The 55,618-nt window shown below is 75.5% G+C and carries 49 protein-coding genes and 1 riboswitch (1 of these 50 only partly in view); of the genes, 27 read left to right on the forward strand and 22 right to left on the reverse strand.

The window, feature by feature from the left end:
• Positions 1 to 279 precede the first annotated feature (279 nt).
• The 5 genes from ABT238_RS12380 to ABT238_RS12400 all read left to right on the forward strand — a co-directional run bounded on the left by ABT238_RS12380 (position 280) and on the right by ABT238_RS12400 (position 7,374).
• Positions 280 to 3,402, forward strand: a complete 3,123-nt coding sequence (locus ABT238_RS12380; RefSeq protein ID WP_350756963.1) for a phosphocholine-specific phospholipase C — start codon at positions 280 to 282, stop codon at positions 3,400 to 3,402.
• Positions 3,403 to 3,642: 240 nt separating this feature from the next.
• On the forward strand, positions 3,643 to 4,008 hold the full coding sequence (locus tag ABT238_RS12385; protein WP_350562929.1) for a hypothetical protein: 366 nt from the start codon (positions 3,643 to 3,645) through the stop codon (positions 4,006 to 4,008).
• Between the two features lie 124 nt (positions 4,009 to 4,132).
• Entirely contained in the window at positions 4,133 to 4,525 is a 393-nt protein-coding gene (locus ABT238_RS12390) for a hypothetical protein (RefSeq protein ID WP_350562931.1), read from the forward strand.
• A gap of 61 nt (positions 4,526 to 4,586) precedes the next feature.
• Positions 4,587 to 6,746: an MMPL family transporter gene (locus tag ABT238_RS12395; RefSeq protein ID WP_350756968.1), complete on the forward strand. Its 2,160-nt coding sequence runs from the start codon at positions 4,587 to 4,589 to the stop codon at positions 6,744 to 6,746.
• A 127-nt stretch (positions 6,747 to 6,873) separates the two neighbouring features.
• Entirely contained in the window at positions 6,874 to 7,374 is a 501-nt protein-coding gene (locus ABT238_RS12400; RefSeq protein WP_350562935.1) for a MarR family winged helix-turn-helix transcriptional regulator, read from the forward strand.
• Here the strand turns inward: ABT238_RS12400 and ABT238_RS12405 are convergent.
• Positions 7,366 to 8,907, reverse strand: a complete 1,542-nt coding sequence (locus tag ABT238_RS12405; RefSeq protein ID WP_350756971.1) for an SDR family oxidoreductase — start codon at positions 8,905 to 8,907, stop codon at positions 7,366 to 7,368. The genes ABT238_RS12400 and ABT238_RS12405 overlap by 9 nt on opposite strands.
• 258 nt (positions 8,908 to 9,165) lie before the next feature.
• Here ABT238_RS12405 and ABT238_RS12410 point away from each other — a divergent pair, with 258 nt between their 5' ends.
• The 3 genes from ABT238_RS12410 (at position 9,166) to ABT238_RS12420 (ending at position 11,985) form a co-directional block, all read left to right on the forward strand.
• Positions 9,166 to 10,083 carry an MBL fold metallo-hydrolase gene (locus ABT238_RS12410; protein WP_350756973.1) on the forward strand — a complete coding sequence of 306 codons (918 nt, stop codon included), beginning with the start codon at positions 9,166 to 9,168 and terminating at the stop codon, positions 10,081 to 10,083.
• Between the two features lie 326 nt (positions 10,084 to 10,409).
• The gene (locus tag ABT238_RS12415) at positions 10,410 to 11,117 is read left to right on the forward strand and encodes a CBS domain-containing protein (RefSeq protein ID WP_350756976.1); all 708 of its coding nucleotides are present in this window, start codon (positions 10,410 to 10,412) and stop codon (positions 11,115 to 11,117) included.
• Positions 11,118 to 11,301: 184 nt separating this feature from the next.
• Positions 11,302 to 11,985: a beta-glucanase gene (locus ABT238_RS12420; protein WP_350562943.1), complete on the forward strand. Its 684-nt coding sequence runs from the start codon at positions 11,302 to 11,304 to the stop codon at positions 11,983 to 11,985.
• A gap of 67 nt (positions 11,986 to 12,052) precedes the next feature.
• On the opposite strand, the gene ABT238_RS12425 is transcribed toward ABT238_RS12420, so the two are convergent.
• A complete protein-coding gene (locus ABT238_RS12425; RefSeq protein WP_350562945.1) occupies positions 12,053 to 12,418 on the reverse strand; it encodes a hypothetical protein in 366 nt (121 codons plus the stop codon).
• A 245-nt stretch (positions 12,419 to 12,663) separates the two neighbouring features.
• Here ABT238_RS12425 and ABT238_RS12430 point away from each other — a divergent pair, with 245 nt between their 5' ends.
• Positions 12,664 to 13,092, forward strand: a complete 429-nt coding sequence (locus ABT238_RS12430) for an SHOCT domain-containing protein (RefSeq protein ID WP_350756979.1) — start codon at positions 12,664 to 12,666, stop codon at positions 13,090 to 13,092.
• Positions 13,093 to 13,185: 93 nt separating this feature from the next.
• On the opposite strand, the gene ABT238_RS12435 is transcribed toward ABT238_RS12430, so the two are convergent.
• The gene (locus ABT238_RS12435; protein ID WP_350756982.1) at positions 13,186 to 13,596 is read right to left on the reverse strand and encodes an organic hydroperoxide resistance protein; all 411 of its coding nucleotides are present in this window, start codon (positions 13,594 to 13,596) and stop codon (positions 13,186 to 13,188) included.
• Between the two features lie 133 nt (positions 13,597 to 13,729).
• Between ABT238_RS12435 and ABT238_RS12440 the strand changes: the two genes are divergently transcribed.
• A complete protein-coding gene (locus ABT238_RS12440) occupies positions 13,730 to 14,212 on the forward strand; it encodes a MarR family winged helix-turn-helix transcriptional regulator (protein WP_350756986.1) in 483 nt (160 codons plus the stop codon).
• A gap of 49 nt (positions 14,213 to 14,261) precedes the next feature.
• Here the strand turns inward: ABT238_RS12440 and ABT238_RS12445 are convergent, their stop codons facing one another.
• The 4 genes from ABT238_RS12445 to ABT238_RS12460 all read right to left on the reverse strand — a co-directional run bounded on the left by ABT238_RS12445 (position 14,262) and on the right by ABT238_RS12460 (position 20,591).
• Positions 14,262 to 16,301, reverse strand: a complete 2,040-nt coding sequence (locus ABT238_RS12445) for a DUF8189 domain-containing protein (RefSeq protein WP_350756989.1) — start codon at positions 16,299 to 16,301, stop codon at positions 14,262 to 14,264.
• 366 nt (positions 16,302 to 16,667) lie between these two features.
• On the reverse strand, positions 16,668 to 17,051 hold the full coding sequence (locus ABT238_RS12450; RefSeq protein ID WP_350562955.1) for a VOC family protein: 384 nt from the start codon (positions 17,049 to 17,051) through the stop codon (positions 16,668 to 16,670).
• 100 nt (positions 17,052 to 17,151) lie between these two features.
• The gene (locus ABT238_RS12455) at positions 17,152 to 18,258 is read right to left on the reverse strand and encodes a methyltransferase (RefSeq protein ID WP_350757159.1); all 1,107 of its coding nucleotides are present in this window, start codon (positions 18,256 to 18,258) and stop codon (positions 17,152 to 17,154) included.
• Positions 18,259 to 18,635: 377 nt separating this feature from the next.
• Positions 18,636 to 20,591: a fumarylacetoacetate hydrolase family protein gene (locus tag ABT238_RS12460; RefSeq protein ID WP_350756992.1), complete on the reverse strand. Its 1,956-nt coding sequence runs from the start codon at positions 20,589 to 20,591 to the stop codon at positions 18,636 to 18,638.
• 122 nt (positions 20,592 to 20,713) lie between these two features.
• Between ABT238_RS12460 and ABT238_RS12465 the strand changes: the two genes are divergently transcribed.
• On the forward strand, positions 20,714 to 21,358 hold the full coding sequence (locus tag ABT238_RS12465) for a TetR/AcrR family transcriptional regulator (protein ID WP_350756995.1): 645 nt from the start codon (positions 20,714 to 20,716) through the stop codon (positions 21,356 to 21,358).
• Between the two features lie 32 nt (positions 21,359 to 21,390).
• Here the strand turns inward: ABT238_RS12465 and ABT238_RS12470 are convergent, their stop codons facing one another.
• The 6 genes from ABT238_RS12470 to ABT238_RS12495 all read right to left on the reverse strand — a co-directional run bounded on the left by ABT238_RS12470 (position 21,391) and on the right by ABT238_RS12495 (position 27,865).
• Positions 21,391 to 22,353: an STM4011 family radical SAM protein gene (locus tag ABT238_RS12470; protein WP_350756999.1), complete on the reverse strand. Its 963-nt coding sequence runs from the start codon at positions 22,351 to 22,353 to the stop codon at positions 21,391 to 21,393.
• 11 nt (positions 22,354 to 22,364) lie between these two features.
• Positions 22,365 to 23,753 carry an STM4012 family radical SAM protein gene (locus ABT238_RS12475; RefSeq protein WP_350757001.1) on the reverse strand — a complete coding sequence of 463 codons (1,389 nt, stop codon included), beginning with the start codon at positions 23,751 to 23,753 and terminating at the stop codon, positions 22,365 to 22,367.
• Positions 23,750 to 24,592 carry an STM4013/SEN3800 family hydrolase gene (locus ABT238_RS12480; RefSeq protein WP_350757162.1) on the reverse strand — a complete coding sequence of 281 codons (843 nt, stop codon included), beginning with the start codon at positions 24,590 to 24,592 and terminating at the stop codon, positions 23,750 to 23,752. The genes ABT238_RS12475 and ABT238_RS12480 overlap by 4 nt, the downstream gene beginning before the upstream one ends.
• Positions 24,593 to 24,669: 77 nt before the next feature.
• Entirely contained in the window at positions 24,670 to 25,875 is a 1,206-nt protein-coding gene (locus tag ABT238_RS12485) for an STM4014 family protein (RefSeq protein WP_350562965.1), read from the reverse strand.
• A gap of 10 nt (positions 25,876 to 25,885) precedes the next feature.
• Positions 25,886 to 26,842 carry an STM4015 family protein gene (locus ABT238_RS12490; RefSeq protein WP_502884196.1) on the reverse strand — a complete coding sequence of 319 codons (957 nt, stop codon included), beginning with the start codon at positions 26,840 to 26,842 and terminating at the stop codon, positions 25,886 to 25,888.
• 69 nt (positions 26,843 to 26,911) lie between these two features.
• Positions 26,912 to 27,865 carry an STM4015 family protein gene (locus tag ABT238_RS12495; RefSeq protein WP_350562967.1) on the reverse strand — a complete coding sequence of 318 codons (954 nt, stop codon included), beginning with the start codon at positions 27,863 to 27,865 and terminating at the stop codon, positions 26,912 to 26,914.
• Positions 27,866 to 28,096: 231 nt separating this feature from the next.
• On the opposite strand from ABT238_RS12495, the gene ABT238_RS12500 reads away from it, so the two are divergent.
• Positions 28,097 to 28,423, forward strand: a complete 327-nt coding sequence (locus ABT238_RS12500; protein ID WP_350562969.1) for a DUF8820 family protein — start codon at positions 28,097 to 28,099, stop codon at positions 28,421 to 28,423.
• 107 nt (positions 28,424 to 28,530) lie between these two features.
• Positions 28,531 to 29,682: a DUF6745 domain-containing protein gene (locus tag ABT238_RS12505; protein ID WP_350562971.1), complete on the forward strand. Its 1,152-nt coding sequence runs from the start codon at positions 28,531 to 28,533 to the stop codon at positions 29,680 to 29,682.
• A gap of 104 nt (positions 29,683 to 29,786) precedes the next feature.
• Here the strand turns inward: ABT238_RS12505 and ABT238_RS12510 are convergent, their stop codons facing one another.
• Positions 29,787 to 30,197 (reverse strand): Rossmann-fold NAD(P)-binding domain-containing protein, encoded by a 411-nt coding sequence (locus ABT238_RS12510; protein ID WP_502891425.1) that lies wholly within the window; start codon positions 30,195 to 30,197, stop codon positions 29,787 to 29,789.
• Between the two features lies 1 nt (position 30,198).
• On the opposite strand from ABT238_RS12510, the gene ABT238_RS12515 reads away from it, so the two are divergent.
• From ABT238_RS12515 to ABT238_RS12530, 4 genes are all read left to right on the forward strand, one after another.
• On the forward strand, positions 30,199 to 30,363 hold the full coding sequence (locus tag ABT238_RS12515) for a hypothetical protein (protein ID WP_502884198.1): 165 nt from the start codon (positions 30,199 to 30,201) through the stop codon (positions 30,361 to 30,363).
• 74 nt (positions 30,364 to 30,437) lie between these two features.
• Positions 30,438 to 31,238 (forward strand): MerR family transcriptional regulator, encoded by an 801-nt coding sequence (locus tag ABT238_RS12520; RefSeq protein WP_350562973.1) that lies wholly within the window; start codon positions 30,438 to 30,440, stop codon positions 31,236 to 31,238.
• 50 nt (positions 31,239 to 31,288) lie between these two features.
• Entirely contained in the window at positions 31,289 to 32,500 is a 1,212-nt protein-coding gene (locus tag ABT238_RS12525; protein WP_350757004.1) for a glycosyltransferase, read from the forward strand.
• Positions 32,494 to 33,087 carry a YciI family protein gene (locus tag ABT238_RS12530; RefSeq protein WP_350757007.1) on the forward strand — a complete coding sequence of 198 codons (594 nt, stop codon included), beginning with the start codon at positions 32,494 to 32,496 and terminating at the stop codon, positions 33,085 to 33,087. Before ABT238_RS12525 ends, ABT238_RS12530 begins: the two co-directional genes overlap by 7 nt.
• A gap of 79 nt (positions 33,088 to 33,166) precedes the next feature.
• Here ABT238_RS12530 and ABT238_RS12535 read toward each other — a convergent pair whose 3' ends face one another.
• Together ABT238_RS12535 and ABT238_RS12540 are read right to left on the reverse strand one after the other, a co-directional pair.
• Complete coding sequence (locus tag ABT238_RS12535) at positions 33,167 to 33,373, reverse strand: hypothetical protein (protein WP_350562979.1); 207 nt, start codon at positions 33,371 to 33,373, stop codon at positions 33,167 to 33,169.
• A 590-nt stretch (positions 33,374 to 33,963) separates the two neighbouring features.
• On the reverse strand, positions 33,964 to 35,460 hold the full coding sequence (locus tag ABT238_RS12540; protein ID WP_350757011.1) for a bifunctional phosphatase PAP2/diacylglycerol kinase family protein: 1,497 nt from the start codon (positions 35,458 to 35,460) through the stop codon (positions 33,964 to 33,966).
• 170 nt (positions 35,461 to 35,630) lie between these two features.
• On the opposite strand from ABT238_RS12540, the gene ABT238_RS12545 reads away from it, so the two are divergent.
• The gene (locus tag ABT238_RS12545) at positions 35,631 to 36,323 is read left to right on the forward strand and encodes a lysophospholipid acyltransferase family protein (protein ID WP_350562983.1); all 693 of its coding nucleotides are present in this window, start codon (positions 35,631 to 35,633) and stop codon (positions 36,321 to 36,323) included.
• A 135-nt stretch (positions 36,324 to 36,458) separates the two neighbouring features.
• Positions 36,459 to 36,836, forward strand: a complete 378-nt coding sequence (locus ABT238_RS12550) for a hypothetical protein (RefSeq protein WP_350562985.1) — start codon at positions 36,459 to 36,461, stop codon at positions 36,834 to 36,836.
• Positions 36,837 to 37,191: 355 nt separating this feature from the next.
• Here ABT238_RS12550 and ABT238_RS12555 read toward each other — a convergent pair whose 3' ends face one another.
• Positions 37,192 to 38,094, reverse strand: coding sequence for an Imm49 family immunity protein (locus tag ABT238_RS12555; RefSeq protein WP_350562987.1), 903 nt, complete (start codon positions 38,092 to 38,094; stop codon positions 37,192 to 37,194).
• A 371-nt stretch (positions 38,095 to 38,465) separates the two neighbouring features.
• Here ABT238_RS12555 and ABT238_RS12560 point away from each other — a divergent pair, with 371 nt between their 5' ends.
• Positions 38,466 to 38,891, forward strand: a complete 426-nt coding sequence (locus ABT238_RS12560) for a VOC family protein (RefSeq protein WP_350757014.1) — start codon at positions 38,466 to 38,468, stop codon at positions 38,889 to 38,891.
• Positions 38,892 to 38,935: 44 nt separating this feature from the next.
• Positions 38,936 to 39,694, forward strand: coding sequence for a class I SAM-dependent methyltransferase (locus tag ABT238_RS12565; RefSeq protein ID WP_350562991.1), 759 nt, complete (start codon positions 38,936 to 38,938; stop codon positions 39,692 to 39,694).
• 21 nt (positions 39,695 to 39,715) lie between these two features.
• Here the strand turns inward: ABT238_RS12565 and ABT238_RS12570 are convergent, their stop codons facing one another.
• The gene (locus ABT238_RS12570; protein WP_350757017.1) at positions 39,716 to 41,317 is read right to left on the reverse strand and encodes an ABC-F family ATP-binding cassette domain-containing protein; all 1,602 of its coding nucleotides are present in this window, start codon (positions 41,315 to 41,317) and stop codon (positions 39,716 to 39,718) included.
• Positions 41,318 to 41,817: 500 nt separating this feature from the next.
• Between ABT238_RS12570 and ABT238_RS12575 the strand changes: the two genes are divergently transcribed.
• Together ABT238_RS12575 and ABT238_RS12580 are read left to right on the forward strand one after the other, a co-directional pair.
• Positions 41,818 to 42,768: an ATP-grasp domain-containing protein gene (locus ABT238_RS12575; RefSeq protein ID WP_350562995.1), complete on the forward strand. Its 951-nt coding sequence runs from the start codon at positions 41,818 to 41,820 to the stop codon at positions 42,766 to 42,768.
• Between the two features lie 134 nt (positions 42,769 to 42,902).
• Positions 42,903 to 43,085: riboswitch (M-box (ykoK) riboswitch) on the forward strand.
• Positions 43,086 to 43,447: 362 nt separating this feature from the next.
• Positions 43,448 to 44,617, forward strand: a complete 1,170-nt coding sequence (locus tag ABT238_RS12580) for a magnesium and cobalt transport protein CorA (protein WP_350562997.1) — start codon at positions 43,448 to 43,450, stop codon at positions 44,615 to 44,617.
• 116 nt (positions 44,618 to 44,733) lie between these two features.
• Here ABT238_RS12580 and ABT238_RS12585 read toward each other — a convergent pair whose 3' ends face one another.
• Positions 44,734 to 46,125, reverse strand: a complete 1,392-nt coding sequence (locus tag ABT238_RS12585; protein ID WP_350757020.1) for an MFS transporter — start codon at positions 46,123 to 46,125, stop codon at positions 44,734 to 44,736.
• Positions 46,122 to 46,715: a winged helix-turn-helix domain-containing protein gene (locus ABT238_RS12590; protein ID WP_350563001.1), complete on the reverse strand. Its 594-nt coding sequence runs from the start codon at positions 46,713 to 46,715 to the stop codon at positions 46,122 to 46,124. The genes ABT238_RS12585 and ABT238_RS12590 overlap by 4 nt, the downstream gene beginning before the upstream one ends.
• A 319-nt stretch (positions 46,716 to 47,034) precedes the next feature.
• On the opposite strand from ABT238_RS12590, the gene ABT238_RS12595 reads away from it, so the two are divergent.
• The 3 genes from ABT238_RS12595 (at position 47,035) to ABT238_RS12605 (ending at position 50,583) form a co-directional block, all read left to right on the forward strand.
• A complete protein-coding gene (locus tag ABT238_RS12595) occupies positions 47,035 to 48,039 on the forward strand; it encodes a helix-turn-helix transcriptional regulator (RefSeq protein ID WP_350757023.1) in 1,005 nt (334 codons plus the stop codon).
• Between the two features lie 114 nt (positions 48,040 to 48,153).
• Positions 48,154 to 49,257 (forward strand): signal peptidase I, encoded by a 1,104-nt coding sequence (gene lepB, locus ABT238_RS12600; RefSeq protein WP_350757026.1) that lies wholly within the window; start codon positions 48,154 to 48,156, stop codon positions 49,255 to 49,257.
• 132 nt (positions 49,258 to 49,389) lie between these two features.
• The gene (locus ABT238_RS12605; RefSeq protein ID WP_350757029.1) at positions 49,390 to 50,583 is read left to right on the forward strand and encodes a trans-sulfuration enzyme family protein; all 1,194 of its coding nucleotides are present in this window, start codon (positions 49,390 to 49,392) and stop codon (positions 50,581 to 50,583) included.
• A 26-nt stretch (positions 50,584 to 50,609) separates the two neighbouring features.
• Here the strand turns inward: ABT238_RS12605 and ABT238_RS12610 are convergent, their stop codons facing one another.
• Complete coding sequence (locus ABT238_RS12610; RefSeq protein ID WP_350757032.1) at positions 50,610 to 52,385, reverse strand: SpoIIE family protein phosphatase; 1,776 nt, start codon at positions 52,383 to 52,385, stop codon at positions 50,610 to 50,612.
• A gap of 272 nt (positions 52,386 to 52,657) precedes the next feature.
• Here ABT238_RS12610 and ABT238_RS12615 point away from each other — a divergent pair, with 272 nt between their 5' ends.
• Positions 52,658 to 53,572 (forward strand): C40 family peptidase, encoded by a 915-nt coding sequence (locus ABT238_RS12615; protein WP_350757035.1) that lies wholly within the window; start codon positions 52,658 to 52,660, stop codon positions 53,570 to 53,572.
• Positions 53,573 to 53,645: 73 nt separating this feature from the next.
• Here ABT238_RS12615 and helR read toward each other — a convergent pair whose 3' ends face one another.
• Positions 53,646 to 55,618 carry the 3' portion of an RNA polymerase recycling motor ATPase HelR gene (helR, locus tag ABT238_RS12620; protein ID WP_350757038.1) on the reverse strand. The gene runs 226 nt beyond the window's last position, so only the last 1,973 of its 2,199 coding nucleotides appear in the window; its start codon lies beyond the right edge, outside the window — the gene reads right to left on this strand; the stop codon is at positions 53,646 to 53,648.

Consider the following 55,618-nt stretch of genomic DNA (forward strand, 5'->3'; position numbering starts at 1 on the left):
CGACCTGGCCGGTGCTTGCCGACGGTTCGTCAACTACCTTCCTTTTCGGGGATTCCCGGACATTTGAAGGGGTGCCGTCAAGAATGCCGTGACGGCTGGGGCGGCCGGTGCCGACAAGAACGGCCGATCCGGCGCAAGTTGTCTGTACAGCTCCGGGTTCACTGTCGGTCATCGAAGCGCCATCGAACCCGCCGGTCCCGTCCATCTGGGGCCCGTACACATAACGGGTCTGGACCAAAGCGTCCGACCACCCCCGCTCTGTACGAGGAGTCACCCCCGATGAGTCCGAAGCCCGAACTGTCGCGCCGCACCCTGCTCGGCGGCGCGGCGGCGGCCGCCGTGCTGTCCGCCCTCCCGCTCAGCGTGCGCGAGGCGCTCGCCGCGCCGGCCCGCCCCGGCCGCCTGGCGGACATCCAGCACGTCGTGGTGTTCATGCAGGAGAACCGCGCCTTCGACCACTACTTCGGCACCCTGGCCGGCGTCCGCGGCTTCGGCGACCGCACGGCGGTGCGCGGAGTCAACGGCCGCTCGGTCTTCCACCAGCCGGACCCCGGCCGCAAGGAGGGCTACCTGCTGCCCTTCGCGATGAACGCCGCCCACACCAACGCCTACCAGCAGGGCGCCCCCGCGTTCGGCTTCGTCGACTCGATGAAGGCCTGGAACGACGGCCTCGCCGACGGCTCGGTCACCCGCCGCTCCGGCGGCTGGCTCGGCCAGGGCTACTACGAGAGCGCCGACATGCCCTTCTACCACGCGCTCGCCTCGGTGTTCACCACCTGTGACGCCTACTACGCGTCGGTGCAGTGCAACACCAACACCAACCGCGACCACTTCATGACGGGCACCAGCGGCGGCACCGTCCGGGACACCCCGGTCACCGACAACACCGAGATCCCCGGCGGCTACGAGTGGACCACTTACGCCGAGCGCCTGGAGAAGGCCGGCGTCAGCTGGAGGACCTACCAGGCGCTGGACAACTTCGACGACAACGCGCTCGCCTGGTTCGCCCCCTTCGTCAAGGCCAAGCCCGGTGAGCCCCTCTACGAGCGCGGCATGCGCGCCGTCGGCGACCCGGCCAAGAAGAACGACCCCTTCGCGATGGGCGACGCCCTGGTCGAGGCCTTCGCCGCCGACGTCCGGGCCGACACCCTCCCGCAGGTCTCCTGGATCGTCGCCCCCGCCGCGCTCTCCGAGCACGCCAACTACGCGCCGCCGAACGGCGAGCACCTCACCGCCCGGCTGCTGGCGGCCCTCGCGGCCAGGCCCGAGGTGTGGCAGAAGACCGTCTTCATCCTCAACTACGACGAGCACGGCGGGTTCACGGACCACCACCTGCCGCCCGTCCCGCCGCTGGCCGCCGGGCGCGGCAAGTCCACCGTGCCGGTCGACGGCGAGGTGGTCGTCCGGGTGAGCAAGGGCGGCTCCACCTACCACCGGGTGGTGAGCCAGGACGGCACGTACCGGGTCAGGGCCGCCGACGGCTCGCTCACCTGGTCCGCCACCCTGCCCGCCGGCGAGACCCTGGTCTCCGGCCCCTACCCGATGGGCCTGGGCGTGCGGGTGCCGATGATCGTCGTCTCGCCGTGGACCCGCGGCGGCGTCGTCGACTCCACCGTCTACGACCACACCTCGGTGCTGCGCTTCCTGGAGCAGCGGTTCGGCATCCAGGAGCCCAACATCAGCCCCTGGCGGCGCTCGGTCTGCGGTGACCTCACCAACGTCTTCGACTTCTCCGGCCGCGACCCGCGCTGGCCCGAGCTGCCGGACACCAGCGGCAACCGCCAGAAGGTCACCGACACCGGCAAGCTGCCCGCGCCCACCGTGCCCGACCCGCAGGTCTTCCCGAAGCAGCAGCGCGGCACCCGGGCCGCCCGCCCCGCCCCGTACGACCTGATCGTCAAGCCGCGCCTCAAGGGCGACCAGCTGACCGTCGACTTCTTCAACCAGGGCAAGCAGGGCGCCGTCTTCGCGGTCCACCCGGAGCCCGGCACCCCGCCGCGCCACTACACCGTCGGCGCCAAGTCCCGGCTCTCCGACGTCTGGACGGTCGGCCAGGACGGCTACGACCTGCGCGTGCACGGCCCCAACGGCGCGCTGTGGCACCTGCGCGGCACCGTCGACGCGCCCTACGAGATCTCGCTCTCCGAGGAGAAGAACGGCAAGGTGCTGGAGGTGGACGTGATCAACCGCTCGCGCACCGCCCAGACCTTCCTGGTCGGCGACCTCGCCTACGGCGACGGCCTGCGCGAGGTGCGGGTCGCGGCCGGCGACGACAGGACGGTCAACGTCAAGGTCGGCCCCGAGGGCTGGTACGACGTCGCCGTCGGCGTCCGCGGCGAGCTGGGCTTCCGCCGCCGGATCGCCGGCCGCTTCCCCTGGGACGGCGAGCACCTGCTGACCGACCCGGCGATGGGCCTGCCCGACCCGCTGGCCGTGGACGTCGCGCTCAAGGCCGCCTCGACCACCATCGACGAGGCGATCCTGCTGCCCGGCCGCCCGGCCCGGGTCACCGCCCGCTTCACCGCCACCACCGCGCTGAGCGCGCTGGAGGCGCAGCCGGTCGTCCCGGCCGGCTGGACGGTCGCCGCCGTCACCGCGCCGCCCGCCGCGCTCGCCGCCGGGGCCACCGCCACCGCCGAGTGGGACGTCACCCCGCCCGGCCGGCTGCCCGACGGCGCCACCCACCGCGTCCTGGTCACCGCCCGGGCGCTGGCCGACGGCCGCTTCGCCGTCGCCGACGGCGAGATCGCCGCCCGCACCGCGCCGGTGATGGCCGGCCACCTGCTCGGCGAGGACTTCGAGTCGCTGGCCGGCGCGCTCCAGCCGGTCGGCGGGGTGCTCGGCTGGACGGCGCAGGCGCCGCAGGGCTGGTCGGTGGTCAACGCCCCGGGCATGCCGCAGGGCACCACCCGCCTGCAGGGCTGGACCTTCCACACCAAGCGCGAGTGGTCGAGCCCGGCCGGCCAGGACCGCGGCAACTTCACCCGGGGCCTGGGCGTCCTGGCCGTCGCCGACCCGGACGACTGGGACGACACCGGCTCGCCGTCCAAGAAGGGCGTCTTCGACTCGACCCTGGTCTCGCCCGCCGTGCCCGTCCCGGCCGGCGCCACCACCCTGTACCTGGGCTTCGACTCGCACTACCGGCAGGAGGCCCCGCAGAAGGCCGCGGTCACCGCCGTCTTCGACAACGGCACCGAGACCCGCCTGGTGTTCTACAGCTCCGACACCACCGGCAACGACAACGCCGGCAAGGACGTCCAGAACGCCTTTGTGAGCAAGCAGTTCGCCGTTCCGGCGGGCGCCCGCAGCGTGACGCTGAGGTTCCGGATGTACGACGCCGGCAACAACTGGTTCTGGGCCGTCGACCACGTCCGCCTGGACGTCAAGCCGATCACCGGCTGACGCCCCGCCGCCCCGCCGCCCCGTCCGGCCCGTCCGGCCCGTCCGCGCCCCCCGGCTCCGGGGGCGCGGACGGGCCGGACGCATATGCCGGAAACAAGTGCGCCGGCGCACTGTCAACAAGCGCGAACGCGACGCCCGATCCGGCGCTCCGGACCGGAAAGCCACTGTCCCTGTCATGTTCCCGCCGGTAGGAATGGGTGGCCGGCGCGGAACGCCCGCGCCGTGGAGAGGAGCCGCTCCGTGTCCCGTCTTCGTGCCGCCGCCCTGGCCGTCGGCTGCGCCGCCGCCGCGCTGACCCTGACCGCGACCACCGCGCACGCCGCCCCCGGCGACACCCAGAACGTGTGCAGCAGCCAGCTCACCCCCACCGGCTGGGTGGACGTCCAGTGGTGGAACGACATCAGCTGCTCGTCGACCTTCAGCCCCAACAAGAAGCAGATCAAGCAGGCCGCCGGCCTGCCGATCGGCACCACGCTGAACGTCTGTTCCTCGACGCTCCCGCCGGCCGGCTGGGTGCAGCTCTCCGCGTTCTACAACAGCAGCTGCCAGTACTCCGCCGTCCCCAGCTTCAACAACAACTCCTGGCAGATCAAGCGCGTCTCCTGACGCCCCCGCGGACAGCGCGCCGACGGCCCACCGGTCCCGCACCGGCGGGCCGTCGGCGCGTCGCGGCCCCGGCGGGCGGCAGACTGGGCCCACCTGTCCGCCGCCCGCCCGGGAGACCACCGCCATGCACCAGCGCCTGCTGCGCCTCACCGGCGCCGCCACCGCCGTCTACGGAATCGCCGTCGCCCGCCGGCCCGCCCTGCTCGCCCGCCCCTCCGGCCTCACCGCCCCGGACGGCACGGTGCCCGCGCCGGTCGCCGCCTGCCTGCGCCCGCTCGCCCTGCGCGACGCCGCCTGCGGCCTCGCCATGGTCCTCGCCCCGAACGACGCCGCGCTGCGCACCGCGACCGCCGTGCGGATCGCCTCCGACCTCGGCGACGCCGCCCTGCTCGCCACCGCCCTCCCGGCCCGGCGGCACCGGGTGATGGCGGTCGCCGTCTCCGTCGGCTGGGGCGCGCTCTCGGTGGCCGGACTCCTGGCGCGGCCCCGGGGTCTCTCCGCGGGTCAAGTCTCTTGACCGTCGAGAGATATGATCCGGGCTGTCCGCCACCCAGCCCACGTCCGGAGGGCGCCCCGCCATGCCCGCTGACCGTCCCGCCCCCGCCGCCCCGGCCGCCCGGCCGCGCCGCGCCCGGCTGCTCGTCCCGCTCGCCCTGCTGATCGTCTGGCTCGGTCTCGGCGGCGCCTTCGGCTCCTACGCGGGCCGGCTCGGCGAGGTCGCCACTAACGACCGGGCCGCCTTCCTGCCCCGCAGCGCCGAGTCCACCGAGGTCGCCCGGCTCGGCGCGGACTTCCGGGCCGGGGACGCCCTGCCGGTCGTCGTCGTCTGGGAGAGCCGCACCGGCCCCCTCGACGACGCCCGGCGCGCCGTCGCCGAACAGGCCCTGCACGACGCCGCCGCGCTGCCCGGCGCCACCGGACGCGTCTCGCCCGCCCTCCCCGCCGCCGACGGGCGCGCGGTGCAGGGCGTCGTCCAACTGCGCGCCGACCTCGGCCGCGAGACCGGCGACACCGTGCGCGCCGTCCGCGCGCTCGCCGAACGCGTCCCCGACACCACCGTCGGCCTGGCCGGACCCGCCGCCATCCTCGCCGACCTGGGCGGCGCCTTCGCCGGCATCGACGGACTGCTGCTCGGCGTCGCGCTCGGCGTCGTCCTGCTGATCCTGCTCGCCGTCTACCGCGCCGTGCTGCTGCCGCTGCTGGTCATCCTCGGCGCCGTCTTCGCCCTCGGCATCGCCTGCGCCCTGGTCTACCTGCTCGCCGACCTCGGCCTGGTCACCGTCGACGGCCAGGTCCAGGGGCTGCTGTCGATCCTCGTCATCGGCGCCGCCACCGACTACGGCCTGCTGCTCTCCGCCCGCTTCCGCGAGGAACTCCACCTGCACGGCGACCGGTTCGCCGCGATGCGCACCGCCTGGCGGCAGTCCGTCGAGCCGATCACCGCCTCCGGCGCCACCGTCGCCCTCGGCCTGCTGGTGCTGCTGCTCTCCGGCCTGACCAACAACCGGGCGCTCGGCCCGGTCGGCGCCATCGGCATCGGCTGCGCCGTGCTCTCCGCGCTCACCTTCCTGCCCGCCGCCCTGGTGCTGGCCGGGCGCGCCGCCTACTGGCCGGCCCGGCCCGCCGCCGACGGCCGGGCCCCGGTGCACGCCGTCTGGGCCCGGGTCGCGGCGCTGGTCGCCCGCCGACCGCGCGCCCTGTGGGCGGCGAGCCTGGCCGTGCTGGCGGCGCTGGCCGCCCTCGCCCCCACCCTGGACGCCGGCGGGGTGCCGCAGAGCGAGCTCTTCGTCAAGGCCCAGCCCTCGGTGGCCGGCCAGCGGATGCTCTCCGCGCACTTCCCCGGCGGCAGCGGCAACCCCGCCGTGGTGATCGCCGCCGCCGACCGGGTGGAGGCCGTCACCGCGGCGACCGCCGCCGTCCCGGGCGTGGCCGGCGTACGTGCCACCGCCGCCGGGGCACCGGGCGGCGCGCCGCTGGTCGTCGACGGCCGGGTCCGGCTGGAGGCGACGCTCACCGACCCGGCCGACAGCGACGCGGCGATCGCCACCGTCCACCGGCTGCGGCAGGCCGTGCACGCCGTCCCGGACGCGCGGGCGCTGGTCGGCGGCTACACCGCCCAGCAGGACGACACCCGGACCACCGCCGCGCACGACCGCCGCCTCATCACCCCGGTGGTGCTGCTCTGCGTGCTCGCCGTCCTCGTCCTGCTGCTGCGCTCGCTGGTCGCACCGGTGCTGCTGGCCGCCACCGTCGCGCTCTCCTACCTGGCGACGCTCGGCGTGAGCGCGGTGGTCTTCCCGCACGTGTTCGGGTTCTCCGCGGTGGACCCCTCGGTGCCGCTGTACGGGTACGTGTTCCTGGTCGCGCTCGGGGTCGACTACAACATCTTCCTGATGACCCGGGTGCGTGAGGAGGCGCTGCGCTCCGGCACCCGGGAGGGGGTGCTGCGCGGGCTCACCGCCACCGGCGGGGTGATCACCTCGGCGGGCGTGGTGCTGGCCGCGACCTTCGCCGCGCTCGGCGTGATCCCGCTGGCCTTCCTGGCCCAGATCGCCTTCATCGTGGCCTTCGGCGTGCTGCTGGACACCCTGCTGGTGCGCTCGCTGCTGGTGCCCGCCCTGGTGCGCGACCTCGGCGACCGGGTCTGGTGGCCGGCCCGCACCGGCCGCGCGGCGGCCGTGCGCCCGGTGCCGGCGGTCGCGGAGCCCGCCGGTGAGCGCGTGGGCCCGGGGATCTGAGCGCGGGCGGCGGGCTGAAGGCGGCCGGCGGACGGTAGGCGGTGGGCAGTGGCCGACGGAGGGCGGCCGGCGGCACCGTTAGGCTGAACGGGTCAGCCCGACGTCGTACGCAACCGGAGAACACGCCTTGGCGGAGCAGGAGGACCAGCAGGGGTCGCACGGCACGCCGGAGCTCGGCCGCCTGCTCCAGGACCTCGCCTCCGAGATGAACCTGCTCGGCCACGGCTTCGCCGCCGCCAGCGGCCTGCACACCACCGACGTCCAGGCCCTGCTCGCGATCATGCGCGCCGGAAGCGGCGCCTCCGCCGGGGACCCGGCCGCGTCCCCGGGGATCACCCCCGGGCGGCTCGGCGAGGAACTCGGTCTCTCCTCGGGCGCCGTCACCGCCATGCTGGACCGCCTGGAGCGGGCCGGGCACATCCGCCGCACCCGGGACGCGGCGGACCGGCGGCTGGTCCTGGTGCACTACCTCCCCGGCGCCGGCCGGATGGCGGCCGAGTGGTTCGCGCCGGTCGCCCGCCGCACCGAGACGGTGCGCGCCGAGTTCACACCCGCCGAGCTCGCCGCCGTCGCCCGCTTCCTCGGCCGGATGACCGGCGAACTGGAAGGCCTGCGCCACTCACGCTGAGCCGCCCGGCGGACCGTCCCGGCGGTCCCGGGGTTCACGCGCGGCCCGCTCGGTGATCCGCCGCGCCATCCCGCCGAAGACCACGGCGTGGAACGGCGCCACCGCCCACCAGTACGCGTGCCCGGCCAGCCCGCGCGGGTGGAAGAGCGCCCGCTGCCGGTAACGGCTGCCGCCCCCGCCGTCCGGGGCGACCGTGAGCTCCAGCCAGGCCGGGCCGGGCAGCCGCATCTCCGCGCGGAGCCGCAGCAGCCGCCCCGGTTCGATCTCCTCCACCCGCCAGAAGTCGAGCGACTCGCCGACCCGCAGCCGCGCCGGGTCCCGCCGCCCGCGGCGCAGCCCCACGCCGCCGACCAGCCGGTCGACCCAGCCGCGCACGGCCCAGCCGAGCGGGAAGGAGTACCAGCCGTTCTCGCCGCCGATCCCCTCCACCACCCGCCACAGTGCCGCCGGATCGGCGTCCACCCGCAGCTCCCGGACGTCCTGGTAGAGGCTGCCGCCGGCCCAGTCCGGGTCGGTCGGCAGCGGGTCGCTCGGGGCGCCGGGGAGCGAGGCCGAGGACCACCGGGTGGCGACGTCCGCGTCCTGGATCCGCCGCAGCGCGAGCGCGACCGCCGCGTCGAAGCCGACGCCGCCGTCCGGCGGCGGGGGCAGGTACCGGTCGAGGTCGTGCTCGCCGCGGACCACCTCGTACCGCAGCGACTCCACCAGCGGGCGCGCGATCGATCCCGGGACCGGCGTCACCAGGCCGACCCAGAGGCTGGAGAGCCGCGGGGTGAGAACGGGGACGGCGAGGATCAGCCGGCGCGGCAGTCCGGCCACCGCCGCGTAGCGCTCCATCATCCGCCGGTAGGTCAGCACCTCCGGCCCGCCGATGTCGAAGGCGCGGTTCACCCCGGGCGGCAGCGTGGCGGCCCCGACCAGCAGCCGCAGCACGTCCCGCACGGCGATCGGCTGGATCCGGGTGTCCACCCAGCGTGGGGTCACCATCACCGGCAGGCGCTCGGTGAGGTGGCGGAGCATCTCGAAGGAGGCCGAGCCCGAGCCGATGATCACCGCCGCCCGCAGCTCGGCGGTCGGCACGCCGCTGGCGCGCAGCACCCGGCCGACCTCGACCCGCGAGCGCAGGTGCGGGGAGAGCCGCCCGGCCGGCACCCCGGCGGGGGCCAGCCCGCCCAGGTAGACGATCCGGCGCACCCCGGCCGCCGCCGCGGCCCGGCCGAAGGCCGCGGCGGCGGCCCGGTCGGTGGTCTCGAAGCCGGGGCCGGTGCCGAGCGCGTGCACCAGGTAGTAGGCCACGTCGACGCCGTCGAAGGCGCCGGTCAGGCTCTCCGGGCGGGTGACGTCCCCGGCGGCGGCCTCGACCCGGTCGCGCCACGGGTGGTCCCGCAGCCGGTCCGGGTCGCGGACCAGGCACCGCACGGCGTGGCCGGCGTCCAGCAGCTCCGGCACCAGCCGGCCGCCGATGTAGCCGGTGGCCCCGGTGACCAGGCAGCGCGGCGGGCCGGGCGGAACGGGGTCGGTGGCATCGGTCACGGCGGCTCCCGGGAGACGGTCGGCGGTCGCCACGATGATCTCCGCCGCGGACCGCACCCGCACCGGGGCGGCCGCGCTGCCGCCCGTCCGGCGCAACGGTGCGGTCCGGCCGGCCGCCACCGGGGGCGACGGAGGAGGCGACGGAGGAGGGCGGCTGTCACACATCCGGCCGCTGTCCGGTCCTTAGGGATGACCGAGCGGCGTGGTCCGTGACGCCGCCGAGGTCTCTTGATCGGCTCTCTACAGGAGGAGAACACCATGAGTCGGGTCCACAGCACCACACACCCCCGCGCGACGGGGCACGACGAACTGGTCCCGTCGCGCTACGCGCTGAAGGTCGGCGACATCGACGTCCTGGTGATCAGCGACGGCGTGCTGCCGATCTCCCCCGCGACACTGGCCACCAACGCCGCCGAGGCCGAGCTGTCGGCCTGGCTCAGCGACATGTTCCTGCCGCAGGACCTGATCGACTGGCCGCTGAACGTGGCCGTGGTGCGCAGCGGCGGCCGGACCGTCCTCGTCGACTCCGGGCTGGGGACGGAGTTTCCGGGCTTCCCGCGGGCCGGGCAGCTGGCCATGCGGCTGGAGGCCGCCGGGGTCGATCCCGCGTCCGTGACCGACGTGGTGCTCACCCACCTGCACATGGACCACATCGGGGGGCTGCTCGTCGACGGGCTGCGGGGCCGGCTGCGGGCGGACCTGCGGGTCCACCTGGCGGCGGCCGAGGCGGAGTTCTGGGCGGCGCCCGACTTCTCCCGCACCGCCATGCCGGCGCCGGTTCCGGAGGTGCTCCGGACGACCGCCGCGCGCTTCCTGGACGTGTACCGCGGCCAGTTGCGGCCGTTCGAGAAGGAGTACGAGGTGGCGCCGGGCGTGCTGATCCGCCGCACCGGCGGTCACACGCCCGGCCACAGCATCGTCCGCCTGGAGTCCGGCGGCGAGCGGCTGACGTTCGCCGGTGACGCCGTCTTCCAGTGCGGGTTCGACAAGCCCGAGTGGCACAACGGCTTCGACCACGACCCGGAGGAGTCGGCCCGCGTCCGGACCCGTCTCCTGGAGGAGCTGGCGGCGAGCGGCGACCAGCTGGTGGCCACCCACCTGCCCTTCCCGTCCCTCTGCAGGGTGGCGGCCGCGGGCAACGCCTTCCGTTTCGTGCCGATCGTCTGGGACCACTGACCGCCGCCCCCGGCGATCAGTCGCGGGGCCGGACACCACCGGCGGTGTCCGGCCCCGCCTCCTGCGGCCGGTGTTCCCTCGCCCGAACGGCGCAACGGGAGCGGCCCGGGCCGGCGGTCCGGGCCGCAGGGCCCGGGGCCGTCCGCGTCGGAACGGCGTAGGGCGGAAGGGGCCCTTGGTCCCGTCGGTTCAGCCCCTTGGCCCCTGGCGGATCGCCCGGCCGGGGGAGATGCTCCTGGTACAGCCGATCGGACGACAGGGGTCCGGTCGGACCGCGCCTTCGGACGAGGTGAACCGGCGTGCGGCATGCCACCGTCGAATCAGTGATGACCAGTCCTGTGGTCCGGGTCGCTCCCGAGACCGGCTTCCGGGAGATCGTCGCGCTGCTGACCGAGTACGACATCACCGGTGTGCCGGTGGTGGACGGCGAGGGCCGGCCGCTCGGCATCGTCTCGGAGGCGGACCTGCTGCTCACCCTGGCCGCCCAGGAGGACCAGGGGAGCCTGCTGCCACCGCCGGACCTCTCCCGGACCGGTCCGGGCGGCGCGGTCACCGCCGCCGACCTGATGACCGGACCGGCGGTCTGCGTCACCCCGGAGACCAGCGTGGTCGCGGCGGCCCGGCTGATGAGCCGGCACGGCGTGAAGCGGCTCCCGGTGCTGGACGAGGAGGGCCGGGTGTTCGCCATGGTCAGCCGGGGCGACCTGCTGCGGGTCTTCCTGCGCGAGGACCGGGTGATCCGCCGGGAGATCGTCGAGGAGGTGCTCGGCCGGATCGAGGGCGTGAGCCCCGCCCAGGTGGGCGTCGAGGTCGACCAGGGGCGGGTGGTGCTCAGCGGCACCGTGCCCGAGCCGCACCTCGTCCCGATCGTGCTGAACCTCTGCCGCTCGGTCGACGGCGTCGTGTCGGTGACCGACCGGCTGAGCGCCGACACCTTCGGCGGCGAGGGCCCGGGAGAGGGGCCCCCGGCCGGACCGGAGGACGCGCGCGACGGTGACGCACGTGGGAGCGACGCGCCGGCGCCCATCGGCTGACCCCGCACGCCGGCACGCCCGCGCACCCGCACGCCCGCGCACCGGTCCGCTTCCGCGCCGTCCGACCGGGGCCGGCGCTGGACCCGGAGCGTCCGGTTCGAATATCGCGGTACGTACCGGGTATCTCACCCAGGGTGTGCGGTGGTAGCGGGCCGCCGCGCCGCCGGGGACCGGGGAGGCAGCCGTGGCCGTCGTGTTCGACGCGGACTTCACATCGACCAGCCAGTGGGTCGCGGGGCGCAGCAGCGCCTATCCCCGGATGGGGCCGACCAACCGGGGTGACCACAAGCTCGACTTCCTCAGCCGCGCCTACTGCCCGGACGGCCTGTTCACCGCGACCCGGCGGCTCGGCGGCGACCTGTGGACGTGCAACCTCTTGACCACCGAGGGCAGCCCGGAGGGCTTCCAGGCCCGCACCGGTGACACCCTGAGCGCACGGGTCACCCTGCCCCTGGAGCTGGGCGCCTGGCCGGCGATCTGGACGTGGCGCGACGGCGGCAACGAGATCGACGTGTTCGAGTACCACCCCGACAACCCGGACCTGCTGGAGATCTCCAACCACGTCCGGGGCGGCTACCGGTACTGGCACGGGGCCGAGGCCGGCATAGCCCCCGGCGCCACCTTCGACCTGCGGACCGTCTTCGGCGCCCACTCGGTGGACTGGTTCGTCGGCGACACCCTCGTCCACGCCGACCACCGCGGTGTCGGGCCCGACTGGCACGCCTACCTGATCGTCAACCTCTCGGTCGCGGACGGCACGTACCACACCCGTCCGCCGGTCTACGGGCCCGACCGGCTCGGCTGGACCTGCCACAGCCTCCGGGTCGAGCGCGGCGCGCCGGACCCGGAATCTCCGCGGCACCCGTGAACGGGGGCGCGTGGGCGGTGGCGCGCCTTGGCCGCGGTGCCCGTGCGCGGTGCCGACGGGCGGCGCCCTACGGCGGGAACGTCGCGGTGATCATCCGGCGCGGTCCCGAGCGCTGGAACCAGACCACCCGGCGGTACGGGCCGATGTACGCGGGGTGCGTCACATAGAGGTCGTCGCGCGGCGCGGCCTCGTTGCCGGGCGCGAGCGCGGCGTCGACCGCGTCGGCGGCGATGGAGCGCAGCAGTGCGTGCGCGGTCGCCGCAGCGGCTTCCGGGGCGATGGCCAGCGCGGTGAGTTCGAACCAGAGCGCCGTCGAGACGTAGCCGATGGGGGAGTAGCCGAGGGCGGGATGGGGGCGGCGGTCCTGGTAGCGGAGCAGCACCCCGGCCGCGACGAGGCGCTCACGGTCGTCGGCCGGCGGGTGGTGGTTCATGGGGCGAACGCTACCGGGCCCGGCGCGGGCGGGGCCGGGCCCCGGGGGTTTCCCGGTCCGCCGGGGGCCGTCGGCGTATGCTCGCCGGCGCCTCGCGCGTGGGCCCGGCGCCGCCCTGGCGCGGCCCGCTTCCTCACGCCGCTCCGACGGGCGCCGGCGCACGATGGTGGTGAGGCGCCGATCGCCCAGGTGCGGGCCGGCCGTCACGGCCGCCGCCCGTCGGCCGGGGCGGTGAGGAGGTCGTGATGACGCACTGGAACGGCCACGGCTACGGGCACGGGCTCGGGGGCTGGGGCCTGGGTCTGATGGCGTTGGGGCTGCTGCTGGTCGTGCTGGCGCTGGTGGCCGTCGCGGTGGTCCTGGCCCGGCAGTCGCGCTCGGCCGGGCCGCCGTCCAAGGGGCCGTGGGCCGCCGGTCCGGCGGGGCCGGCGGGCGGGGCGCCGCCGCTGCCGTTGCCCGAGCAGGTGCTCGCGGAGCGGTTCGCGCGCGGCGAGATCGACGCCGAGGAGTACCGGCACCGCCTGGCCGTCCTGCGCTCGGCGGGTGGTGGAGCGGGCGGTGGACCGGGGGGCGGGGCCGGTGCGGGGCCCGGTGCCGGACCTGGTGCCGGGCCGCCCGGGTCTCCGCCCGTCCCGCCGTCGCCCCCGCGTCCGCCCGAGGGGCCGGCCGGCTGACGCCGGGCCCCTCGGGCCGTGGACCGTTGACCGCCGATGTGCCGACCGGTCGACCACTGGACTGCTGGACTGCTGGACTGCTCGACTACTCGACTACTCGACGACGAGCTCGACCGGGATGTTGCCCCGGGTGGCGCGGGAGTAGGGGCACACCTCGTGCGCCTTCTTGACCAGCAGCTCGCCGGTCTCGCCCGCGAGCGCCTCGGGCAGCTCGACCCGCAGCACCACCGAGAGGCCGAAGCCCTCACCGTCCCGGCCGATGGACACCTCGGCGGTCACCGAGACGTCGCCGGTGTCCACCTTCGACTGCCGGCCGACCAGGCCCAGCGCGCTGGCGAAACAGGCGGCGTAGCCGGCCGCGAACAGCTGCTCCGGGTTGGTGCCCTGCCCGCTGCCGCCGAGGCCGGGCGGCATCGCCAGGGCGAGGTCGAGCTGACCGTCGGAGCTGACCGCGCGGCCCTCCCGGCCGTTGGCGGTGGCGGCTGCGGTGTAGAGCGCGTCCATGTCCGTTCCTTCCGTCCTGCGGTACGAGGTCTCGGTCCGGCGGTCCGGGCGGGCCGCCTGCCGGAAACAAGTAGAGCACGCAATTCAATTGCGCACAACTCAATAGCGTGTGCGGCATCGCTACCATGGACCCATGACCGCGCTGCCCGACGTGCCCGACGACACCGATCTGCTGCGCCTGGACCGGCAGATCTGCTTCTCGCTGAACGCCGCCTCCCGCGCCTTCGGGGGCGTCTACCGGGTGCTGCTCAAGGACCTCGGCCTGACCTATCCGCAGTACCTGGTCATGCTCGTCCTGTGGGAGCACGGGGACCTGCCGGTCAAGCGGATCGGTGAGTACCTGCGGCTCGACTCGGGCACCCTCTCCCCGCTCCTCAAGCGGCTGGAGGCGGCCGGTCTGGTGCGCCGCGAGCGCAGCCCCGAGGACGAGCGCTCGGTCACCGTCAGCCTCACCGGTGAGGGTGCCGCGCTGCGCGAGCGCGCCGACCGGGTGCCGCGCCGCCTGCTCGCCGCCACCGGGCTGCCCGTCGAGGAGCTCTCCGCCCTGCGCGCGCTGCTGGACCAGGTCACCCTCGCCCTCGACACCGCCGTCCCGGGGCTTGCCGCGGACGAGTGAGCCGACCGGTCGGCGGTGGGGCGGAGGGTGGCCGGCCTCGGGGCCGGCCTCAGCGCCCGGCCGCCCTCCAGGCGCCGAACGGGCTGTCGGCCCCCGGTTCGCTCTGCCGCGCGGTGCGCAGGACGGCGTCCGGTCCGAGCACCAGGACGACCCGGCGGCCGGTGGCGTCGAGGGCCACGGCCGGCGCGCCGACGATCAGTCGGCCGAGGTCGGACCACCGCGCGGCGAAGCCCCGGTCGGGCGCCGACCGCGAGGCCAGGCTGATCCCGCCCGCGCCGTTGCGGATGGCCACCGTCGTGCGGCCGTCGGTTCCGGTCACCGCGGCGACGCCCTCCAGCCCGGCCGGGCCGCCCAGCGACTCGGGGGTGGTGGTCCAGGAGCCGCTCGCCCGCTCGTGCCGGGTGACGACCTGTCCGGTGCCGGCCTGGTGGAAGAACAGCTCCAGCCGGCCGTCGGCGGTGCGGCCCACGGTGACCGGTCCGGCCGGGGGCGGGCCGAGGAAGGCGGCGTCCCGGACGAAGGAACCGCCGGGCTCCGACTGCCGCCAGTGCCCGATGCCGTCCCCGGTCGGCGCGAACAGCTCGATCCGTCCGTCGGCGGCGAGCGTGGCGGCCAGACCGTCCCGCACCCGGGTGCCGCCGAGGTCGGCCCACTGCGCCGGCCAGCCGCCGTCCGGCAGTTCGCCGAGCGCGCTGACGCCGCCGCCGGCGTTGCGGACGAAGACGGTCAGCCGGCCGTCGCCGCCGAGGACCGGGACGGGGCTACCGATGAGCTCCGGGGTGGCGGGGTCGGGATTGCCGAGTACCGTCCACTCGCCCCAGGTGCCCGGAGCGGTCTGGGCGACGGTGACGATCGCGTCGTCGCTCAGCCGGATGCCGAACAGGTGGAGCAGTCCGGCGGCGTCGCGCGCCACCCCGAGCGCGGCCGTGAGGCCCTCGCTGCCGGGGACCGGCACCGGCCCGCCCCACTCGCCGCCCGGCTCGGACTCGCGCCAGGCCTGCACCTGGTTGTCGAGCACGGCGAAGGCGTTCAGCGCGCCGGTGGCGTCCTGGGCCGCCCAGGCGGTGCCGTTCGACCACCGCGGATACTGCCGGGACGGGAAGTCCGCGTAGAAATTCGGCTCCTCCGGATTCGGCTTCGGGTCGTACTTCCCGGAATACCCGCCGCCGGTCGGTGGACGCTTCGGCCCGAGATAGGCGAGAAAGGTCTTCTTCTTCTCCTTCGCGGTACTCGCGGGCAGATTCGGCGGGTCCATCCGGACGTTGTAGTCGCGGTAGTTACGGAGGATCAGCCGACCGTTCCCGTCCGGCCCGTGATAACCGCGTGCGGCCTTTCCGGCGAATCGCGCGGCGGAGATGTGGTCGGCGTGGTCGGCGGGATTGAGCGGATTGCGGTCGTAGTCGTACGGCACGCGCGGGTCCTGGGCGAGCAGCACGGTCGGGCGGAACCGTTCCATCAGCTCGGTCAGTGCGGCGACGATGTCGTCGTGGGTGTAGTCCTGGTCCGCGTACGCGGGGTCGCACTGCCCGTCGGCGGGCAGGCTGCCGAGCGTGGCCTGGTGGGAGGGGCCGCCGGGGCCCTCGGTGGTCAGGCCGAAGAGGGTGGTCCGGCCCTCGCTGAGGGGGTAGGTCCCATTGCCGCCGTCGTGCAGCCTGAGGAACACCAGCTTGATCTGCGGAGCCTGGTCCAGGGTGTCGATCTGGACGGTCTTTCCGCTGGTCAGCCGGACTGCGGCGGTGTTCCAGCTGGGCTCCGCCACGCCGGCCAGGCGGGCGTGCGCGGCCCGTGCGCCGGCGTCCCGGCTGGCCGAATAGGCGCACGGGTCGGCGAACCGGGGGTCCGTCCCCTCGCCGCCGGTCAGGTAGACGGTGACGGAGGGCGCGGCGTACTGCCGGTTCAGGTCCGGGTTCATGAAGAGGATGTCGTCGTCCTGGTGCGCGACGATCTGCATGAACGATTCTTCGCCCGGTGCGGCGGGGGCGACGGCCGCGGCCGGCTCGACCGGTTCCGCCGGGGCGGCGCCCGCCGGTGCCTGGGGCGTGCTCAGTGCGGCAGCCAGCAGCGTGCCCATGGCCTTCGGAAATCGCATCGCACCCCCGGTCTCCTCGCCCCCGAGCAGGAGATCGGTGGTATCGCCCGGTCGGCCCGGAACGGACTATCCCCAAGGTGATCGGCCGGCGTCAAATTCCGGTCGGCGAACCCCGCCGATCGTCGGGGGACGGGTCGGGCGTCAGCCCATGAATCACCCTTCGTCGACGAATCAAGGCGTACTGGTCATTGCATGAAATAGCGGGGCAAATCAGACAGTCGGCGAATGGGTCGTGAATCCCGGAGAGCCGTGTGCGGATGACACCGGCCGGGCGGCCGGGGTGGTGGCGGGCGCGCCGACGCCCGGCCGGGTCGGGCCCGGCCGGGCGCTCAGGTCTCGGAGCCGGTGATCGTCGGCCGGTGTTCGTCAGCCGGTGGTCCGCTCGTTCAGGCAGAGGATGTTGCCCTCGCTGTCCTTGAACCAGGCGGCGCGCATGCCCTCGGCCTCCACGACGCCGTCGACGGTCTTCAGGCCGGGCAGGTCGTACTCCTCGAACACGACGCCCTTGCCGCGCAGGGCGGCCATCTCCGAGTCCAGGTCGGGGACCTTGAAACTGGCCAGGGTGTGAGCGGCCTGGCCGCCGCTGGGTGTCTCGTAGATGCCGAACTCGGTGCCGCCGCACTCGAAGGTCAGGTCGCCCTCCGGGCCGGCGTCGGTGAGCTTGAGGCCGAGGGTGTCGGTGTAGAAGGACTTCGCCCGGGCCAGGTCGGTGGCAGGGATGATCGCCACCAGGGGTGCGTCTCCAAGCATGCTGATCGCCTCCTCGTCCTTCCAGCGTAGGTACGTCGGCCCACCGCGGGCCACGCCGGACGCCCGGAATGTCCCGGTGTGTCCGGCGGGCGACGGGGCGTCACGCCGGGGCGAGGCGCCAGAGCGACGTCACCTCGGCGGCGCGGGCGGCGGACTCGGCCGCGCGGCGGTGCCGGGGGCGGGTGTCCAGCCTCCCGGCGACGCGCAGACCGGCGGCCGCGAAGGCGGCGAGCAGATCGTCCCGGGAGCGCAGGCCCAGGTGTTCGGCGAGGTCGGAGAGGACCAGCCAGCCCTCGCCGCCGGGCGCGAGCCGCTCGGTCAGCCCGCCGAGGAAGCCCTCCAGCATCCGGCCGCCGGGGTCGTACACGCCCTGCTCCAGGGCGGAGGTGGGCTCGGCTGGCAGCCACGGCGGATTGCAGACCGCCAGGGCGGCCCGCTCCCCGCCGGGCGGATAGAGCCCGGTGCCGGCCGGCCGGATGCGGTCGGCCAGCCCCAGCCGGCGCGCGTTGTCGCTGGCGCAGGCCAGGGCGCGCGGATTGGCGTCGGTGACCAGCACCCGGCCGACCCCGCGCCGGGCCAGGACGGCGGCCAGCACTCCGGTGCCGGTGCCGAGGTCGAACGCGGTGCCGCCGCCCGTTGCGGCGGCGGGCAGCGGCGCCCGGGCCACCAGGTCGACGTACTCGCCGCGGACCGGGGAGAACACGCCGTAGTGCGGGTGGACGCGCGCGCCGAGGGCGGGCACGTCCACGCCCCTCTCGCGCCACTGCCGCGCGCCGAGGACGCCGAGCAGCTCCCGCAGGGCGACCACCCGGGGCCCGTCGGGCGGGCCGTACGCCTCCCGGCAGGCCTGCCGGACGTCGGGTGCGCGGCGCAGCCGCAGGGCGTGGTCGGCCTCCAGCCGCACCACGAGGCGGCCGAGCAGCCGGGCGGTCCGGGCACGCTCCCGCCGCTGCTCGCGGAACTCCTCGCCAGGGGTGGCCGCGCCCGTGGCGCGCGGTCGGTGCGCGGCGCGTGCGGCCCGCCGGGTCAGGGCGGTGAGCAGGTGCCGGGCACCGTGGTAGTCGCCCTGCCAGAGGACGGCGACGCCGTCGGAGGCCAGGCGGTGGGCGGTGCCGGCCGGCATCCGGTCGTCGGCGAGGACGACGCGCCCGGGCGGCGGCGTGCCGTTCTCGCTGTGCCACCGGGTGGCCAGAGCGGTGAACGGGATGACGGTCGTGACGGCGGTGGCGGTGGTGCTGACGGTGGTGTGCGCGTCGGTGCGGGTGGTTCCGGACACCGGGACTCCTCGTGGTCGAACGTGCGGGTGGGCACGAAGAACACGCCGACGAGGAGGGGAACGACGATGGGTCAGACGAGAGGTGGCTCCCCGGTCGGCGTGCGGACCGACAAGTCGCCGAGCACCAGGCCCGGTTCGGCGCAGCCTGTCATGAGCAGCCCTTTCGCTGGGATCACCCTCTGCGGGATCACGGCCACGCTGTCACGCGGAGTGGTCGCCCCGCAACCGGTTTTCGTCCGAGGCGCCGTCATCGGGCGCGCCCCGCCGGGTGTTCACGAGGCGGGGCGGCCCGCTGCCCGGTTCGGTGTTCACCACGGTCCGTTGCGGGTGGCGTTCCATTCGGCCTGCAGGGTCTGCAGTTCCAGGATCCCGAGGGCGGGGGTGGCCGGGTCCAGCTCGCGGTAGCGCCGGTGGAGGTTGGCCACGACGCGGTCGGCGTCCAGCCAGGTGGCGTACTCGGCCAGGTCGATCGTGGCGGCCGCTTCGGCGAGGCTCAGGCCCCGGGCGTGGGCGGCATCGGCCTGCTCGATCAGGTGGGTGAAGTAGCCCCGGACCGCTCGGATCCCGTCGGGGCCGGTGACGGGGCCGTGCCCGGGCACGACCGTGGGCGCGTCCAGGGCGAGCATGGTGTCGCAGGCGGCGATCCAGTTGGCGATGGGTCCGCGCCAGACGATCGGGGTGCAGCCGACGAAGAGCAGGTCGCCGGTGAACAGCACGCCCGCGTCGGGGACGTGCACCACCGAGTCGGCGCCGGTGTGCGCCGGGCCCAGGTTCAGCACCCGGACCTGCCGGCCGCCGATGTCGAGGGTCAGCTCGTCGTCGAAGGTGTCGTCGGGCATCCGCGGCCGGATCCCGCTGAAGTCGAAGGCGGCGAACCGTTCCTTCAGATAGGGGCTCAGGACCGGTCCGAGGTCGGCGACCTGGACGGCGGTCAGCATGTCCGGGGTCATCTCCTGGCGCATTTCCGCGGCGGTCTCCCCGGCCGCGACGATCCGCACGTGGTCGCCGAGCAGCTGGTTGCCGTGGGTGTGGTCGCCGTTGGCGTGGGAGAGGACCGCGTGCGTCAGGGGGTTCCGGTCGGTGATCGGCCGCATCGCGCTCAGCATCTCGCGGGTCAGGGGCAGGTCGAAGAGGGTGTCCACCAGCAGCGAGGCCCCCGATCCGGCGACCAGGCCGGCGTTGCTCCAGCCGTAGCCGCCGTCGGGCAGCAGCCAGGCCCACACGTCCTTGCCCACCTCGTGCAGTCCCCGGGTGTACGGCAGTGCCGACGGCGCCCGGTTCACCCGGGTCCGGGCGGCCCTGCGGTCGGCGCCGGGGGCGGGGCGGGGCGCGAGCTTGTGCGGGGAGGGCGTGCCGCGGACGGTCTGGCGGGTCTCGCCCAGCCCCTCGACGCGCAGGGAGACGACGTCTCCCGGCTTCAGCCAGCCCCGGAAACCGGACAGGTCGCCCAGGTCGAGGTGCTCGATGAGGCAGCAGGTCGGCACGGTGCCCGATCCGAACACCTCACCCGGCCCGAGGGTGACCCCGCGGGAGGCGTAGGAGACGACTTCGCCGAAGCTCCAGTCCATCGCGTCGGTACGGCCGCTGCCGACCGGTTCGCCGTTGACCAGGGCGCTCGCCCGAAGGGCGATCCTCCCGTCCGGCGTCCGGTAGGGATCCAGCTCGTCGGGGGTCACCAGGTACGGGCCGAGCGTGGTGGCGCAGTCCTTCCCCTTGGCCTGCCCGATCCCCATCGGGGACTCCCGCAGCTGGAGGTCGCGGGCGGACCAGTCGGCGTAGATCGTGTAGCCGGCGATGGCCCGCTCGGCCTGCTGGGGCGTCAGGTCCCGGCCGCCCGCGCCGATTACGGCGGCGATCTCGAGTTCGAAGTCGAACCAGGCGCAGCCGGGAGCCATCGGCACGTCGTCGTAGGGGCCGATGACCGTGGTGGGGCAGGCGAAGTAGAACGCCGGGATCTCGTACCAGGAGTCCTTGAGGGCCCGGGACGCTCCCATCACCTGCTGACAGTTGCGCATGTGGTCGAGGAAGCAGAGGCAGTCGCGCAGCACGGGCGGCCTCGGGACCGGCGCGCGCAGCTTCGCCGCGGCCAGCGGGAGCATGTCGGCGGGCTTGCGAAGCGCCTCCTCGCCCGCCTCCCGCAGGCCGTCGGCTCCTCGTCCGAGCAGCTCGACGAGGTCGGTCCCCGGTGGCAGTGCGTGAATGCTGTCGTCTTCGACGACCCCGACCCTGTCCCCGTGCTCGGTCTCGAACGTGACCCACCGCATGGCTCGTCCTCCGTGGCTGTGCCGGTCTGTGCTGGCCAACATAGACTGTTCTGGCTGACTGGTAAATGGCTGGCTGGCCAATCGCCTACCCTGGGCGGGGAACAGGAACCGGACGGGGGATCATGGCGACGCGACGCACGGACACGACCCAGGAGAGCCGGCGGCTGCTCATGACGGCCGCGGCCGAGCTCTTCGCCGAACGCGGGTACCGGGGGACGACCTTCGCCGACATCGCCGAGCGGTCCGGGATCAGCCGCGGCTCCATTCCCTGGCACTTCGGCAACAAGGAGGGCCTGCTCGCCGCGGTCATCGAGCACCTGCTGGACACCGTCCGGGCCGGCTTCGGCACCCCCGAGCCCGGACCGGGCGCGCTCGACCGGGCGCTGCGGGAGGCCCTGACGTTCACCAGACAGCCCACGACCATGCTGTTCGTGACACTGCTGGCCGAGGCCGTCGACACCGCCTCACCCCTGCACCGGTGGTACGGCGACCTCCATCAGGCACTGCGCGAGCGGCTGCGGGCGTGCATCGACCCCGCCGAGCTCCCCGAGGGGGCCACCCCGGAGGACGTCGGCACGGTCATGCTCGCCATCGTCATGGGCCTGAACCAGCAGTGGCGCATCGCCCCCGAGGCCGTCGACCTCGACCACGCGTACGCCACGGTGGGGGCCCTGTTCCAGGCGGCCCTGGCGGCGCCGGCGGCCGGGGGCTTCCACGGCACACCGGGCGACGGTCCGTCAGCGCGCCCGGGCGGGCCGGCCGCGTAGGCGCGCTCGCCGCGCGCAGCGGGCGGGCCGCGTCACCAGGTGTGCGGGATCCGTTCCAGGACGCCGCCCGCGAAGACGTCGTACAGCGGCAGGGTCTCCAGGTGGACATAGCCGATGTGGCAGTCGCAGACCGGCAGCGGGCAGGGGCGCGGGGCGAGCCGGGCGCGGTAGGAGCCGTCGTAGAGGTTGCCGAGCTCCTCGCGGACGAAGTGGCAGCGGCGGACCGTGCCGTCGCCGTCGACCGACAGCACGGACTCGCCGGTGCGGCACGGGCGGCCGGCGCTGGGGTGGGCGTTCCGGCTGAAGCCGAAGTGCGGGTCGAGGGCGGTCCAGTCGGCGGCCTCGGCGTCGGTGTAGGTGTACCCCTCGGCGGCGTTCACCCAGAGGTAGACCGCCGGCGACAGCTCGGCGCGCAGCCGTCGGGCCGCCGCCAGGTGCTCCGGCTGCCCGACCACCCCGATGCTGTACCGCGCACCGAGGGCGTCGAGTTCGCGGCACTTGGCGAGGAAGCGGTCCCGGTCGACCTGGCCGGGGTGGTAGGTGACCCAGAGCGCGAGGGTGGTGAGGTCCGCCTCGGCCAGCCAGGCGGTGCGGCAGCTGAGGTTGGTCTGGACGGCGACCCGCCGGACGTGCGGCAGCCGGCTCAACTCGACCATGGCGCGCCGGTACCAGGACCGCACCAGCCCCTCGCCCCAGGGGGTGAACAGCACCGAGACGGTGTCGCCGGTGCCGGCGCGTCCGGCCACCCAGCCGGTGAACCGCTCCAGCGCGGCCCGGTCGGCACGCAGTTGCCCGGGCGTGTCGCGCCGCTTGGCGAACGGGCAGTACGGGCAGTCGTAGTCGCAGGAGGCCAGCGGGCCCCGGTAGAGGATGCCGAGGTCGAGGGGGCGCCCCGCCGGGCCGTCGGCGGGCGGGCCTTCAGCGGGACCCGGAAGGCCGGTGGCCGGGCGACCGGTGGCCGGGAGGCCGTTGACGGCCGGGCCGGGGGCGGGCATGCCGAGGAAGGTCACTTGGCCTCGTATTCGGCCATCAGCGCGCGCACCTCGGGCGAGAACAGCGTCGGCCCGACGGCGTCCGAGTGCGCGAGGCCCTCGGGGGACAGCCGAAGGGCGTCACCGGTGCCCTCCGCGAGCCAGCCGCGGGCCGCGAACTCCGCCAGTTCGGCGGGGAAGTCCTCGGCCGGGGTGCTGCCGAAGCGGGCCCGGTACTCGGCGGGCGCCAGCCCCTCCGCCTGGAGCAGCGACTGCACGAGGTGCCGGCGCCGCGCCTCGGCCGGGGTCATCGCCCGGCCGACCACGGCGCGGTCGAAGGTCTCGGTGGCCACGTAGTCGTCGATGATGCGGCGCACCTCGGTGGCGTCCACCGCGTAGTCGAAGGAGTAGTGCAGCCGCGAGGTGTAGGACCGGGCGCCGCAGCCGAGGCCGACCATGCCGTCGGTCTGGCAGGCGTACTCGCTCACCCCGGCCTGCGGCGCGGCCGCCCGGCGGAACATCCGCATCGACACCTGCTGGTAGCCGTGGGCGAGCAGGTGGTCGCGGCCGGCCCGGTAGAGCGCGAGCCGGCGGGCGTCCCACTGGGCCGGGCTCTCCGCCTCCCCGCGCCGGGCCAGTCCGGTCAGCGGGCGCACGTAGAGCGGGTAGAGGTACAGCTCCTCGGGCTGCCAGGCCAGCGCGGCGTCCAGAGAGTGGAGCCAACTGGCCTCGGTCTGGCCGTCGATGCCGTAGATGAGGTCGATGTTGAGGACCGGGATTCCGGCGTCGCGGATCCGGCCCAGCGCGGCCTCGACGTCGGCGCGCTTCTGCGGGCGGACCGCGGAGCGGGCCTCCGCGTCCACGAAGGACTGCACGCCCAGGCTCAGCCGGGTGGTGCCCCGCTCGGCGAGCACCGCGAGGCGGTCGGCCGTCGCGGTCGCGGGGGAGGCCTCCACCGACAGCGGGACCGCCCGCAGGTCGGCGCCCATCCGGTGCTCGGCGATGTCGCAGAGCCGCTCCAGCTCGGCGGCGCTCAGATAGGTGGGGGTGCCGCCGCCGAAGGCGGCGAGCGCGAACCGGGCGCCCTCGTCCAGCGCCGCGCGCACGGCGACCGCCTGCCGGTCGAGGGCGTCCAGGTAGGCGGTGGTCAGGCCGTCCGGACCGCCGATCCGGGTGAACAGGTTGCAGAAGCCGCAGCGGACCTCGCAGAACGGGATGTGCAGGTAGAGGGAGAGCGCGTGCTGCGGCTCGCCCGCCCACAGCTCGCGCAGCGGCGGTCGGTCGGGCAGCTCGCGGTAGGCCGTCTTGTGGGGGTAGGCGTAGACGTACGACTGGTACGGGGGCGCGTACGGCAGCTCGGTCACCGGGACGGGCACGGCCGCGGGGGACGTGCCGGGCGCCGGCCGGGCGGGGGCGGTGGTCATGCGGACTCCTCGGCGGGCGTGGCGGACGGCGGCGTGCTCGCGGGGAGCGTGAAGTGGGCGTACGGCACCGTCCAGACCACCTCGTGGCCGATCCGGTGGCCGGTGTAGCCGTCCTCCCCGTAGGCCGTGCCGTGGTCCGAGCAGACGATCGCGAAGCACGGACGGCGGGCGCTCATCGCCGTGAACAGCCGGCCGATGTGGGCGTCCACGTACTCCAGGGCGGCGGCGTGGCTGGCCCGGCTGTCCCCGTGCTCGCGCGTCGCGCCGGGCAGGTGGAACCAGTTCGGCTGGTGCAGCGCCGGGACGTTGACGAAGAGGAAGAGCGGCTGCCCGGCGGGCTGCTCGGCGGCGACCCGCTCCGCGCAGGCGACCTGCTCCTCGAAGGAGGTGGGCGAGGGGACGCCCATCCGCGGTGACCAGTGGCTCTCCTGGAAGAGGCCGGGCAGCACCGAGCCGAGCGGGCCCTGCTTGTTGAAGAAGCCGACGCCGCCGATGCAGACCGTGCGGTAGCCGGCGGCGGCGAGCGCGCCCGGCAGGTCCGGGGCGTCGAACACCCAGGTGCGCGGTGCGGTGCTCTCCGAACCGGCGAACCGGGCGGCGAACAGGCGCGGGTGCGGTCCGTCGGGCGAGGCCGGGGTCGGCAGGAAGCCGGCCAGGATCGCCTGGTGGGCGGCGTAGGTGAAGCTGCCGGGGGAGTGCCGGCGCTCCCAGCGTCCGCCGGGGAGGTGGGCGGCCAGGTGGGGGGTCCGGCCGGCGGCGGCCAGCTCCTCGGCGACGTCGAAGCGCAGGGTGTCGAGGGTGACGAGCAGCAGGTCGTGGCTGCCCACCACGGCGTTCATGTCGGGGGACTCGGCCGCGGGGGCCGTCCCGGCGGAGCCGGTGGGGTCCGCGGAGGTGTGGGCGTCGGGCTGGTGGTTCATCGGGGCTGTTCCGTACGTGGGTGGGTCGTCGGTTCCGGGGTGGCGGCGGCGGCGGTGGCGCCGAGCGCGGCGAGCTGGGCGGCGTAGGTGTCGAGGCCCTCGGCGGGCCCGCCGGGCAGGCCGGTGAGGCCGGGCAGCAGGTCGCCGAAGGCGTTGACCTCGCCGACCACCGCCCGCCGCCAGGCGGCGGTCGGCAGCACGTCGACGCCGACCATCGGGGAGTTCGGGAAGCAGGCGGCCGCCCGCTCCGCCGTCTCCAGCACGTCCGGCCAGGCCGCTCCGGCGGCCTCCCGGGCCAGCTCCAGGCTGCCCCGGGCGCCGCCGAGGTGGAGGTTGGTCATCGGCTGGGCGCTGGTGCGGACCACCGCGTGGGTGGCCCGTCCGGCGACCACGACGACCCGCAGGTCGGCCGAGCGGCCCGCCTGGGAGGCCTTCGGCACCCACTGCTCGACGTGCAGGCCGTCCGGGGCGAGCCGGTCGACCAGGTCCGCGACCAGCCGCTCCTCCTGGTAGCGCCGGACCCGCAGCGAGTTGTACAGCCGGCCGTCGGCGAGCTCCACCGAGGTGGTGGCGCGCATCTGGCCGCGCGGCCCGAACTCCAGTGCCACCACGCCCGACGCGGAGGAGCCGTGCGGCGGTTTGAGGAAGACCCGGCGCATCCCGGCGGCGTCCAGCCGGGCGCGGAGGTCCTCCCAGCCCGCGACCGAGGCCCCGCCGAGGGCGCGCGGCACCGGTACACCAGCGCGTGAAAGCAGCGCGTGCGCCTGCCGCTTGTCGAACATCACGGCGATCTCCTCCGGGTCCCCGAGCAGCCGCGTCCCGGGGGCCCGGGCCAGCGCGCGCAGCGCGGCCGTCACCCCGGCGTACCAGGCGGCTCCGCCCTCGACCCTGGTCGGCGCGTACCGCGCGCCGAGCGCCGGTCCGCGCAGCAGCGCGTCCACGGCCTCCTCCTCGCCGGGCGACTCGATCCGCAGCACGGTGCCCCCGGGCAGCCGGTACGTGCCGCGCAGCAGGTCGAGCCAGGGCAGGACGGCGGGCTCGGGCAGCCCGGCGGCCCGGGCGGCGGCCGCGAACAGCGTCACCCGGCGGTGGCCGGGGTTGCCGAGCACGGTCAGCCGCCCGTCCGGCGGGAGCCGGTGCTCCGGCCGGGCCGGACGGGGTGCCCGGGCCCGGTCGGAGCTCTGGGGGGTCGTCGTCAGCATCGGTGTCCGCCTACTCGGCCACCGCGACGTAGCGCCACTCGTCCTCGTCGTCCTCCTCGGCATCGGAGAGGTCGACGTCCACGCCCGGCAGCGCCTGGCGCACCCGCTCCTGCATGGCGTCGGTGAGGTAGTGGTGGTGCAGGTCGAGGGACTTGAGGTGGGTGAGCGGCTGGCCGTCCAGCAGTGCGGCCGCGCCCTCGTCACTCAGCACACCCATCGCCAGGCTCAGCGACTCCAGCCGCGGCACCACCGGGGCGTGCGCCACGGCGGCGGCGATCTCGTCCTGGAACTCGCTGTTCTCCAGCCCGAGGTGGCGCAGCGACGGCAGCCGGGTGCCGGCCAGGATCGGCGCGATGTCGTCGATGGTCGCGTCGCCGCCGTACTCGTCGACGCCGAACCACAGCTCCAGGCGCTCCAGCGCGGGCAGTTCGCTCGCCGCGACCGCCCGCACCACGTCGTCCGGAAGGCCACCGGACTCGAACCGCAGGGTGGTCAGCCGCCCGTGCTGCACCGGGTTGAGCACGAGCCCGTTGCCGCCGCGCACCACCAGGTCGGTGAGCTGCGGGAACGCCTTCAGCACCGGGGTGACGTCCGACATCTCCAGCCAGGAGATCTCGCAGTCCTCGGAGGTCACGTCGGCGATGTACAGCGCCTCCAGGGCGGGGAAGCGGTCGGCGTCGGCGACGATCCGGTCGAGCGTCTCGCGCACCGGCACGTAGTCCCGCACCCACCAGGGGCCGATCAGCAGGGCGCGGACGGCGGCGGGGTCGACCGCGGCGAGGAAGGCCGACCACAGCTCGTCGAAGCCCTGCTTCGAACCGTAGCCGACGGACAGCCGCCAGGCGGCGGTGTCCGCCGCCGGCAGTTCGTCGGTCAGCCCGCGCCGATCGTGCAGACCGGGCTCGCGGAGCGAGAGGTTGACGACCGGCAGGTGGAGGAAGTGGTCGCCGAGCTTGGTGATGAACACGGGTGCCCCTTGGCTGGCATGGCTGGCTGGTACTGGAGCGGGTGGTGGACGAGCGGGCCGACGCGTGGGCTACTCGGCCACGGCGACGTACTGCCACTGGTCGTCGGGCTTGCCGGGCTCGGAGAGGTCGATCGCCACCCCGGGCAGGGACTCGCGCAGCCGCTGCTGCACGGCATCGGTGAGGTAGTGGTGGTGCAGGTCGAGGGACTTGAGGTGGGTGAGCGGCTGTCCCTCCAGCAGCGCCGTCGCGCCCTGGTCGGTGAAGACGCCCATCGACAGGTTCAGCGACTCCAGCCGCGGCACCACCGGGGCGTGCGCGAGGGCGGCGGCGATCTCGTCCTGGAACTCGCTGTTCTGCAGACCGAGGTGGCGCAGCGCGGGGAAGCGCGCGCCGTCCAGGAAGGGCTCCAGGTCGGCCAGGACGGTGGTGCCGCCGTAGTTCTCCACCCCGAGCCAGAACTCCAGCCGCTCCAGCGCGGGCAGCTCGCTCGCCGCGACGGCCCGCGGCACCGCGCCGGGCAGGCCGCCCGACTCGAACCGCAGCGCCCGCAGGTGCTCGTGCCGCACCGGCTGGAGCATGGTGGTCCCGCCCTCCTCCGGTTCGTCGCAGCCGCCGCGCACGACCAGCTCGGTGAGCTGCGGGAAGGCCGTCAGCACCGGCGTCACGTCGGTCATGTCGATCCAGGAGATCTCGTTCTCCTCGTACGTGATGTCGCCGATGAACAGGCCGCGCAGGGCGGGCAGCCGCCCGGCCGCGCCGAGGATCGCGGCCAGCGGCTCGGCGAAGCTCTCCGGGCCGTCCTGCGACCACTCGCCGACCACCACGGCGGTCACCCGGGAGACGTCCACGCGGTCCAGGAACTGCTGCCAGCGCGTGATCCAGTTCTGATCGGCCTCGAACTCGACGGCGATCTTCCAGGCCGCGGCGGCCGGCTCGGGCAGCTCGGCGCCCTCGTCGACGGCCGTGACGAAGTCGAAGACGGGAAGGCCGTGGAACGCCTCGATGTGGTTGTTGACCGTCATGCGCTGCTCCTCGGAGGGGTCGGTGCGGGCCGAACAAGTGTCTACCAGCCCGGACCGACAATCCGGTGCCCGGGGCGTCGCCCGGGCGCGTTGCACGCGTCTCCCGGCCCGCCTCACCGGACCCGACCGGCGCGGCCGCCGCCCGGGGCACCGGGCACCGTTGTCAGACCCCTGTCCTATGGTCCGGGGCGTGGGAATCCGATGCGTCGTCGAGTCGGCGAGGGAGAACTGATGTTCCGTCAGGGAGATGTGCTGATGGTGCCGGTGGAGGAGTCCGCGGTGCCGGTGCGGGTGGGGTCGCTGGCCGCGCAGCCCAGGGACGCGCGGGGCCGGCTGGTGCTGGCGCTGGGCGAGGTCACCGGCCACGCGCACGCGGTGGTCGGTCCGGGGGAGCTGCGGCGCGAGTCCGGCCCGTTCGGCACCGCCTGGCTGCACCTGCCGGAGGGCGGCCGGGTGGTGCACGAGGAGCACGCGGCGATCCCGCTGCCCAAGGGCTGGTACCAGGTGGTCCGCCAGCGCGAGTACGTGCCGGGCGCGGTGCGCGTGGTCGCGGACTGACGGACGGCGGCGCGCCGGAGCGCGCGGACCGTGAACGGGGATCGGGGCGGGCGCGCGGCGCCCGCGGCACGGCCGGGCGGGGTGCCCGGGCGGGAACGGAGAGTGTGATGGTGACTGGACAGACGGCACCGGCCCCCGCGGCGGGCGGGCCCGCCGAGGCGACCGCCCGCTGGCGGGCGGCGGCGGCCGCGACCGGCCCGGCCGACCGGGCCGGCGTCGAGCGGGCGGTGCGGGCCGCGTACCGCGCGGTGGGCCTGGCCGAACCGGCCGAGGTCCGGTGGTTCGGCTCGCCGCTGGCGGCCGCGGAGGCGGCGCTGGAGCTGCGCGCGGCGGGCGCCGTGACGGTGCGCGAGGCGGTCCGGACGCTGCCGTGGGACGCGGTCCGCCGACAGGCGGTCGAGCGGACCGGCGCGGCGGGCTGGGCGCCGCTCTGGGCGCTGACCGGCGGCGAGCTCGGCCCGGTGACCAACACGCTCGCCGACCGGATCCGCGGCGCCGTCCTCGACCGGCTGGCGCCGGAGCCGGACACCGAGAACGACGAGGACGACGTGGTGGAGGCCGCCCGGGAGCGCCGGGTCGTCACCCGCCTCGCGCTGCTCGACGCCGTCCGCGGCCAGTTCGACGCGCCCTGGTTCGCCGCCTTCGAGGCGGCCGGGGTGCTGGGGGCGGCGCCGGACGTGCCGGACGCGCAGGCCGTGTCCGGCGGGCCCGAGGGTGCGGCGATCGCCGCGCTGGCGCAGGTCGCGCGCGGCGCCGGCTGGTGGTGGCCGTACGCGGACGTGGTGCTGGTCAGCGAGCGCCCGGTGGCGCTGCACCGCGACGAGGCGGGCCGGCTCGACCGCGCCGACGGCCCGGCCCTGGCCTACTCCGACGGCTTCGCCCTGCACGCCTGGCGGGGCATGCCGGTGCCTGCCGACTTCCTCGCCGGGCTCGGCGCCGTGACCGTCGAGCGGATCCGTACCGAGGAGAACGCCGAGCTGCGCCGCGTCCTGCTGGAGCACTACGGCTACGAGCGGTACCTGGCCGACTCCGGCGCCGTCCCGGTGCACCAGGACGAGACGGGTGTGCTCTGGCGGATCGAGTTGCCCCTTGACGAGCCGGTGGTGATGGTCGAGGTGGTCAACTCGACCGCCGAGCCCGACGGCACCTTCCGCACCTACTGGCTGCGGGTGCCGCCCAGCACCCTCACCGCCCGCGCGGGGGTGGCCTGGACCTTCGGCATAACCGAGGCGGAGTACCACCCGCAGCGCGAGACCTGAGCGGGTGGTGCTCCGCCGGACGGCCGGTCCCGGGCGGCGGCGCGGCCCGGGAGGCGTCGGGCCGGACGCGCCGGACCGTGTCGGGCCGTGCCGTGCCGGGCCGGTCACCGGAAGGCGGCGGCGTTCCGGCGGGCCCACGCGGCGAACGGCGTGGCCGCTCGGCCCAGCAGGTGCTCGACGTCCGGGCTGACCTGCCGTTCGGCGGCGGTCGGTTCGCCCAGGATGTCGAGCGTGCCGTCCGCGACGCTCTCCGGCATGACCGTCAGCAGGTGGCCGCGGGCCGCCTCGCGGCTCAGCTCGACGAAGCCCACCGGTTCGCCGAGCGCGGCCCCGAGCGCCTCGGCCTGCTCGCGCGGCGACACCGGCGCCGGTCCGGTCAGCACGTACGTCCGGCCGGCGTGCGCGGAGGCCCGCGGCCCGGCGGCCGCGCCACCGCGCAGGACGGCGGCGGCCACCTCGGCGAGGTCCTGCGGGTCCACCGTCGGCAGGGCGACGTCGCCGAACGGCGCGGCCACCGTGCGCCGGGAGCGCACCGGCTCGGCCCAGGCGAAGGCGTTCGAGTGGAAGCCGCTCGGCCGCAGCCTCGCCCCGCTGTTCGCCGGGCTGGCCGAGTGGTCCGCCGCCAACCTGGAACGCGTCGAGCGGGCCCGCCGGGCGTACGACGGCACCACCGCCCCTTGACCCTCACCCCGCGTCAGGGCGCACCGTGGAGGGCGTACACGGAACGCTGACGGACGGTACGGGGTGGGGGCGGCATGAGCTGGTCGGTCGGGCAGGTCTCGGGATTCGCCGGGGTCACCGTGCGGACACTGCACCACTACGACCGTACGGGCCTGCTCTCGCCCAGCGAGCGCAGCCCGGCCGGCTACCGCCTCTACGGCGAGGGCGACCTGGCCCGGCTCCAGCAGATCCTCTTCTACCGGGAGCTGGGCTTCACCCTCGATGAGATCGCCAGCATCCTGGCCGATCCGCAGGCCGACGCGCTCGACCGGCTGCGGGCCCGCCGCCAGGCGCTCACCGAGCAGATCGCCCGGCTGCAGAAGCTCGTCGAGGTGGCCGAGCGGGCGATCGAGGTCCGGCGCACCGGCGTCGAGCTGACCCCGCAGGAGCGGTTCGAGGTCTTCGGTGACGTGGTCTTCGACCTCAGCTACGCCACCGACGCCCACCTCAAGTGGGGCGACCGGGAGAGCCACCGGCAGGCGCTCGCCCGGGCCGCGGCCCACACCAAGGAGGACTGGCGGCGGCTGATGGCCGAGGCCGCCGACTGGCGCGCCCGGCTGCTCGCCGCCTTCGACGCCGGCGCGGCCCCCGACAGCGGGCCCGTCCTCGACCTGGCCGAGGAGCACCGCCGGCACATCGGCCGCTGGTTCACGCCCTGCCCGCCCGAGATGCACCGCAGGATCGCCGACGACTACGAGGCGGACGCCCGCGCCTTCGCCCTGGTGGTCCCGCCGGGCGAGCAGCGCCCCGGCCTGGCGCCGTACCTGCGGGCCGCCATCGCGGCCAACGCCCGACGCCTCCGCGCCCCGGGCCGGCCCGACGCACCCGGGGCCTGAGCCGCCCGCGCCCCGTGTCGCGCACCCGTACCCCCTGCCAAGGACACCCCATGGACATCCTGCTCACCGCCGCCGGTTCGTACGGCGACGTCGCCCCCTACACCGGCCTGGGCGCCCGGCTCCGCGCCGAGGGACACGCCGTGGCGCTGGCCGCGCCGGAGTCCTTCGGTCCGCTGGTCACCGCCGCCGGCCTGGAGTTCCGCCCGCTGCCCGTCGACCCGCGCGCGCCCGCCGACGGGCGCTCCTCGCTGCTCGCCAAGGCCGCCGCCTTCGTCGACCGGCTCGGCGACGGCCTCGCCGACGCCGCCGCCCCCGGCGCCGACCTGCTGCTGTTCTCCGCCACCACCGCCCCGCTCGGCCGGCACCTCGCCGAGGCGATGGGCGTCCCCGGCCTGGACGTCCCCCTGCAACCGGTCGCCCCCACCCGGGAGTTCCCGCCGGTCGTGGGTGGCGTACGGTCGCTCGGCGGCTGGGGCAACCGGGCGGCCGGCGCCCTCGCCCGGCACGCCGTGGACCGGCTGCACGCGGACGCGGCTCGCCGCCTGCGGGCCCGTCTCGGGCTGCCCGCGCGCCCCCGGCGCGCCCAGCGGCGGCTCCGCGAGCGAGCGGGCGCGCCCGCCCTGCACGGCTTCAGCCCCGTCCTGCTGCCCCGCCCGGCCGACTGGCCCGAGGAGCTTGCGGTGGTCGGCAACTGGTGGCCCCACGAACCGGCCGGGGGCGGCCTGCCCGCCGAGGTGGAGGACTTCCTCCAGGCCGGCCCGCCGCCGGTGTTCGTCGGCTTCGGCAGCATGGCCGCGGGGGAGGGCGAGCGGCTGGGCGACCTGGTCGCACGCGCCCTGCGCCGGGCCGGCGTCCGGGGCGTGCTGCAGTCCGGCTGGGCCGGCCTCACCGCCGGAGGCGACGACCTCCTGACCGTCGGTGAGCTCCCGCACGCCCTGCTCCTGCCGCGCACCGCCGCCGTGGTCCACCACAGCGGCGCGGGCACGGCGGCCGCCGGCCTGCGCGCGGGCGTGCCGGCGGTCCCCGTCCCGGTCCTCGCGGACCAGCCGTTCTGGGCCGCCCGCCTGGCACGCACCGGCGCCGCCACCGCCCCCGTCCCGTTCGCCGAACTCTCCGCCGACCGCCTGGCCGGCGCGCTCCGCGAGGTCCTGCGGGAACCGGCGTACCGGGCCCGTGCCCGCGCCGCGGCCGGGGCGATGGCGCGCGAGGACGGCGCGGCCCGGGTCGCCGAGGCCGTCGCGGAATTCGGGTCGACGTGCTGACCCCCGGGCGGCACCCTGCCGGGACGGAGTTCTTCACCTACCACCGGGACCGTGCGCACTCCGAGGCGCTGCGCCGCGAGCTGCGGGAGGAGCACTGGTCCTACATGGACGGGTTCGCCGCGGAGATGATCGCCCGCGGCCCCACCCTCGCCGACGCCGACGGCACCCGCACCGATGGCACGCCCACCGGCAGCGTCCACATCCTCGACCTTCCCGACCCCGAGGCCGCCCGGGCCTTCGCCTTCGACGAGCCCTGCTACCAGGCGGGCGTCTACCGGGACGTCCTGCTGCGGCGCTGGCGCAACCTCCTGGGCCGCACCATGGCCGAGTTCCCCGGAGGACGCACCGGCGGCCACCGCTACCTGGTGCTCGGCCTCGGCACCGGCAGCCCCGCCGACCTGACACCCCCGCCCGAGCGCGAGGAGCTGATCGCCTACGGCCCGCTCCTCTCCGACGACGGCAGCGCCTGGCTGGGCACCGCCGCCCTGCTCCGCGCCCCCGGCCCGGACGCCGCCCGCGCCGTCCTCACCGCGGACCGCTACGCCGCCGTCGAGGTCCACCGCCGGCAGTTCGGCGGACGCGGGTAGCCCCGTCCCTTTCCGGAACGCGGCATCGCCCGCGCCTGGGACGGGCGCGGGCGATGCGGATTCGACGGGGCGGGTGGGGTCAGTGGACGTCGATGCCGTCGAACGAGCCGATGATGGCGTCGCCGCCCACGTTGGTGATCTCGCCGCCGGCGAGCTGGTTGCCGGTGCCGATAACGGTGATGGTCGTGGTGTTGACCGTCACCTCGTCGGCGAAGGCCTGGGTGGGCAGGGAAACGGCGCCGACGGCGGCGATGAGGACGGCGAACGTGCGGACGGTGCGGTACATGATGGTTATCCCTTCGTGGACCAACAGTGCTTCGAACTCTAGGGACCGACACTGCGTCAGGCATAGGAATGTCACCCGAACGGGTTGATGCACGTGTCGCCCGGCTCGATCGTTCGTTGGACGTCAGATGGGCTCCCGTTCTCCCGCCCACCACCGGGCCCGGGTCCCCAGTCCTCGCCGCCCCCGTCCGTCGACACCCGTGGCGGCGCCGCCGTCGGCCGGCTGCGCCGACGTTCGTCGTACGGGCGGGTGGGGAGCAGCAGCAGGCCACCGGGCTGAGATCGGTACCCGTGACCCGGTGGCCGCGCGCGGCGAGCCCGATCCCCTGGGTGCCGATGCCGCAGGCACGGTCGAGGACCTCCGTCGGCGCGTCGCCGAGCCGGTCCCGCAGGAGCGCGCCGAGATCCGAGCCCTGCCGGGCCACGCTCGCCTCCCAGCCGGCCCGCACCGGGTGCTAATCGGCGGCCAGTCGGTCGGAGAAGCGGCCGACACCGCGGGCCGACACCACGGGCCGGTCGGGTCGGTGGGCTCGTCGATGCGGTCACGCCACCGAGGCCGGTCGCGCCCGTCCCGGGAGCTTCCGGGGCCGTTCAGGCCGGCTCGGGCCGGTAGACGGTCAGTGCTCGCGGCGCCTTGGCGAGGCGGAGCGCGCCGGAGGCGGGCACCGACTCGCCGTCGACGGCGATCCGTTCGGCGTCGCCGAGGGCTTCCAGGTCGAGGGCCCGGAGCCGGGCGGAGTGGTAGACCCGGGAGCGGGCGAGCGTGCCGGACAGGAACGCGGCGGCGAGCCGGGTCCGGGCGAGCGGCTGCCCGCCGTCGACCACCCGGACGTCCAGCAGGCCGTCGGCGAGCCCGGTCCGGTGGGTCGGGGCGAAGCCGGGAGGGTCGTAGGCGCCGTTGCCCGCGAACAGCAGCCAGAGCCGGCGGTCGCGCCCGCCCACCCGGACGGTGACGGGTTCGGCGGTCGCCAGCATCCGGGCGGTGGCCACCGCCAGCGCCGGCCACTTGCCGAGCCGGTTCTCGAACGCCTCGCGCATCCGGACCAGTTCGGGGTAGACGCCCAGGCTGAAGGTGTTCAGGAAGACCCGGCGCTCGGTGTCGTCGGCGGCCACCCCGAGGTCCACCCCGCACGCCCGGCCGGCCGTCACGGCCTCCGCCGTCGACTCCATTCCGTGGATGCCGAGGTCGAGCGCGAAGTGGTTGAGGGTGCCACCGGGGAAGACCGCGAGCGGCAGGTTCCGCTCGACGGCCAGGCCGGCGGCCAGGTTGACGCTGCCGTCGCCCCCGCAGACCCCGAGCGCGCCGCCGGCCGCCGCGGCCCGGTCGGCGGCCTCGGTGAGCAGGGCCTGCAGGTCGTCCTCGGGCCCGCAGAGCCGGACGTCCGCCCGGGGGAGCAGGGCGCGCAGCGCGTCGGCCGTGTCCTCGGGGCCGTCGGAGGTCAGCGCGCCGCTGCCGGACCCGGAGTTGACCACCACCGACAGGCCCGCCCCCTCGGGAAGCGCCGGGGCGGGGCGGCGCGGCGGCCCGGCGGCCGGCCGCAGGTGGGAGGCGCGGGGCCACCAGCGGAGCGTGAGCACCGCGAGTGCCGAGCCCAGTGCGAAGCCCGCCAGGACGTCGCCCGGGTGGTGCGCGCCCGTGTACACCCGCGAGACGCCGACGGCCAGCGCGGCCGGTGCCACCAGGGCCGCCGCGGCCGGGGACTCGATGGCCACGGCGGTGGCGAAGGCGGCGGCCGAGGCGGAGTGGCCGGAGGGGAAGGAGGTGGTGACCGGCTGGCGCAGCAACCTCCGGACCTGCGGCACCGGGTCCAGCGGCGGGCGCGGACGACGGGTGAGCTGCTTGGCCGCGATGTTGGCGGCCGAGGAGGCGAGGAGCAGCGAACTCACCCCGCGCAGCGCCGCCCGCCGCCCAGGCCGTCCGCCGACGGCGCCGAGAACGGCGGCCGTGCCGAGCCAGAGCATCCCGTGGTCGGCCGCGTGACTCAGCCGGCGCAGCCAGCGGCCGGTCAGCGATCCCGTGCCGAAGGGACGGTGGGCCGCCGCGATCTGATGGAACAGCGCCCGGTCGATGACATCCAATCGCCTCATTCGTACGAGCCTAGACGCCGCCGGCGCGCGGCGCGCGGTGAGCGGCCGGCGGGACCGGGGCCCTCCCCAGGAACGGCTGAGTACGGGTACTCAGGCGCCACCGGCCGGGCTCCGCGCAGACTGGCGGACAGGACCCGCTCCCGCCGTCACCGAGGATCCACTTCACCGCCATGCTGAGCCGCGCCTCCGCCCTCCTGCTGCCCGCCGTCGGCCGCCTGCGCATCACCGCCGACGCATCCGACACCGCCGACACCACTGACACCGCCGCCGCCGGCTGCCCCGCGCCGGGCAGCATCGTCGCGGCCAACCACACCTCGCTCGCCGACCCCGCCGTCGTGCTCGCCGCCCTGCACCGGCTCGGCGCCCGGCCGGTCGTCCTGGCCGCCGCCGGGCTGTGGCGGATCCCGGTGCTCGGAACGGTGCTGCGCCGGGAGGGGCACATCGCCGTCCGCCGGGGCACCGCGCGGGCGGCGGAGTCGCTGGACGCGGCGGCCGCGGCACTGGCGGCCGGGCGGATCGTGCTGATCTACGGCGAGGGCGGGCTGCCGCGCCGCCGCGACTCCGGGGAACTGCCGCCCGGACCGTTCCGCAGCGGCCTGGCCCGCCTGGCGCGGGCCACCGGCGCACCGGTCGTCCCGCTCGGCCAGGCCGGGTCCCGCCGGCTCAGCTCCGGCGGCCCGCTCAAGCAGCTCGCCGGCCTGGCCACCGCCCCCGTCCGCCGCCCCACCCTGCACGTTCACCTCGGCACCCCGCTGCACCTCCCCACCGACACCGCCGAGGCCACCGCCCGCGCCCATCACGCCGTCACCGCCGCCTGGACGGTCGCCGCCCACCGCGCCGACCGGGACCTCCGGCCGACCTGAAACGGCTCGCCGGCCACCCGAACCGGATGTGCGGAAGCGCGTCCTGCCGGACCCGTGACCGCGCCCCGGCCGCTCCCGCCGACCGCGGCGCGAAAGACGTGGACCGTCCGGCCGAGGGCGTGGTCCACTGCGCGCATGAGCTTGGTGGTAGACGTGTTCACCGTTGACGAGAACGGTGGGTCCCGCTTCCTCGACGTTCCCGAAGGGTCGTCTGATCTTGCCGGCTTCGAGAGCTGGCGCACCACGGTCTGGGGATCGGAGGCCGTCCGCTCGCTCGGCGCACGCTTCTTCCCCCGGTTGGCTGGAGGCGGGCTCCGCGTTCTGCCGGACGACGTTCCGGAGTTCATCGAGGAAGTCCTCCTGCTCCTGAACAACATCGAGTCCATTGCCGCTCACAGGGACTCACCCAAGCCCGTCGCCCAGCGCGCCGGCGAGATCGCCGATCGGCTGGACAACGTCCTCGACGCCGCCCGCCGGGCGTTGCGGATCCGCGGCGGAGTCCAGATCTGGTAGCCGACGCGCACGGATTCTGCGGCGCAGCCGAACGCCTACCGTGACCGACCACTCCGGCAGGCGGTCCGGAAGGCCGCCCGCCGAGCACTCGACGCGATTCGCGGCCGGGAGCACGGCCACCCGGCGGGCAGAAGCGGACCTGGCCGGCGAGGCCTTCGCCCGGGTGCGCGCCGCCGGCGGCACCCGGTGACCGACCGTGCGTGGCCTCGCCGGAGCAGGACGTCGGACGGGCCGACTTCCTGCTCCGCGCACCGTCCGAGCGCCTGACTCCCTGGCCAGGGCGCACTCACCGTTCACCGCGACCCGTATCCCACCGCCCCCGCGGGCTGCCGTGTCGTGGCTCCTACGGGCCTGATCACCGGGGGAGAGGCCGGCCGGATCCTTCGGGACCGGTGACCAGGCTGTGAGGCAGGTAGTCGCTCTCCACACCCGGCGTCCAGGACTGGGCCCGGTAGGCGAGCGCGGCCAGGGCGAGCGGCAGGAGTGCCAGGAGAGTGCTCGTTCGGGACCCGGGGCCGGGCGTCGCGCTGTGCTGGAGCAGGAGTGCGGCGAGTCGGGAGTCGAAGGCTTCGCGGTCGCCCGCGACCGTGGCACGCAGGGCTTGGAGAGCGACGGTATGGGGGTGGCCGGGCAGGCGGTCGCCGCCCGTGGCCCGTCGGGTCCGGATGCGGGTGAGCGCGGCATCGAGGGCGGCGAGCTGCTCCTGGACGCTCGGCGGGTGGCTCGCGGTGCGGTCGTCGACGATGTAGCCGCTCGCCTGGCTCAGCAGACCCCGGGCGAGTTCGGCCGAGGGGTCGCCGGCCGCGTCGTCGCCGACAGTGCGGGTGAAGTCGAAGGACTCGCCGAACTCGTCCACCTGCCCTGCGAGGATGACGAGGCAGAACGCCTCGGTCCAGGCCGCCGGGTCGACCGGAGAGGCGGTCTCGTTCTCGTCGAGCTCGTGGATGGTCCCGAAGTTGACGTAGTCGATGCCGACGGAGAACCGCTCGTACCCCGCGTATGCCGCGCACTTCACCGCTCCGCCGGCGGCCAGGGCGGCGTTTCGCAGGATCGTCCGCGCTTCCGGGGTGTCGAGAGCCGGTGTCCCGGCCGACAGCGCGCCCAGGTAGTCGAGGAACACCTCGGCGGTCTCCCGCCACTCGCGGCTGCCCGCGGCGTGCGTCCGCATGATCCGGATCTGTGTGGACAGCCTGTCCTCGAACTCCGCACGTACTGCCGAGACCACCGACACCGGCAGCTGATGACGCTCGATCCGCACTGCTCCACTCCTTGCCCGCCGACGCAGCCACCACCCTAGGCGTTGAGTCCGACACCGCCTGCGGCGAACGCCTCGTCACCTGAACCGGGCCGGATCCGCGCCTTCGGGCCGGCCGCCGGGTAGGGGGCCCATCGGTGACCGACGACAACGCGGCGTAGGGGTACCTCCCGGCCGAAGGCTGGGGCCGCGCGTGCCCTGGCGCCGCACGCCCGGCGGGAATTGCCAGACACGCCTCAGCCCTTGACTCGCGCGGCAGAAAGGCCCGGCCGCCACCGGGCCTCGGTCCGGCGGCGACGAGGGGATCGTGTGCCTGCCGCGGCGGGAGGACGGCGGCCGGCCCGGGTGTCGGTGGGGTGGTCTACGGTCGCGGCATGAATGACGAACACGACGCTGCGACAGGGCTGTTCACGGCGGTGGGCCGCACGGTGGTGCTGGTCGAGGACGCCGAGGCGGCGCTCGCCTTCTACCGGGACGGTCTCGGCTTCACCGTGCTCTTCGACGGGGACCTCGGCGGCTACCGGCTGCTGCACGTCGGTCCGGCGGGTGGTCCGGCGGGCGGGGCGGGGACGGGGCTGTGGCTGATGCCGGCCGAGTCCGCGCAGGCGCGGGCGGCGGTGGGGTGTCAGACGGGCGGCATGCCGCTGCTGGTGCTCCACACGGACGACCTCGACCGGGTGGCGGCCCGGCTGGCGCGGCTCGGGGTGGCCACCCGGCCCGGTGTGCCGGACGGCGGGCCGGGCCGCTCGCTGCACTTCCGCGACCTCTACGGCAACGAGCTGATCGCCGCGCAGCTGTAGAACCGGCTGGCCGCCACGGAGGCGGCCGGGGCAGGATGGGCGGCATGGAGCGCACGTTCGAGGAGCTGGTGGACGAGGCGGCCGAGGCCCCGGTGGACGGCTGGGGCTTCTCCTGGCTGGACGGCCGGGCCACCGAGGAGCGCCCGTCCTGGGGCTACCAGCGGCTGCTGGGGGAGCGGCTGGCGCACGCCTCGGCGGCGCTGGACGTGCAGACCGGCGGCGGGGAGGTGCTCGCCGGCGTGGCGGACCGCTTCCCCCGGACGATGGCGGCCACCGAGTCGTGGCCGCCGAACGCGGCCAGGGCGGCCGCCCTGCTCCACCCGCTCGGCGCGGTCGTGGTGGCGGGGCCGGACACGCCCCCGCTGCCCTTCGCCGACGACGCCTTCGACCTGGTGACCAGCCGTCACCCGGTGAGCGTCTGGTGGCCGGAGATCGCCCGCGTGCTGCGCCCGGGCGGCAGTTACCTGGCCCAGCACATCGGTCCGGCCTCGGTGTTCGAGCTGGTCGAGTTCTTCCTGGGGCCGCAGCCGCGGGCACGCCGGGCCCGGCGGCCGGAGGACGACGCGGACGCCGCCCGGGCCGCCGGGCTGGAGGTGCTCGACCTGCGCTCCGAGCGGCTGCGGGTCGAGTTCCGGGACATCGGCGCGGTGGTCTGGTTCCTGCGCAAGGTGATCTGGATGGTCCCGGGCTTCACCGTCGAGGCCCACGGGGAGCGGCTGCGCGAGCTGGACGCCCTGATCCGGGCGGAGGGGCCGTTCGTCGCCCGCTCCGCCCGGTTCCTCATCGAGGCCCGCAAGCCCTGACGCCGCCCCGGGGCGGGGACGTCAGCCCGCGGCGACCAGGTCGAGGTAGTCCTCGCTCCACAGGTCCTCGTCCCCGCCGGGCAGCAGCAGGACCCGGTCCGGCCGCAGCGCCTCCACCGCCCCGGGGTCGTGGGTGACCAGCACGATCGCTCCCGGGTAGCCGCCCACCGCCGCCAGCACCTCGGCCCGCGAGGCCGGGTCGAGGTTGTTGGTGGGCTCGTCGAGCAGCAGCACATTGGCGCCCGAGTGGACCAGCCCGGCCAGCGCGAGCCTGGTCTTCTCGCCGCCGGACAGCACCCCGGCCGGCTTGTCGGCGTCGTCGCCCCGGAACAGGAACGCGCCGAGCACGTGCCGCAGGTCGCCGTCGGTGAGCCCCGGCGCGGCCGAGGCGAGGTTCTCCCGGACGCTGCGCTCCGGGTCGAGGGTGTCGTGCTCCTGGGCGAAGTAGCCGAGCCGCAGCCCGGGCCCGGGCACGACCCGCCCGCCGTCCGGGGCCTCGCGGCCGGCCAGCAGGCGCAGCAGGGTCGTCTTGCCCGCCCCGTTGGGGCCGAGCACGACGAGCCGGCTGCCGCGGTCGACGGCGAGGTCGAGCCCGTCGAGCACGGCGCGCCCGCCGTACGCCTTGGTGAGGCCGACCGCGCCGAGCGGCATCCGGCCGCAGGGGGCCGGTTCGGGCAGCCGGATCCGGGCGGTGCGCTCGGCCCGGCGGACGGGTTCGAGCGAGGAGAGCATCCGGTCGGCCCGGCGGGCCATCGAGCGGGCGGTCACGGCGGTCGCGACGTTGGCCCGCATCCGGTCGGCCCGGGCGTGCAGGGCGGCGGCCTTGCGCTCGGCGTTGGCCCGCTCGCGGGCGCGCCGGCGCTCGTCGGCCGCGCGCTGCGCCAGGTACTCGGCCCAGCCGGTGTTGTGGACGTCGACGGTGGCGCGCTGCGGGTCGAGGTGGAACACCCGGTTGACGGTGTCGGCGAGCAGCGGCACGTCGTGGCTGATCAGCACCAGGCCGCCCGGGTGGCCGGCCAGGTAGCCGCGCAGCCACGCGACGGCGTCCGCGTCGAGGTGGTTGGTGGGCTCGTCGAGCAGCAGGGTGCCGTGGTCGGCGAAGAGGATCCGGGCCAGCTCGACCCGGCGGCGCTGGCCGCCGGAGAGCGCGCCGAGCGGGCTGTCCAGCACCCCGTCGGGCAGGCCGAGGCCGGCCGCGACCCGGGCGGCCTCGGCCTCCGCGGGGTAGCCGCCGCGGGACTGGAACTCGGCCTCGGCCCGGCTGTAGGCGGCCATCGCGCGGCGCTGCGCGCGTTCGTCGGCGGCGGTGGCCATGGCGCTCTCGGCGGCGCGCAGCTCCCGGACGGCGGTGTCCAGGCCGCGCGCGGACAGGATCCGCGCGGTGACGGTCACGGCGGGGTCGGCGGCACGGGAGTCCTGCGCCAGGTAGCCGACCGGGCCGGTCCGGGTGACGGTACCGGCGGCGGGGCGCAGCCGGCCGGCGAGCGTGGCGAGCAGGGTGGTCTTGCAGGCACCGTTGCGGCCGACCAGGCCGATGCGGTCGCCGGGGGCGATGTGGAGAGTGAGGTCGGACAGCAGCAGGCGGGCGGCGACGCGCACGTCGACACCACGGGTGGTGATCAAGGGGATGACGCTCCGTAACAGCGAACGGACACACGGGTGGCGTGGAGGTGGGTCCGTCAGCTAGGAGATGCGGGGCGTCGACATGGCGCCGAGGGTAGCCCGCGGTGCCCGGTGGGCGCATCCGGTTTTTGCGGCGCGGCCGTGGGCGGTGCGGCAGGCCCGCCCGAGGAGGCCGGCGGGGCCGGTCGTCGTACCAGGCCGGCCGCCGGAGGCGGTGATCGGGTCACCCACCGCTGTGGCACGTGGCGGTGGCGTTCGGGGTCAGGTCGATGGGGACGGCGAGGACGTCGGCCGCGGCCGCAACGGCGGCCGCGAGGCCGGTTCGGATACGCGTGTCTCTCCCGGGGTGGTGACGGAACGTCGTCCTTCGAGCACACCTCCCGGGGGCGGCCGGAGGCAATGCCGTCCACTCGATCGGGGTGGTGGCCCGTGCCCCGTCCGGAGCCTCGAATTCCCGGAAGCCCTTGCGTGGGCATGTCCGCGACATGTTCGATGGCTCCATGGGGCGCAGCGAGCTCGTTCTGATGACCGATCACAGCTCGACCGAAGGCAGCCGGGAGGCGCTCGCCACCGCCGTGCGCCGGCTCACCGGGCGGGCGCCGGTGCTGCTCGACGCGCGGCACTTCATGAGCGGCGGACCGCACGGGCCGGCGGGCGGCGGCCGGCTGCGCGGCACCGGCGACGGCCTCGCCCTGGAGGTCCCCGCCGAAGGCCTCGCGCCGACCGCCCGGGCGGTGATCCTCTACGAGATACCGCCGCACCGGCGCACGGAACTCGCCGACCTCCAGCGGGCCCTGCGCGAGCACGGCGTCCGCTCGCTGGGCACCGCCCACGACGGCTGGCGCACGGCCAGCGACAAGCGGCTCGCCGTCGAGCGCTTCGCCCGCGCGGGCGTCCGCCAGATGCCCACCGTCACGCTCTCCCGGCCCACCGCCGCCGAGGCCGTCGCGGTGTTCGAGCGGCTCGGCGGCGACGTCTGGGCCCGCCCGGCCGTCGGCATGAGCGGGCAGGACGTGTTCCACGTCACCACCCGTGCCCAGCTCGCCGAGGCGGCCGAGTGCTACGCGCGGGCCGGCACCGACTGGCTGCTCGCCCAGGACGCCCGCAACTTCACCGCGGACGGCCGCCGCCACCAGTACCGGGTGACCGTGCTCGGCGGGCGGCCGCTGCGGGCCGTCGAACACGTGCAGGACGACCCGGACGAGCCCTGCAACCTCGCCCGGGGCGCCGTCTCCACCCCGCTCCCGCTGGAGGAGCTGCCCGCCGGCCTGGCGGAGCTCGCGGTGGCCGCCACCGGGGCGGTCGGGCTGCCGTTCGCCGCCGTCGACCTCGCGGCGCAGAGCGGCGGCGTGGTCTTCGAGGTCAACGTCCACCCGGCGTTCGGCTCGCCCGGCGCGCTGGAGGCGGTCGCCGTGCCGTACGTGGCGGCCCACCTCGCGCCGTCCGGCTGACCGGCCGCCCGCGCGCCGACACGTGACGAAGTGTCAGGCGGGGGAGCGCCGGGCCGCTCCCCCCGATGGCGGTTCGTGGCCCTCCCCCCGGTCGAAGAAACCCTCCGGCGGGTACTAGACTCGTGGAGGTTGTGAAGGCACCTCGTTCGGTGAGGCGTCGCCACGGACACAGGCCACTGACCCCACGACGTCGAGAGACGCCCAGGGTCAGGACAGGTCTCCCCGGCCTAAGGGGTGACCCCAAGTGGCTGCGGCCCGGAAATACCGGGGCGCTACGCCGTGGCGTGCCAAAGCTCTGACGAGATCAGGGGTGCCCACCCGCCGTCGTGGCGCCCGCGTGTGCCCGCCCGGCGGTGTGGAGCCTCCTGGTGGCCCGGAAACGGCGACCCGCACGGGCGTCCCGACGGCGAGGAGGTGAGAGCAGTGGAGTGCAGTAGTAGTCCGGGTCGAAGTAGGACCCGGGCCAGGACGTCCCCCACCCTTCCCGGCACCCGGCGCCCCTCCTCCCGTACGGCTCCCGACCCCCGCCGCCGCACCGCCCGCCGCTGACCCCGGCGCGGACGCGCGCGGCCCGGTCGCCGTGCGCGGTGGAGGACGGCCGGGCGCCTCCCGCCCGCCCCGCACCCCGCGAGCCACGCTCCCGGGTGCGGCGGCCCCCGAACCGCGGAGGTACCCCGCCATGTCCGACTGGCGTGTGCGCGCCGTGCGCGCGAGCAAGCTCCCCTTCACCCGTCCCGTCTCCCCGGCCGACGACGCGGCCGCCCAGCCCGCCCCCGAGCACTCGATGGACCCGCGCCCGGACCAGCCGGTCGAGCAGGTGAGCCTGGAGCGCTCCGTCGTCGACGCGGCCGTCTACCGCGACGGACACCGCGTGCAGTCGGCCGCCAACCTGGCCGACGTCTACCGCGAGCTGCCGGGCAAGCCCGGCACCATGGCCTGGATCGGGCTCTACCGCCCCGCCGAGTCCCAGCTGCTGGAGGCCGCCGAGCGGTTCAACCTGCACGAACTGGCCATCGAGGACGCCATCGTCGCCCACCAGCGCCCCAAGCTGGAGCGCTACGGCGACACCCTGTTCGTCGTGCTGCGCGCCGCCCGCTACCTGGACGACGTGGAGGAGGTCGACTTCGGCGAGATCCACCTCTTCGTCGGCCCCGACTTCGTCCTCACCGTCCGCCACTCCCAGGCCCCCGACCTCTCCGCCGTCCGCCGCCGCCTGGAGGCCGACCCGGAACTGCTCGCCCTCGGCCCCGAGGCCGTGCTCTACGCGGTGCTCGACGCGGTCGTCGACGGCTACGCCCCGGTCATCGCCGGCCTCCAGCACGACATCGACGAGATCGAGACCGAGGTCTTCGGCGGCGACCCGCAGGTGTCCCGGCGCATCTACGAACTCTCCCGGGAGGTCATCGAGTTGCAGCGCGCCACCCGGCCGCTGCTGGAGATCATGCGCAGCCTGGAGGCCGGCTTCGGCAAGTACGGCACCGACGAGGAGCTCCAGCGCTACCTGCGCGACGTCGCCGACCACGCCACCTACGCCGCCGAGCGGGTCGACGGCTTCCGCCAGATGCTGCAGAACATCCTCACCGTCAACGCCACCCTCGTCTCGCAGCGCCAGAACGAGGAGATGAAGCAACTCGCCGAGGCCGGCCACGCCCAGAACGACGAGATCAAGAAGATCTCCTCCTGGGCCGCCATCCTCTTCGCGCCGACCCTGATCGGCACCGTCTACGGCATGAACTTCGACACGATGCCGGAACTGCACTGGGCCTTCGGCTACCCCTTCGCGATCGCCCTGATGGCCCTGGTCTGCACCAGCCTCTACCTGATCTTCAAGCGCCGCGACTGGCTGTAGGGGTGAGTGGTCCGCGCGGGAGGCGGCCGGGGCGAGATGCCGTTGCCCGGCCGTCCCGCCGAGTGGCGGCCGTCCGTCCGGGAGGGCTGCTGCCGTCCGGAAGAGGGCGGGCTGGTTCATCCCCGGAGGGACCGTCCACGAGCGGACCGCCCCGCGCGCGTCCCGGTGATCCGGCGGCCGGTCGGGGCGGTCACCGGCACGGGCGGGCTGCCGTCGGGGCGGTGGCCGGTCCAGAGGAGGGCCGCCGCGGCGAGGGCGGTGGCGGCGAGGAGCCAGCGGGGCGGGCCGGGCGGGAGGAGGGCGAGGGCCAGGCCGGACAGGGCGCCGCACAGCTGCAGGGCGAGCGACTGGACGGAGAGCGCGGTGGCCCGGGTTTCGGTGGGGACGCGCTGGTGGAGCTGGGCGTTCTGGTTCGGGCCGGCGGTGCCTAGGCCGAGGTAGCTGAGGCCGTAGCCGAAGGCGGCCGCGGCGGCCGCGGCCGGACCGGCGGTGCGGGCGGTGACGGCGAGCAGCAGGACGCCGGCGGTGCAGGCGGCCAGGCCGAGCAGCACGGCCCGGCTGCCGTCGGAGCGTCCGGCCGCACCGGGCGCGAGCCGGGCTCCGAGGGCCGCGCAGAGGAAGCCCGCGCAGCTCAGCAGGCCGACCACGCCCGCGCCGGATTCGGCCGCGCCGGTCAGTTCGGCGGCCCGGCCGGGGGTGAGCAGTTCGACGGCGCCCAGGCCGACGCCGGTCGCGGCGGCGGTCAGCAGCACCCGGCGGACCACCGCGTCGCGCCGCCCCAGGCGCAGCCCGGTCAGCACGGTGGCGGGCACGCTGCGGAACACCGTGCGCAGGGCGGCGGGCGGGCGTTCCGGTTCGGCCAGTGCCGCCCAGACCTGGACCACGTAGGCGAGTTCGACGGCGGCGGCGATCAGCGGCGGTACCGAGAGCGGCAGGACGGTGGCGCCGCCCAGGGAGCCCATGGAGCCCATGGAGTTCAAGGCGTCCAAGGCGTCCTGGACGTCCAGGACGGACAGCAGCCACGGCAGCGCCCCGCCGAGCAGGGTGCCGGCCGCGAGGGCGAGCGAGCCGGTGGCGCTGCCGCGGGCCAGGCCGGGCCGCAGGTCGGCCTCCGGCCCGGCCTGGGCGCGAACCGTGTCGACGTACCAGGCCTCGGCCGGTCCGCTGGCCAGGGCCCGACCGGCGCCCATCAGCGCCATCCCGAGCAGCAGCACCCCGTACGCCTCGCCGAGCGCGAGCAGGGTGAAGGCCACGAGGTCGAGCACTCCGGCGGCGGCCAGCACCGGCCGGCGCCCGATGACGTCCGAGAGCCCGCCGGTCGGCAGCTCCAGGGCGGCGGTGGTGAGCGAGTGCACGGCGAACAGGCCCGCCACGGCGCCGAGTCCGAGCCCGCGCGCGGTGAACAGCAGTACCAGTGGAGCGGTCGCCAGACCGATCGGCAACCAGAACAGCAGGGTGACCGTCAGGTACCTGCGGCGGGCGGCGGCCTCGTGGGACGGCGTGCTCACGCGGCACCACCGGCGGCGAGCGGGATCGCGGCGGTGACCAGGACCACCTGTTCGGTGCGGTCGGCGTCCCGGTCCCGCTCGGCCAGTTCGAGGGCCCGCCGGTGGACGAGTGCGCGCAGTTCGGCCAGCGATTCCGGGGTGAGGTGCAGGATCAGGTCGTCGATGCCGGCGGCGGCCGACCAGGTCCCGTCCAGCCGGCCCGTGGCGACGTCCTCCTCGTGCCGGGCGAGCGAGCGGGCGAGGTGGTCGATCTGGTGCCGTCGGGAGAACTCGACGAAGGCCCGGCCCTCCGGGGTGGCGTGCACCGCGCGGGCGTCCCAGGAGGTGATCAGGTGCACCGCGCGCCAGCGGCGTTCGCGTGCGTCGCGGTGTTCCGCCTCCTCGACGAAGGCGTACCTGGCGAGCACGCGCAGGTGGTAGCTGGTGGAACCGGAGGACTCGCCCGTCCGCGCGGCGAGTTCGCTCGCGGTGGCCGGGCCGTCCTGGCGGAGCAGCCCGAGCAGGCGGATCCGCAGTGGGTGGGTGAGGGCCTTGAAAGCGGCGGTGTCCTGCTCGGGGTCGAGGCTGCGCCGCTGTCCGTCGTCCAGCATGCGAGGAGGGTAGCGGTTCCCGGGCGCTCTGCAAAAGAAGTTCTGCAAAGTGGGCCGTTCCTCGGCCGCTCCCAACCCGGTTGCGGTGTCGTCGACTTGGGTGCGGGCCGGGAGCCGGTGCACGAGGCCGGTGTCATCGGCCGTGGGGGCGCTCCCGTGGTCGCGCGGACCCTCGTGAGGAGGAGGGCGGATCCGCCTGTCGGCGCATGGGCCGGTGGTCGGTGTGCGTGCTAGCTTCCGGGCCATGGGATCACGTGGGGCACGTGGGGTGGCGGCGCAACAGGCGATCGAGGGGCTCCGGGAGCTCGCCGGAGCGGGGTTGACGGCCGATGAGGTGTTCCGCAGAGCCGATGAACTGCTGCGGCCGGCACTGGAGTACGACGCGGTCTGCTGGCACTCGGCGGACCCGGCGACCGGGCTGGTGACCTCGGTGCTCAGTGACGACCTCAGCCTCGCGGGGTTCGAGGACGCCGTACGCCTGGAGGTGTGGTCGGACGACGTGGCGACCTTCCCCGCGATCCGCCTCAGCGGCGTGCGCGCCGAGACGCTCAGCCGGGCCACCCGGGGGCGGCCGGCGGACAGCGCGCGGTTCCGTGAGCTGATCGGACCGGCCGGGTTCGGCGACGAACTGCGGGCGGTGTTCGACGCGCACGGCGGGATGTGGGGCTGCGCCGCGTTCATGCGGGCCGCCGACCGGGGGCCGTACCTGGCCCAGCAGCGGGACCTCGCGGACCTCGCAGCGCGCCATCTGGGCAACGCGCTGCGGGCCTGCCACCTGCCTCCGGCCCCCGGGGGCGACGGCTGGGACGGGGGCCCGGCCGTGGTGCTGCTCGGTCCGGCGAACCGGCCGCTCGCGCTCTCCGGTCCGGCGGAGGAACTGCTCGGGCGCCTGGCCGATCCGAGCCGGACCTCGCTCGGAGTGCCGACGGCGTTCGCGGTGGCCGCCGAACAGGCCCGCCGGGCGGCGCGCGGCGTGGCCGTGCCGCAGTCCAAGATCCGGGTGCAGGACGGCGACGGCCGCTGGTACGTGCTGCACGGCTCGGCCCTGAAGGGCGGCAGCGAGGGGGAGGTGACGGTGGTGGCGTCCCCGGCCACGCCCGCGGACGCGATGCCGCTCTACCTCTCCGCGTACGGGCTGACGGCGCGTGAGCAGGAGGTGGCGCTGCTGCTGGTGCGCGGGTGCGACACCCGGGACGTGTCGCGGCTGCTGGCGATGAGGCCCTACACCGTGCAGGACCACCTGAAGTCGGTGTTCGCCAAGGCGGGGGTGGCCAGCCGCCGCGAGCTGGTCGCGCGGATCATGCTGACCGGCGGCACGGCGTAGGCCGCGCGGGGTTACGGGTGTACGTTCTGACGGGTCGGCGGGAACCACCGTTCGTTAGCTGACAACGGGGGGTCCCGCGGCGGGGCCCGCCGGGCCGTCCGGAGGGGGCCAGGGATGAGCATCGAGGAGACCGCGGGTTCGACGGGCAGCGGCGAGGCCGGCGCGGGCACCGGCCCGGCGGACGGTCCGGGAGCGCCGGGCGCCGCGGCGGGCGGTGCGGTCGGCGGTGCGACGGGCGGTGCGACGGGCCCGGTCGGTCTCGCGGCGCCCGGCGCGCCCGGGCCTGGCGGTGAGGCCACCGCCGCCACCGCCGCCACCGCCGCGGACGGCGCGGACGGCGCCGGCGACCGGGCCAAGGCCAAGGCCAAGGCCGACGCCGATGCCGAGGCGGGCGGCGGGAGCGGGAAGGCGGCGAAGAAGAAGCGGCCGCTCTGGCAGGAACTGCCGATCCTCGTCGGCATCGCCCTGCTGCTCTCGCTGGGCATCAAGACCTTCTTCGTCCAGGCGTTCTCCATCCCCTCCGGTTCGATGCAGCACACGCTGGAGAAGAACGACCGCGTCCTGGTCGACAAGTTCACCCCGTGGTTCGGCGCGGAGCCGGAGCGCGGCGAGGTGGTGGTCTTCAAGGACCCGGGCGGCTGGCTGGACACGCTGCCGCGGGAGAAGGGCAACGCCGTCGTCGAGGGCATCCGCTCGGTGCTCAGCACCGTGGGCCTGCTGCCGTCCGACGACGAGAAGGACCTGATCAAGCGGGTGATCGCGGTCGGCGGCGACACGGTCGAGTGCCGGCAGGGCAGCCCGGTCAAGGTCAACGGGGTGGCGCTGGACGAGCCGTACCTGTTCCCGGGCTCGACGCCGTGCGACGACGCGCCGGTGGGCGAGGTGAAGGTGCCCGAGGAGCACCTGTGGGTGATGGGCGACCACCGCAACGACTCGCGCGACTCGCGCTTCCACGTCAACGAGCCGGGCGGCGGGTTCGTCCCGGTGAAGAACGTGGTCGGCCGGGCGTTCGTGATCGCGTGGCCGCTGTCGCGCTGGGACACCCTGCCGGTGCCGGACACCTTCGGGCAGCAGGGCCTGGCGTCGGGCGGCGCCCTCCCCGGCGGGGAGCGGCCGGCCGCGCCGCCGGCGCCGGAGGCCGCCGCGGTGGCCGCGGCCGTGCCGTTCGCGCTCTGGCAGCGGCGCTGGGCGAGGCGGTCCGGCGACGGCCTCCGCTGACGGTCGCCACCGCCGACGGCCACGGAGGGTGGCCATCCGGCGGCCACCGGCCCCGGCCGGTGCGGTCGTTCGGGGCCACCTGAGCGCGATTGGCCCTGTTCCGGCTCCGCCGACCGGGCCACCATGGGCGGCATGAGCGACCACCACCGCGGGCTGCGCCCCGAGAGCCGGATCGTCCACCCTCCCATCGAGGAGGTGACCGGAAGCCGCCCGCTGGGCGTGCCGCTGCACCAGGGCCACGTCTTCGCCTTTCCCGACAGCGACGCGCTCGCGGAGGCCTTCGGCGGCCCCGACGGGGCGTTCCACTACAGCCGGTTCGGCAATCCGACGGTCCGCTCGCTGGAGCGCGCGGTGGCCGACCTGGAGGGCGGCAGCGGGGCCCTGGCCGCCTCCTCCGGCATGGGCGCGATCACCACCGTGCTGCACGCGCTGCTCCGCTCCGGCGACCACGTGATCGCCCAGCAGAGCCTGTACGGCGGCACGTTCGCCACCCTCGCCGACCTCGCGGCACGCTGGGGCGTCGAGGTCACCCAGGTGCGTGGGGACGACCCCGGGGAGGTGCGCGCCGCCCTGCGGCCGACCACCCGCCTGCTGTACCTGGAGACCGTCTCCAACCCCGTCGCGCGCGTCACCGACCTGCCGGCGCTGATCGGCGCGGCCCGCGCGGCCGGTGTGCTGAGCGTGGTGGACAACACCTTCGCCACGCCGCTGCTCTGCCGCCCGATCGAGCACGGCGCCGACCTCGTGATCCACTCGGCCACCAAGTACCTCGGCGGCCACTCCGACGTCCTGGCCGGGCTCGCGGTCTTCGCCGACGAGCGGCTGCACCACCGCGTCTGGGAGCACGCCGTGGAGCACGGTGCGGCGCTCGACCCGTTCGCCGCCTGGCTGACCCTGCGCGGGATGCAGACCCTGGGCCTGCGGATGCGCCGGCACTGCGAGGCCGCCCTCGACCTGGCCGGCCGGCTCGCCGCCCACCCGGCGGTGGCCGCCGTGCACCACCCGGGCCTGCCCGGCCACCCCGACCACGAGCGGGCCCTCCGGCTGCTGCCGGACGGCCAGGGCGGGACGTTCGCCTTCGACCTGGCCGGCGGGCGGGAGGCCGCCCGCGCCTTCGTGGGCGCGGTCCGCCTGGCCTCGCTCGCCCCCTCGCTGGGCGGCGTGCACACCCTGGTGCTGCACCCGGCCAGCACCACCCACCGTCAGCTGTCCGACGCGGAGCTGACCGCCGCCGGCATCGGCCCGGCCACCGTCCGGATCGCCGTCGGCATCGAGCACCCCGAGGACCTCTGGGCCGACCTGGAGCAGGCCCTGACCGGATTCTGATCCCCCGCCGCCGCGGCGGCGGCGCTCTACGAGCGCGGCCGGGGCCGGGCGGCGAGGACGGCGATGTCGTCCTCCGCCGGGCCGTCGGTGGCCGGGCCGACGCCGCGCAGCGCGGCGTCGAGCAGGTCGTCCAGCGGGCCGGTGGCGGGCAGGTGCAGGGCGGCGAGGCGGGCCAGCGAGGCGTCGATGTCCTCGCCCCGCCGCTCCACCAGGCCGTCCGTGTAGAGCAGCAGGGTCTCGTCCGGCAGCAGGTCGCGGCCGGCCTGTTCGTAGCCGCCGAGACCGGTGCCGAGCGGCGGTCCGGTCGGGATCCGCAGCAGTTCGGTGGGCCGGCCGGGCGCGATCAGGGCCGGCGGGAGGTGGCCCGCGCTGGAGAACGTCCACCGGCCCCGGCCCGGGTCGGCGAGGGCGAGCAGGCAGGTGGCCGGGCGGGCGGACTCGTCGGCGGCGATGACGGCGTCCAGCTGGCGCAGGATCCGGTGCGGCGGCAGGTCCGTGCCGGCGATGTCGCGCAGGGCGGCGCGGTAGTGGCTCATGTCGACGGCCGCCGCGACGCCGTGGCCCATCACGTCGCCCATGACCAGCAGCGTCCGTCCGAAGGACAGCCGGACGCTCTCGTACCAGTCGCCGCCGACCACCGAGCTGCTGCCGGACGGCAGGTAACGGGACGCGAGTTCGAGGTTCTGGTGCGGGTGGCCCGGCTCGCTGAGCAGGGCGCGCTGGAGGTCGAGTGCGATGCCCTGCGAGCGGGTGTAGCGGCGCGCGTTGTCGATGCCGGTGGCGGCCCGCGCGGCGAGGTCGCCGACCAGCACCGCGTCGTCTGGTCCGAAGGCGGGGGAGGCCGCGGTGCGGGCCAGCGTCAGCAGTCCGACCGTTCGGCCGCGCGCGGTCAGCGGCACCACCAGCAGCGAGGTCACCCCGGCGGCCCGGTACGCGGCCGCGCAGGCGGCGTCGGGCGCGGCCTCGGCCAGCTCTTCGGCGCTGCGCGGGGCGAGCAGCACGGCGACGCCGGACGCCAGCGCGCGGGTCGCGACCGAGCCCTCGTGGTGGCGCACCGACTCGCCGGGGCGGGGCAGCGGCTCCACGGCGGGGCGCAGCGCGTCCGCGCAGCCGAGCGCGGCCCGGTGGAAGCGCCGGTCCGGGGTGAGGCCGTTGCGGGCGTCGGCGTCCGGCGGCAGCACGTCGACGGTGGCCAGCTCGGCCAGCCGGGGCACGGCGAACGAGGCCAGTTCGGCGCAGGTGGTGTCGACGTCGAGCGTGGTGCCGATCCGCTCGGCGGCGTCCTCCAGGAGGGCGAGGCGGGTGCGGGCCCGGGCGAGTTCGCGGCGCAGCTCCTGGACGGGGTCGGGGTCGTCCAGCACCACCACGACCACGCCGGTGATCCGGCCGGCGGCGGTCAGCGGCCGGTAGCGCACCCGCAGGCCCGGGGGCACGGGCGCGCCGGGGCCGTCCGGGCCGCCCGTGGCGTGCTCGCGGTCCCGGCCGTCGGCCAGGACGCGGCGCAGCGTCCCGAGGGCGCCCGCGAAGGCCGTCGCCTCCGCCGGACGGCCGAGCAGGTCGGCCCGGCGCAGGCCGGTGACGGTGGTGAACGCCGCGTTCAGGTGGAGCCAGCGCAGCTCGGCGTCGAGCAGCCCCACGGCGGTGGGCAGGGCGGCGAGCAGCTCACCCGGCAGGTCCGGATGGTCGCTGTCCGTAGTCGCGGCGGTGCTCCCGGCGAGTGCCGCGGCTGCCTCCGCGAGCGCTTTTTCGTCCGCGCCCGCCGGGGTGCCGCCCTTTCCTCCTCTGCCGTACCGGAACCGCATGGGTCCATGATCACGCCCCGGAGCGCGGCTCGCCCACGGAGTGGGCGGTGCTTGACCATGTGGTGGGATTCCGATAGTGCGACCGTACGCCCGGCGCTCAGGTCCGGAGGGCCGCTTGAGCTCGGCCATGGCGGGCCGGGTCGCCCGAGCCGGCCGGGCTGTCCGCGCCGGGCGGACGCGGACGGCCCGTGGGGGAGGTGTGAAGCGAGTGTCGTCATGTTCACCTAATGATCATTGACGCACCGTCGGCGCCGCTGAAACGATTCGGGACCATGACTACGCGCGTAAACCCTCTCTCCCGTCGGCTGATCGCCCCGTTACGGTGGGCGGCCCTGCTGTCGCTGCTGGTGTCGGTCGGGGTGTTCTTCGCCGGCGCCGGCGCCGCCCAGGCGGCGCCCGCCTGCGGCGTGCTCTCCACCGGCGCGGCGTCGCAGGCGAACGACGCCGTCCGCTCCGCCTGCGGCCTGATCGGCACCCCGTACTCGTGGGGCGGCGGCCACGGCTCGAAGCCCGGCGCCACGTACGGCCTCTGCGACCCCGCCAACGGTGCGCCCAACGACTGCAACGTCCGCGGTCTGGACTGCTCCGGCATGGTCCGCTACGCCTACTACCTCGCGGTCGGCGAGGACGTCATCAACGGCACCACCCGCACCCAGTGGCCGACCTCCAGAGCCGTCGCCCGCTACTACGAGGCGGACGGAACCGCGCCGCTGCTCCCCGGTGACCTGGTGTACTTCGGCAACACCGCCTCCACCATCCACCACGTCGCGATGTACCTCGGACAGGGCTGGATCGTCGAGGCCCCGTACTCCGGCGGCTACGTCCGGGTGGCGGCGCTCTCCTCGCACGACGACTACTACGGCGCCATCCGGCTCTACGGGTCCGGCGGCTCCACCACGCCTCCGGCGGGCGGCGGCACGTACTGGGTGGACACCTTCGCCAACGCTCCGGTGTACGGCTCGCCGACCTCGACCAGCAGCACGGGGACGCTGTACCAGGGCACCAACTACGTGTACTGCAAGGCCTGGGGCCGCGAGGTGTCCAGTGGCGGCGGCTACAACCACTGGTGGCTGAAGACCGACCCGGACGTGGGCTCCAGTGGTCAGTGGGTGTCGGCGTTCTACCTGTCGCGGTGGGGCAACGACACGGCCAAGGACAACAACGGCACGACCATCCCCGACTGCTAGGACGACTGCCAGGACCTGATCCGGCGTGCCGGTCGCGGCCCCTTCCGTCGAGGGCCGCGACCGGCACGGCCGGTCATGCCCGGCCGGGGCCGGTGAGGACGACGAGCTGCCGGGTCGCCCGGGTCATCGCGACGTAGCGGTCGACCGCGCCCGCGACGCCCTCGCCGAAGGACGCCGGGTCGACGAGCACGACCAGGTCGAACTCCAGCCCCTTCGCCAGCTCCGGCGTGAGCGAGCGGATCCGGGACGTCTCGCGGAACTCCGCGCGGCACGTCGCCCGGAACGCCTCCCCGAACGCCGCGTCGCCGATCACGCACGCCGTGCCCTCGGCGTGCTCCGCCAGCCAGCCGCCGAGCACGCCGTCCAGCTCCGCGACGCTCCCGTGGACCACCGGCACCCCGCTGCGGCGCACCGAGACCGGCACGTTGGCGTCCGGCAGGGCGGCCCGGACGACCGGCTCGGCCTCCGCCATGACCTCCTCCGGCGTGCGGTAGTTGACGCTCAGCGAGGCGACCTCGACGCGGTCCAGGCCGATCCGCGCGAGGCGCTCCGGCCAGGACTCGGAGAAGCCGTCCCGCGCCTGGGCGCGGTCGCCGACGATGGTGAAGCTGCGCGACGGGCAGCGCTGCAGCAGCATCTGCCACTCGGCGTCGGTCAGTTCCTGGGCCTCGTCCACCACGATGTGGGCGAACGGTCCGGCCAGCCGGTCCGGGTCGGCGGCGGGCAGCGCGCTCCCGTCGACCAGGGTGTCCCGAAGGTCCCGGCCGCGCAGCATGGCCACCGCCCCCTCGCCGTCGTCGTCGGCCGCCAGGATGTCCGTGATGACCTCGGCCATCCGGTCCCGCTCGGCGGCGAGCGCGGCCTCCTGGCGGCGCCGGCGCCGGGCCGCCTCCGGGTCGCCGAGCCGCTGCCGCGCCGCGTCCAGGACCGGCAGGTCGGAGACCGTCCAGGCCTGCGCCTCGGCGCGCTGCAGCCGGCGCACCTGCTCGGGGGCGAGCCACGGGGCGCACAGCCGCAGGTAGGCGGGCACCGTCCAGAGGTCGCCGACCACGTCGGCCGCCTCCAGCAGCGGCCAGGCGCGGTGCAGGGCGGCGACCAGTTCCTCGTCCCGCCGCAGCGAGCGCAGGAACGTCTCCACCGGGATCTCCTCGCCGCCGTCCAGCTTGGCCAGCAGGATCTCGGCCAGCTCCGCCCAGATCTGCTCGCGCGCCTCGTTGTGCGGGGTGCCGGGATCGGGCGCCCCGAAGGCGTCGGCCCAGTCGTCGGCGCTCAGCCAGAGGTCCCCCCAGTCGGTGGAGACGGCCATCCCCTCGGTGGGCGGCTCCTCGTAGATCCGCACCGCCTTCTCCACCGCCCGCACCATGTCCGCCGAGGACTTCAGCCGCGCCACCTCCGGGTCGCGCTCGACCGCCGCGCCCGCGCCCTCGGCGACGAGGTCCCGCAGGGTGCAGGTCCGCACGCCCTCCTCGCCCAGGCTGGGCAGCACGTCGCAGACGTAGTCCAGGTAGGGCTGGTGCGGGCCGACGAACAGCAGGCCGCCGCGGCGGTGGCCGAGCCGCGGGTCCGAGTAGAGCAGGTAGGCCGCGCGGTGCAGGGCGACCACCGTCTTGCCGGTGCCGGGACCGCCGTCGACGACCAGCGCGCCGCGCGAGCCGGCCCGCACGACGGCGTCCTGGTCCGACTGGATGGTGGCCAGCACGTCCCGCATCCGCGCCGAACGGCTGCCGCCCAGGGTGGCGATGAACGCCGACTGGTCGTCCAGGGCGGCATGCCCCTCCAGCCCCTCGGCGGCGAACACCTCGTCCCAGTAGTCGGTGATCCGCCCGTCCGTCCAGCGGTAGCGGCGCCGGCTGGCCAGGCCCGCCGGATCGGCGTGGGTGGCGCCGAAGAACGGTGCGGCGGCGGGGGAGCGCCAGTCCAGCAGCAGCCGGCGGCCCTCGCTGTCGGTGAGGCCGAGGCGGCCGACGTACACCGGCTCACCGCCGTCCGCCGGGACGATCCGGCCCAGGCAGAGGTCCAGGCCGAAGCGGCGCAGCGCGCGCAGCC

Source organism: Kitasatospora sp. NPDC001527 (assembly GCF_040298605.1).
Classification (GTDB): domain Bacteria; phylum Actinomycetota; class Actinomycetes; order Streptomycetales; family Streptomycetaceae; genus Kitasatospora.

Excerpts from the sequence above, each read along its gene's own strand:
- ABT238_RS12380 (WP_350756963.1), top strand. The coding sequence starts at position 280 with ATGAGTCCGAAGCCCGAACTGTCGCGCCGCACCCTGCTCGGCGGCGCG.
- ABT238_RS12390 (WP_350562931.1), top strand. The coding sequence starts at position 4,133 with ATGCACCAGCGCCTGCTGCGCCTCACCGGCGCCGCCACCGCCGTCTAC.
- ABT238_RS12395 (WP_350756968.1), top strand. The coding sequence starts at position 4,587 with ATGCCCGCTGACCGTCCCGCCCCCGCCGCCCCGGCCGCCCGGCCGCGC.
- ABT238_RS12410 (WP_350756973.1), top strand. The coding sequence starts at position 9,166 with ATGAGTCGGGTCCACAGCACCACACACCCCCGCGCGACGGGGCACGAC.
- ABT238_RS12415 (WP_350756976.1), top strand. The coding sequence starts at position 10,410 with ATGACCAGTCCTGTGGTCCGGGTCGCTCCCGAGACCGGCTTCCGGGAG.
- ABT238_RS12425 (WP_350562945.1), bottom strand. The coding sequence starts at position 12,418 with ATGAACCACCACCCGCCGGCCGACGACCGTGAGCGCCTCGTCGCGGCC.
- ABT238_RS12430 (WP_350756979.1), top strand. The coding sequence starts at position 12,664 with ATGACGCACTGGAACGGCCACGGCTACGGGCACGGGCTCGGGGGCTGG.
- ABT238_RS12435 (WP_350756982.1), bottom strand. The coding sequence starts at position 13,596 with ATGGACGCGCTCTACACCGCAGCCGCCACCGCCAACGGCCGGGAGGGC.
- ABT238_RS12440 (WP_350756986.1), top strand. The coding sequence starts at position 13,730 with ATGACCGCGCTGCCCGACGTGCCCGACGACACCGATCTGCTGCGCCTG.
- ABT238_RS12445 (WP_350756989.1), bottom strand. The coding sequence starts at position 16,301 with ATGCGATTTCCGAAGGCCATGGGCACGCTGCTGGCTGCCGCACTGAGC.
- ABT238_RS12450 (WP_350562955.1), bottom strand. The coding sequence starts at position 17,051 with ATGCTTGGAGACGCACCCCTGGTGGCGATCATCCCTGCCACCGACCTG.
- ABT238_RS12460 (WP_350756992.1), bottom strand. The coding sequence starts at position 20,591 with ATGCGGTGGGTCACGTTCGAGACCGAGCACGGGGACAGGGTCGGGGTC.
- ABT238_RS12465 (WP_350756995.1), top strand. The coding sequence starts at position 20,714 with ATGGCGACGCGACGCACGGACACGACCCAGGAGAGCCGGCGGCTGCTC.
- ABT238_RS12470 (WP_350756999.1), bottom strand. The coding sequence starts at position 22,353 with ATGCCCGCCCCCGGCCCGGCCGTCAACGGCCTCCCGGCCACCGGTCGC.
- ABT238_RS12475 (WP_350757001.1), bottom strand. The coding sequence starts at position 23,753 with ATGACCACCGCCCCCGCCCGGCCGGCGCCCGGCACGTCCCCCGCGGCC.
- ABT238_RS12480 (WP_350757162.1), bottom strand. The coding sequence starts at position 24,592 with ATGAACGCCGTGGTGGGCAGCCACGACCTGCTGCTCGTCACCCTCGAC.
- ABT238_RS12485 (WP_350562965.1), bottom strand. The coding sequence starts at position 25,875 with ATGCTGACGACGACCCCCCAGAGCTCCGACCGGGCCCGGGCACCCCGT.
- ABT238_RS12495 (WP_350562967.1), bottom strand. The coding sequence starts at position 27,865 with ATGACGGTCAACAACCACATCGAGGCGTTCCACGGCCTTCCCGTCTTC.
- ABT238_RS12500 (WP_350562969.1), top strand. The coding sequence starts at position 28,097 with ATGTTCCGTCAGGGAGATGTGCTGATGGTGCCGGTGGAGGAGTCCGCG.
- ABT238_RS12505 (WP_350562971.1), top strand. The coding sequence starts at position 28,531 with ATGGTGACTGGACAGACGGCACCGGCCCCCGCGGCGGGCGGGCCCGCC.
- ABT238_RS12520 (WP_350562973.1), top strand. The coding sequence starts at position 30,438 with ATGAGCTGGTCGGTCGGGCAGGTCTCGGGATTCGCCGGGGTCACCGTG.
- ABT238_RS12525 (WP_350757004.1), top strand. The coding sequence starts at position 31,289 with ATGGACATCCTGCTCACCGCCGCCGGTTCGTACGGCGACGTCGCCCCC.
- ABT238_RS12535 (WP_350562979.1), bottom strand. The coding sequence starts at position 33,373 with ATGTACCGCACCGTCCGCACGTTCGCCGTCCTCATCGCCGCCGTCGGC.
- ABT238_RS12540 (WP_350757011.1), bottom strand. The coding sequence starts at position 35,460 with ATGAGGCGATTGGATGTCATCGACCGGGCGCTGTTCCATCAGATCGCG.
- ABT238_RS12545 (WP_350562983.1), top strand. The coding sequence starts at position 35,631 with ATGCTGAGCCGCGCCTCCGCCCTCCTGCTGCCCGCCGTCGGCCGCCTG.
- ABT238_RS12550 (WP_350562985.1), top strand. The coding sequence starts at position 36,459 with ATGAGCTTGGTGGTAGACGTGTTCACCGTTGACGAGAACGGTGGGTCC.
- ABT238_RS12560 (WP_350757014.1), top strand. The coding sequence starts at position 38,466 with ATGAATGACGAACACGACGCTGCGACAGGGCTGTTCACGGCGGTGGGC.
- ABT238_RS12565 (WP_350562991.1), top strand. The coding sequence starts at position 38,936 with ATGGAGCGCACGTTCGAGGAGCTGGTGGACGAGGCGGCCGAGGCCCCG.
- ABT238_RS12575 (WP_350562995.1), top strand. The coding sequence starts at position 41,818 with ATGGGGCGCAGCGAGCTCGTTCTGATGACCGATCACAGCTCGACCGAA.
- ABT238_RS12580 (WP_350562997.1), top strand. The coding sequence starts at position 43,448 with ATGTCCGACTGGCGTGTGCGCGCCGTGCGCGCGAGCAAGCTCCCCTTC.
- ABT238_RS12590 (WP_350563001.1), bottom strand. The coding sequence starts at position 46,715 with ATGCTGGACGACGGACAGCGGCGCAGCCTCGACCCCGAGCAGGACACC.
- lepB (WP_350757026.1), top strand. The coding sequence starts at position 48,154 with ATGAGCATCGAGGAGACCGCGGGTTCGACGGGCAGCGGCGAGGCCGGC.
- ABT238_RS12605 (WP_350757029.1), top strand. The coding sequence starts at position 49,390 with ATGAGCGACCACCACCGCGGGCTGCGCCCCGAGAGCCGGATCGTCCAC.
- ABT238_RS12610 (WP_350757032.1), bottom strand. The coding sequence starts at position 52,385 with ATGCGGTTCCGGTACGGCAGAGGAGGAAAGGGCGGCACCCCGGCGGGC.
- ABT238_RS12615 (WP_350757035.1), top strand. The coding sequence starts at position 52,658 with ATGACTACGCGCGTAAACCCTCTCTCCCGTCGGCTGATCGCCCCGTTA.